This is a genomic window from Rheinheimera sp. NSM (assembly GCF_052380015.1).
Taxonomy (GTDB): Bacteria; Pseudomonadota; Gammaproteobacteria; order Enterobacterales; family Alteromonadaceae; genus Alishewanella.
In genome coordinates, this window is record NZ_JBQTCI010000008.1 from 1 (window position 1) to 55770 (window position 55770).

Sequence of the window (55770 nt, forward strand, 5' to 3'; positions counted from 1 at the left end):
GTCAGACGTACACAGCGGTGCCACCTACCAATATGGTACTAAGCCCGGCCAGTGCAGCCGTAACAGCGGGCCGCGTGCAGTAAGCCAGATTGGCACTACCACTTACTGCTATGACGTAAGCGGCCAGCAAACGCAGCAGTACAATAACGGCACCCTGGTACGGCAGATAGACTACGATGCCATAGGCAAGCCATCACGTATCCGCAGCATCGGTACCGATGCAACGACTAACAGCAGCCCGGGTGACAGCTTCTTCACCTACGACGGCAGCCGTAATATTGTTAAGCGCCATGTAACCGAAGAGGGCAGTACCAAAACCATCTTCCAGCATGGCGGTGTTGAGCTGATACGGCAAGGCAGCAGCACGACAATACGGCGCAATATCGGCAATGCCATAGTAGAGCTGAGCGGCAGTCGGGCGACAACGCGTTATGTATATAGCGACCATTTGGGCAGTGTGGATGTAATAACCAATGCCGCAGGCTTACCTGAGCAAAAGCTAAGCTTTGATGCCTTTGGTAAACGGCGGCAAGTATTTACCCAAGGCAACCAGCCGGTAGCGTTAACCCTGGCGGCGATACTTAATCTAACCCATAGGGGCTTTACCGGCCATTTGCAGGTAGACCATGCCAATGTCATCCATATGGGTGGCAGGATATACGATGCTCATATAGGCCGGTTCTTACAAGCTGACCCCTTTGTGCAGGCGCCCTCCAACAGCCAAAGCCATAACCGCTATAGTTATGTGTTGAATAATCCGCTCTCAATGATTGACCCATCCGGTTACTTCTTTAAGACCCTTAAGAAGTACTGGCGGGTGGTAGCGGCTGTGGTGGTGGCAGTTTATGCGCCGTATCTGTTAAACACGGTATGGGGCCTAGGCTTAAGCACGGTAACAACAGGTGCTATAACAGGCTTTGTCGCGGGAGCTATTAGTACCGGTACGCTTAAAGGCGCGTTAACCGGGGCATTTACAGGCGCCATGTTCGGAGGGCTTCATCAAATGAATGCCGGGGCGTTAAAAGTGGCAGCACACGGCATGGCGGGTGGTATAGGTAGCGTGTTGAATGGTGGTAAATTCGGGCATGGTTTTGCTGCCGCGGGTTTTACGCAGTTTGCCAGTCAAACAGCAGGTAATAAATTGTTTGTTGATGGCGCGACTGAGTTGGGAGATAGAGCCAAGAATGCTGTAGTGGCGGCGGCAATAGGTGGCACCGCATCAACAGTTTCTGGTGGTAAGTTTGCTAACGGCGCGATTACGGGAGCATTCTCAAGGTTGTTGAATGATGATGCTATGAACAAAAATTTAAAAAGATTTGGTATGACTATTTCTGATGATGCCGGAAAACGGCATGACGAGCTTAAAAACTGGCAAAAATCTGAGGATTGGGACGCTGCACGAGAAAAATACCCTGAATTAGCAAAAGTTGCAGACAGTAATATGAGTTTGACAACAGATACGATGATGAGAGATTTAGCAAATATTCAACGCCAGTATTTAATGGGAAATGTTAGCCAAACATTTGTTGAAGCTGCTAAAAACGGTTGGGATATAGGGTCGAACTTTGCTCCTGCTCCCAAAGGGTGGAAATTAATTAGCGAGGTATTCGGGTTTGCTTCACCATCAGTCCCTAAGCCTAATTATCGTTTTACGGTATCTCGTGTCGGTTATGTTGATGTTGTGCCAGTAATGGGAGGGGATTAAATGCGATATTTAAGTTTGATTCTGACATTGATAATCGTTCAGGGGTGCGCTGAATATTATTGTAGTCAATTGGACAATAAACAGTTTTTGGAGAAAGAGCAGTTAATTGTATGTGATGAAAATCATTTAACTGATGCGGAAATGGAGGCGTGTGTTCAAGTGCGGCATGCTGATATTTATGAATTTCATACTCAATACGGTATTGGATATAATGATTTTTTATGGAGTTTTGACCAATACCAGCATTTGGTCGATGATGATTTTATATCAAAATACGGCACTTATATTTTGGCGACCGCTTTCAGGCTGGCGGAGCCTGATAATCACAACTTAGTAGATGCGATTAAATATCTTCTTTCAAGAGGTGTTGATCCATTTAAACCTCATAAAACAGAAATAGCTCCCGTTGGATGGTTGCTCGAGGGCTTTGCTATCCCAAAATCAAAACCAGAAACTGTCAGATTATGGGAGTTGGTCACAGAATATTATCCACCTACTGATAGCGAGCTTTCTCGTAAAGTAGATATGTATATCAAGCATTGCAGGAACTAATAACTTCAGGGCAGCACCAAAACCATCTTCCAGCATGGCGGTGTTGAGCTGATACGGCAAGAAGGCAGCACGACAGTACGGCGTAATATCGGCAATGCGATAGTCGAGCTAAGCGGCAGCCGGGCGACTACCCGTTATGTATATAGCGACCATTTTGGCAGTGTTGGGACAGTTATAAGAGCTGCGCACTTTAAAGAAACACAATTTAATAGTTATGTTTGCAAGAATCTGAGCGGAGTAAAGGGATGTTAGCTAAATTATTTTTTGTATTAGCGCTTTCTTCTGTGATTGGAGATGGTGGAGATGTCGACGATATGATCATGAAGGCCAGGATTGCTGTTGGTGACAAAAATTATCCTTTAGCCGAGAATGTTCTACAGACTTTACTCGAGGATGAAAACTCGATGACCTTCAGTCAGCATGCCAATGTCCTTTATAGCATCTTAGAACTCAGTTACATAACTAAGGATTATGGGGATTCAGTTGTATATGCTAAGCGTTTGGTTGCCTTACTAAAAAATAAGGAAGGGTATGAAGACGTATATAATCGAATCATTCATAGACTATGTATTAGCGAAGATTGGAAGGCTACAAGGGAGTCTTTTTTAGACACTTGTAATCAATAATTGAGAGCACCTGAAATCAATAGGGTCAGAATCAATAGGGTCAGTGACATTGATTTTCCGAAATCAATAGAAATCAATAGGGTCAGGAAATCAATAGGGTCAGTGACATTGATTTTCGAAATCAATAGGGTCAGTGACATTGATTTTCCGCGATTAACGGGCTAGTTTCTATCAGGTTATTCAAGGAGGAAACCTGATGGCCCGTTTGCCCCGTCTTTATTTGCCGGGTTGCGCACAGCATGTTATTCAGCGCGGCAATAACCGTGAAGCCTGCTTTTACGCAGATGCCGATTACAAAGCTTATCTGTCGTTTCTCAAAGACGCCGCTGCTAAATATCAGGTCGCCATACATGCGTTTGTGCTGATGACCAATCATGTACACTTATTAGTAACTCCCCAAGATGCGCAAGGCGTTAGCCGGATGATGCAGGCGCAGGGCCGTAAATATGTGCAGTATTTTAATTACACCTATGGCCGCAGTGGCACTTTATGGGAAGGGCGCTTTAAGTCGACCGTGGTTGATGCCGATAATTACCTGCTAACGGTATATCGCTATATTGAATTAAACCCGGTTCGGGCCGGAATGGTTGAGCATGCGGCTGAATACCCTTGGTCAAGCTATCAGGGCAATACGATGGGTAAATCGATACAGTTATTAACGCCTCACCCGTTGTATACTCGCCTCGGCACAACAGTGGCAGAGCGGCAAAGTGCTTACCTGGCGCTTTTTACTGGTTTGATGCCCGAGCATGATATTGCTGCCATACGGCATGCTACCAATAAAGCTTGGGTATTGGGTGATGAGCACTTTAAAGCGCAGATTGCCGCTAAAACCGGGCGGCGGCCAGAGCCAGCAGGCAGAGGCGGAGATAGAAAATCGGCAGCGTTTCGACAAAATCAATGACACTGACCCTATTGGTTCAGTTAAATCAATGACACTGACCCTATTGGTTCCAGAACATTATTGCTATGGATGCCTTTGGTAATGTTACTGAGAGTAAAGCGGGTAATAACCGCATTACCTGGCGAGAGCATGACGACACAACCGGTATGCTCAAAGCGATAACCACCCAAGGCGGTTTACAGACCTGGGATTACGAGTTTGACGGTATAGGCAACCTGCGTTCGCGCAGTGACCACACCCATAAACTGCCGGCGTTAACGGGGGGCAGTGCGGTAGCCTTTAACGAGAGCTTTGAGTACGACAGCTTAAACCGGTTAAAGCAGATTAAAAACAATGGCGCGGTAACGCAAAGCTTAAGCTATTTTGCCAACGGTAGTATTAAAACCAAGTCAGACGTACACAGCGGTGCCACCTACCAATATGGTACTAAGCCCGGCCAGTGCGGCCGTAACAGTGGCCCCAGAGCGGTAAGCCAAATTGGCAATACCACTTACTGCTATGACGTGAGTGGCCAGCAAACGCAGCAGTACAATAACGGTACTTTAGTGCGGCAGATAGACTATGACGCTATTGGCAAGCCGTCGCGTATTCGCAGCATGGGTACAGATGCAACGACTAACAGCAGCCCGGGCGATAGCTTCTTTACCTATGATGGCAGCCGTAACATTGTTAAACGCCATGTCACCGAGCAGGGCAGCACCAAAACCATCTTCCAGCATGGTGGTGTCGAGCTGATACGGGAAGGCAGTAGCACGACAATACGGCGCAATATCGGCAATGCCATAGTAGAGCTAAGCGGCAGCCGGGCTACAACGCGCTATGTATATAGTGACCATTTGGGCAGTGTCGATGTTATCACTAATGCCGCAGGCTTACTTGAGCAAAAACTAAGCTTTGATGCCTTTGGTAAACGGCGGCAGGTATTCACCCAAAGCAACCAGCCGGTAGCGTTAACCCTGGCGGCGATACTTAATCTAACCCATCGCGGCTTTACCGGCCATTTGCAGGTAGACCATGCCAATGTGATTCATATGGGCGGACGGATTTACGATGCCCACATAGGAAGATTCTTACAAGCCGACCCCTTTGTGCAGGCGCCCTCCAACAGCCAAAGCCATAACCGCTATAGTTATGTGCTGAATAACCCGCTCAGTTACACCGACCCCAGTGGGTATTTCTTTAGTAAGTTGTGGAAAGAGATAAAGCCGTTTATCGGTGTCATAGTGGCTATTGTGGGTACATATATATGTGGCCCTCAATGTGGGCAATTGGGTTATGCCATGATAGGAGCTGCTTCTGGAGCGGCCAGTGCGGCAGTAAATGGTGGCAGTATTATCAAAGGAGCTGTTATTGGTGCCTTTAGCGCTGCGGCATTTGGCGCTGTTGGGGAAACCTGGGCCGCCGGTACTTTTGGTAATGTGATGGGCAATGCGGTAGTTGGCGGCTTTATGAGCTCACTGCAAGGTGGTAAGTTTGGTCATGGTTTCCTTGCCGCTGGCTTTAGTGCGGGATTCAAGCGCGGTATTAATAATATAGGTGGTGGCGCTGCATCACATTCAGCGCACCGTATTGTTGCCGCTGCAGTTGTGGGTGGTACGGCGTCGAAGCTCAGTGGTGGCAAGTTTGCCAACGGGGCGATTACAGGTGCGTTCTCGCAGGCATTTAATGGTGAGCAGTCGCTTCGGAAAATGTCACTTTGGGATCGAATAGAAAGGGATTATTCTCATGAATTTCTTCGTGATTTTGAGAGCAAAAACCCATATGAATATGAACTGTTTCAAGCATATGCCAGTGGAGTAGACGCAACACTATGGGCAGATGGAGAGATTGGTTATTTAATGGAGGCTGACGCTCTTATAGGATTTGAAACATTTGCGGTTGAAAAAGCCACTTTATTTTGGGCTGAGCAGATACAGGCTCAAGCTGAAGGTGCCATCCCAGGTGCAATTCAAGGTGCGGCTCAAGACCAAATATTTAAGGCTTTAGGTGCGTCTCAATTTTTGAGTAAGTCTGTCTCTAATGGTCAATTTATCTATTCAAATTCTGATATGTTGCGATATACGCCTGAAGCGATTGCAATATCCACTAGTCGTAGCACATCGGTCATCAACAGAAGTTTTGTAAAGGAAATATATGGAAAATAGAAATATGAAGCAGATCATATATGCTTTGATTCTGGTCGCAGCTGGGTGTGGTGACGTAAGATCCGATCCTATGAGCTTGATGAATGAAATTATAGTGTTTAACTACCAGAAAGGGGCCTTTCCAGAGCAGCGGAAGGCAAAAATTCAGTTTTACCTGGAAAGTGTTGATGCGGCGAACATTGGTTATTCAGATCTGGGTGGCGCACACGTTAATGCCATCTGTTTACTACTGAAGGAGTCGATGGATAAATTAAAAGGAGATGCTGTTAGTTATGCACATTATAAAAGTATCCGAGAGAAATTGGAGGTGAGTATTAACTCTACAAAATATTCATACACATTATTTCAAGACTGCAGAGGGCTTTATGACATGGAAGCGATAAGTCCGAGAGTATCTGGGTAAAAGAGTGTGTTGAGGTATTTTTCCAAGTCTAAGTAGGGTGCTCTGTGAGGGTGTTCAATATTCTGTGTCAGCCCGGCCAGAGGCCGACACTACCATTTTTTACTAAATTAATGGCTTAACGTGCAAACGCCACCTGATTGCGGCCGGCTTTTTTCGCGCTGTACAGCGCTTCGTCGGCGCGTTTAAGTAAGGCGGTGGTGCTTTCGCCGCTTTGGCGGATGGCACAGCCGAGGCTAATGGTAATGTGCACGGTTTTGCTGCCGGCGTCTTTACCGCGCTGTTGTTTGCCTTCACGGCTGTCTTTTGGCCGGGTTTGCTGGCGGATCACCAGCGGATAATCAGCTACTGCCGCGCGTACCTGCTCCAGTTTGTCTGCGAGGGTGTCTTTGTTGTTGTGGCTGAACACCAGGGTAAACTCTTCGCCGCCGTAACGGTAGGCTTTTACGCCGCGCTCGCTGCCCAGCACTGCGCCTAACAGCTTTAACACCTGGTCGCCGACATCATGGCCCCAGGTGTCGTTAAACTTTTTAAAGTGATCCACATCCAGCATTACCACGGCACTGCGGCGGCCCAGCCGGCTTAAATGGCTTAGCAAAGCGCGGCGCTGCGGCAGTTGGGTCAGCTCGTCTATATAAGCCAGTTGCAGCATTTGGCTGGCTAAGCTGAACAACAAAGCAAAGCAGGCGGCCAGCGTCATCCAGCCGGACATATGTGGTTGTTGTATCGTCAGGTAAAACAGCATGATGGCCAGCCAGGCGGCAAACTGGCCCCAGCGCTGGCTGCCGGCTGAGTAAAAGTTCAGCAGGCCAAGCCAGCAGGCTGCAACCACCGCTATCCACCATAACTGGCCCCAACTGAATAACAGGCTTGTGCTTACCGGTTGTAAAAATGCCGCCGGTAAGCCGGAGTTGGCCAAAAAGCCGGCCAGTGGCAGCAGCAGTATGGCAACCGGTGCCAGCAGGGTAAGCAGCAGTAACATCACGCCGCGTGCAGTAGGCAGTTGGGGTTTATTTTGCAGCTGCAGTAACAGCATTACCGCCGTAAACGCCAGCGGCAGTACCACGGCAACAGCAGCGGTGTCGGCGTTGCTCAGCGGTTGTTGCAGTGCGCTTTGTACCACCCAATAATGGCTGGTTAATAAGCTGAGGGTATACAGCCAGTTCCATTGCCGCATCAGGCTGGCGAGCAGGCCGGTAAGGCATAACATGGCGTAGATTAACAGCGGAAAGGCAGCGCTGAACGTGAGCATCAGTTCAGGCAGCATCCATTGCAATAAAATCAGCAGCAATAGCGGCAATAAAACAAAAAGATGCACCTGAACCTCAATAGCGGGAAGGGTTTAGCCGGCAGCGCCTGTTGCAGTGGCGACATTTAACGCCTTTACATCACGGTTGTTGCCAACAGCGGCAGCCTTATCCTTTAGCCGCAGTTCTTTTTGGCTGTCGGCAGCATGAATTTCGCCGATAAAGCGGCCGCCTTGCTCAATGCTGAGATTATCGCTGTAAATGGTACCGCTGACCAGACCGGATTGCAGGATCTCGACACGGTCGGCATAAAACTCACCTTCAGCGCGGCCTTTAATAATAATATGGTCGGCGTAAATTTTGCCCTTTACCTGGCCGGGTTGGCTTACGGTAACAGAATGGCTGCAGCGGATTTGCCCCAACAGCTGGCCATCAATTTGCATATGACAATCGAGGATCAGCTCGCCTTCGAGCTCACAACCCTGAGAAATCAGCGTAGCATTTTTCGGACTGGCTTTTACGCCGTCTGTTTTGGCAGAGAACATGGCTTTGAGCTTCCTGTAATTAACCGGGCGCTGCGCTTACAGCGGCATGGCGGGGTAGCTGGTACGGCTGTGCATCCCGGTAAGTTTTTGCATTAACTGGCGCTGTGATGCCAGCAGTTTACCGCTTTTTTCATTTTGGGCATGGCATAGCCGTGCTTTTAGTGTCAGCTCTTGCAACAACTGCCGTGTACCGTGTTGCACACTGGCCGGCAGCCGTTTAACTAAGCTGTGCATGCCGTCGCGGTTATGCTGCAGACCAAACTGCTGCAACAGTTGGTCACGTTCAGCATGGTTTAGCTCCAGCGCCGCCATCAGTTGCAGCGTTTGTTGATTCAACTGCTGCAATGCCTCAGCGCTGCGCCGGCTCATCAGCTCGTATTGCTGATCAAGTAACTGACTCAGCTGATCCAGCCGCTGCACGTCCTGTTGCAGGCTGCTGATAAATTGCTTCAGCAGCTGCGCGCTCATCGTTTATGCATTTCCAGCATGGCACTGACAATGGCGTCGTCATCCAGTTTCAGCTCGCCGTTAGCAATGGCCAGTTTTAACTGCTGCACTTTTGCCATATCGACACTGTCGTGCTCTGACAACGCCTGATAGCTCTCTGCCATGGCATGGCTAAAAGCACTAACCTGGCTTACCGGCGTATCGCTGTTAGCGCTAACCACGGTGGGTGTGGTTTGCGCAGTGGGTTGTTGCTCGTTCTGCAGCCGGTTAACCGGGTTTACCTGCAGGGTGTTTTTGGGCTCAATTTGCATGGCTGTAGTTCCGCTAACTTACTCTTATTGATCTAAAGCGGCAGTAATGCCCGCTGACTTAAATTTATTTGTGTCCGGTTTCAACTAAATCTTCCGCTATGACGATGGCATCAATCACTTTGCCGGAGCTGAGGTTTTGCACACTGATTTTTTCACCCAGTTGGCCATTGCTCAGCGCCAACCCTTTGGTGCTGACAGCAAAGCCGTCGCCGCGAAATTGCAGTGTTACCTGTGCGCCTTTTTGCACCAGCCAGGCCGCCTGCAGCAAATGCCGGCTTACCGGGCTGCCGGCATCAATACGGCGTTTTACCGTCATACCAAACAGCGCGCTGCTGTCAAACTCCAGGCCATGGCGCAGGCTGGCAATATCCACGCTTTGTGTTGTCAGCATAGTGTCGTTCAGCACTTCATCACGCTCCAGCGTGCGGCTGGCTACCACCAGCTCCAGCCACAAGGCGACTTTGGCGGTGGCGCGGCTTTGCCAGCGCTGCGGGCTGTCGCAACTCAGGGTGTAACTTACCCGGCCCAAAGGCGGCTCCTGCTGTTGCCGTCTGGATATTTGCAAATTATCGCAGTGATTATCGGCCAGGCCACCTGGCAGCGTTAGCTGAATATCTTGCTGCTGCGCGCGCAGCCCCAACTGCAGCAGGTACTGCGCTAATTCCTGCTCAATATGCTGCTGCAATTGCTGCTCAATGCCGGTGGCGGCAAGCGGCGCTGTGCTTAACCAGGCTAACAGCGGAAGCAGCAGCAAGGCCGGGAAAGTGCCGCGCTTCCGCTGCGGAAGTGTTGCTTCCGCTTTATGGCGGAAAAACAGACTGTTTATATGGCAAATCATTAATAAATATCGCTTTTTAATTGTGGCACAGAGCTTGTAATAGCAACCGCAGCTAATGACAACCTGTGTTATGAGGTCATCCGGAATATGTTTGATAAAGCGCTCGGTGTACACCCTTTTTCGTTGCAGCTACGGCTGGACAGAGCAGAAATTATTGCAGGCAATCTGGCCAATGTCGATACGCCGGGCTTTAAGGCCCGTGACATCGACTACAAGCAGGTGATGCAGGATGTGGCCTATGGTGTTGAGCAAGGCAAGGCGCGGCCCTATGCAGCGGCCGAAAGCGGCCATCAGTTAATGTACCGCACACCGTATCAACCGTCGGCAGACGGCAACACAGCCGAACTGAATATAGAGCAAGCCAATTTTGCCGCCAACAGCATGGATTTTCAAACCAGCCTGACCTTTATGAATATGAAAGTAAGTGGCTTACATAAAGCCATTAAAGGAGAGTAAGGATGTCATTTAACAGTATTTACGACGTCAGCGGCAGCGCGATGCGGGCACAAGTAATGCGGCTGGACACCATAGCGTCGAATCTGGCCAATGCCAACACTGCTGCGCCAACCGAAGCCACCGCCTATCGCGCATTAAAGCCGGTGTTTGCTGCTTTATACAAGCAAACCACTGAGCAACAAAGTTTATCGGCCGAAGTACAGATGCTGGGCGTTACGTCGTCCAACAAGCCGGTTGAACAGCGCTTTGAGCCAAATAATCCGCTGGCTAATCAAGATGGTTATGTTTTTTATTCCAACGTTAATGTACTCGAAGAGATGGCTGACATGATGTCAGCCTCACGCAGTTACCAAACGTCGGTAGAAGTTATGGGCCGGGTATCCAGTATGCAGCAAAGTGTGCTGCGGCTTGGCCAGTAAAGGAGTGAGAGCGTGAGTGCAATCAGCGGCCTGGGTGCCGGTACTAATACAACCAACGACAACGCGGTAGCCAAAAATGGTGCCACCGGCGCTGAAGGTTTATCGACCATGTTTTTAGACTTATTGGTGGCGCAAATAAGCCACCAAAACCCGCTGGATCCGATGGACGGCACCCAGTATGTCAGCCAGTTGGCCGAGTTTGCCAACGTGGAGAGCCTGCAAAGTCTGAAAATTGATTCCGGCAAAAACCTTGAACTGCAAGCCAGCCAACAAGCGCTGCAAGCCACCGCATTAATTGGCCAACAGGTAGATGTGGCTGCAGACACTATCTTGCTGGAACAAGCGGCAGAAGTGAAAGGCGCGGTTAACCTGGGCGTGGAAGCGCAAAGCGTAACCGTGCGGCTGTACAACGCCCAGGGCCAACTGATGCAGCAGCAAGAGCTGCCGTTTACCGGCATCGGCACCTTACGCTTTGCCTTTGAGCAACAGGATGCCGGCGGTTACTACGTGCAGGCCGACGCCAATATAAACGGCAAGCCACAACCGTTAACCACCTTGCTTAGCGGTGAAGTAGAGCGGGTGTCAGTGGGTAGCAATAAAGACGACATTATTTTGCAAGTCAACGGCCTGGGTAACCACGCTCTGTTAGATACCAATCAGCTGGCCTTTGGCGGCAACAGTTAAGGAATCAGTCTTATGTCTATGTTTAATATCGGTTTAAGTGGGTTAAAAACCACGCAAAAAGCACTGGAAGTAACCAGCCATAACATTGCTAACTCCTCTACCGCCGGTTTTAAAAGCGGCAGTGCAGAGTTTGCCTCGGTGTATAACGGCGGCCAGCGTGGTGGTGTCGACGTTAGCGACATTAAAGAGAACTTTACCCGTGAAGGCGGTGTGGTCAACACCGGTTCGGCATTGGATTTAGCCATTACCGGCAAAGGCTTTTTTGTCGTATCAGAAAACGGCCGTACTGCCTATACCCAAGCCGGCCAGTTTGGTTTGGATAAAAACCAGAACATTATTAACGCCAGCGGTAATAACCTGCAGGGTTACGGCATAGATGCCGACGGCAACCTGGTGCCGGGTATTTTAACCGACCTGAAAATTGAAGCAGCCAATATTCCGGCTGAAGCCTCAACCGAAGTGGAGTTTTCGCTGAATTTAAGCTCAGCCAGCGATGTGATAGATCCGCTGGTTAATCCATTCGACCCGGCTGTTGGCAGCAGTTATAACTACTCTCAATCGAGTGAAATCTTCGACTCTTTAGGTAACAGCCATACCTTAACCCAATATTTTGTCCATACCGGGCCTAATGCCTGGCAGGCGCATTACTTTGTTGATGGCGTTGATTTGGGTACGCCGTCTGCCATGACCTTTGATGCTAACGGTCTGCTGACTTCTGCTACTGCAGTGCCATTGACGCACAACCCGGCTACCGGTGCAGCGGTGATGAACTTCGATATTAACCTGACTAACAGCACCCAGTTTGGCAGCGGTTTTAATATTTATAAAAATGATGCTGACGGCTTTACTGCCGGTGAGTTTGCCGGGGTGGCTGTAGCGGAAACCGGCGAAGTGTTTGCCACCTTTACCAATGGTGAAACCAAATTGCAGGGCCAGGTAGTGTTGGCTAACTTTGCCAACGTGAATGGCCTGGAAACCGGCAATAAAACCGTGTGGTATGCCAGCAATGAGTCTGGTGCCGCCCTTTACGGTACGCCGGATGCCGGCAGCTTTGGCTCACTGTTATCCGGTGCCTATGTTGGCTCTAACGTTGATATCAGCGAGCAGTTGGTTGATTTAATGGCGTTTCAGCAAAACTACCAGGCCAATGCTAAAACCATCAGCAGTGCTGATGAAATGATGCAAATTCTGTTTAGCGCTACCTAAGGTAAAGCATTATGGAACGCTTAATTTATACCGCAGTATCCGGCGCCGAGTTAAACCAAACCGCGCTGCGGGTTAGTGCCAACAACCTGGCCAACGTTAATACGCCGGGCTTTAAAGCCGATATTGAACAAGCGCAGGCGATGATGATAACCGGCGACGGTTTCCGCACCCGTTATCAGGCGCAGTTAATGCCGGTCTTTACCAGCCTGAGTGAAGGCCCGGTGCAGCAAACCGGCCGCGACCTCGACATAGTACTCAGCGAAGGCGGCTTTTTAGCCGTGGCCGACGCCGACGGCAACGAGGCCTACACCCGTGCCGGTAACCTGCATGTTGATGCCGATGGCCGCTTAATGCTGAATGGCTACGCGGTGCAGGGCGAGCAGGGCGACATAGTGCTGCCGGAGTTTGGTGATATCGACATTGGTGCCGACGGCACTATTAACCTGCTGCCGGTGGGCGGTGGCGTTATAGCGCAGGAAGGCCGGTTAAAACTGGTTAGCGTGGGCGATGATACGTTAACCAAAGGCCTCGATGGTTTGTTACGGCCACAGCAGCAGGAACAATTGGCCGCCGATCTGAATATTACGCTGCGTACCGGGGCGCTGGAAGGTTCTAACGTTAATGCGGTGGAAGAGATGGTCAGCACCATGACGATTAGCCGTCAGTTTGAAATGAATATCCGCATGATGAAAACCGCCGACGAGCTGGCAACTGCCGGCAACAAATTGATCAGCGGCAACAGCTAACAGGAGCAGCACAATGAATTCAGCCTTATGGGTTAGCAAAACCGGTTTAGCCGCGCAAGATATGCGCATGACCACCATCTCCAACAACCTGGCCAACGTCAGCACCGCCGGCTTTAAGAAAGACCGTGTGGTATTTGAAGATTTATTCTATCAGGTGCAGCGCCAGCCGGGCGCCCAGGCCGATGAGCTGAACCAGGTGCCGTCGGGTATACAGGTAGGTACCGGGGTGCGGGTTAACGGTACGCAGAAAATTTTTACCGAAGGCAATTATGAAACCAGCGGCAATGCGCTGGATGTGGCCATTACCGGCCAGGGCTTTTTCCAGATTGAAAACCCGGACGGTGAAATACTCTATAGCCGTAACGGCCAGTTCCAACTGAATGCCGAGTCGTTAATGGTTAACGCCAACGGCCTGCCGCTGCTGCAAAATATCGCTGTGCCGGAAAACGCCATGAGCGTAACCATTGGCCGTGATGGCACCGTTACCGCCACGGTAGCCGGCCAGGCTGATCCGGTTGAATTAGGCCAAATCCTTACCGCTAACTTTGTTAACCCGGCTGGCTTGGAAGCGCTGGGCGGTAACTTGTTCCGCGCCACGGCTGCGTCCGGTGAAGCGATAGAAGGTGTGCCGGGGGAAGATGCGCTGGGGGCCTTGCAGCAAAACACCATTGAAGGCTCTAACGTTAGCGTGGTGGATGAAATGGTCAGCATGATAGCGGTGCAGCGCGCCTATGAAATGAACGCCAAAGTGGTGTCGGCAGCCGATGAAATGCTGCGCTTTATTAATCAGAGCCTGTAAGCCAATGAAAAGTCTGTACTTACTGTTGTGTATTTTGTTGAGTGTCGTATTGCTGAGCGGCTGCGCCAGCCCGTCGGAGCCGGTACACCAGGCAGACTGGGAGCAGGTGGTGGCAGAGCGCAGCGCCGACGAGCCTTTGCCCTCACAGCAGCAAGGCAGCCTGTACAGCGACCGCTATATGTTCACCTTGTACGAAGATAAGCGCGCTTACCGGGTGGGCGATATTCTTACCGTTGAGCTGAACGAGCGCACCCAGTCGAGTAAAAGTGCCGACAGCAGCATCGATAAAAACACCGGTATTAATGTCGGCGTACCGCTGGTAGGCAATTTAAATGTGGCTGAACTTGCGATGGAGCTGAACTCCCGCTCGCAATTTGACGGCGAAAGCGCCGCCAGCCAACAAAACTTTTTACGCGGCTCTATTACTGTGCGGGTAACCGATGTGCTGGCCAATGGTGCTTTGGCTATTCGTGGCGAAAAGTGGATTAAGTTAAACCAGGGCGACGAATATATCCGCCTGCAGGGCCTGGTGCGGCCGGAAGATATCGATGTAACCAACCGCGTGTCGTCACAACGTATTGCCGATGCGCGGATCAGTTACTCCGGCAAAGGCGATTTAGCCAATGCCAGCCAACCCGGTTGGTTTACGCGGTTGTTTAACCGCTTCCTGAACCCGTTTTAACGCAGCTGAGGTGTTATGAAAGCTTTAATAAGCGCGCTGGTGTTGTTATGGCCGTTAATGTTACAAGCCCGGCCATTACTGGATTTAGTCGATATTCAGGGCGTGCGCGACAACCAACTGGTGGGTTATGGCCTGGTGGTGGGGTTGCCGGGGTCCGGCGATAAGGCACAAGTTAAGTTTGCCGCCCAGTCATTGAACAATATGCTGAAACAGTTTGGCGTGCAGTTGGATGAAAACAGCCTGCCCAAGTCAAAAAACGTGGCGGCGGTTGCTGTTACTGCCACCTTGCCGGCTAATGCCAGCCCGGGCCAGGCGCTGGATGTGACCATAATGTCGCTGGGCGATGCCAAAAGCCTGCATGGCGGCAGCTTAATGCTGACACCGCTGCGCGGGGTAGACGGTAAAGTGTATGCGCTGGCCCAGGGCAACCTGGTGGTGGGCGGTTTAAATGCCAGCGGCCAGAATGGCTCTTCTGTTACCGTTAACGTACCAACCGCCGGTATTATTCCGTCCGGTGCTATTGTGGAGCGCGCCGTACCGCAGTTTCATCAGCCACACGAAGTGGTACTGAACTTAAAACAACCGAATTATCAAACCGCGCGCAATGTGGTTACTGCGGTAAATGCGGTGTTTGGTCCCGATGTGGCCCGCGCCGAGCACAAGGGCAAGCTGGTGCTGAGTGCACCGCAAGATGCCAACAGCCGCATTACTTTTATGTCGTTATTACAGGATATCGAGGTTACAGAAGGCAGCCAGCGGCCACGGGTGGTGTTTAACAGCCGCACCGGCACTGTAGTAATGAACGACATAGTGCGGGTAAAGCGTGCTGCAGTAAGCCACGGCAGCTTAACCATTACCATTACCGAACAGCAGGGCGTAAGCCAGCCGTTACCGTTTTCTAACGGCACCACTACGCCGCTGCAAAACAGCGGTGTTGATGTGCAGGAGCGCACGGCCAATATGATGTTGTGGCCGGAAGGCAGCTCGCTGGATGCCATAGTGCAGGCCATTAATGCGTTGGGGGCAACCCCGGCAGAACTGATGTCAATCCTGATCGCGCTGGATAACGCCGGCGCACTGGATGCTGATTTACTGGTGATCTGAATGACTATTACCTCTTTATCCGGCCACTTTTCAACCAACCAGGCTTTATCTGGCACAGGGCTGGCCATAGATCCACGTGCAGCAAGCAATATTGCGACAAATCAGGCCCCGGCAGAGCGGTTAAGTAAAGCCGCTGAACAGTTTGAAGCGATATTTCTGCAACTGGTATTAAAGAATATGCATGCCGGTACTGAAGCGATGGCCGGTGACAACGGCATGTTCAGCAGCAAAGAGGCGGGTACCTTTCGCGATATGCATGATGCTCAGCTGGCGCAGTCGTTGGCGGCCAATCAGCAACTGGGCCTGGCGGAAGCCATAGTGCGGCAGTTAGGTGATGGCCTGGCGCAAAGCGAAAATAAATTTAAGCAGCTGGCCGACGCCGTCGCTTTACCCGAGAAGGAGGCGCTGACCCCAGCGGTGCCGGAATACATTAACAGCGCCTTTAACCAACCATTGTGGCCGGTTGAAAACGGTGGGAAATCCAGCTTATGAGTATGCTTTTAAACGGTGTGTCGGGGCTTAATGCCGCCAACAGTGCGCTGAATGTAGTAGGCCAGAACGTGGCTAATGCTGCAGTAAAGGGTTACAGCCGGCAAACGGTGTACCTGGAAACTGCCGGCGGCAGTTTAAACGGCGTTAAAGTTACTAAAGTGGATCGCATCGTTAATGACTTTTTAAACGATGATATTTGGCGTACCGGCGCAGATCTCGGTTACTACGAAGGTTTTCAAAGCTACCTTGGTTATCTGGAACAAATTCTCGGCACTGAATCGCTGAACCTGAATGACGCCGTGGCCGATATCAGCGCGGCTTTTAATGCTGCTATGTCTGCCCCGGACTCTAATGCTTATCGTCAGCAGGTGTTGTCATCGGCGCAGGCACTGGTGCAGGACTTATCGCAAATCAACGGCGCTTTATCCGATCAGCAAGATAAGCTGGGTAAAGAGCTGAGTAACCTTGCCGGCAACAGCAGTTCATTGTTTGAACAAATTGCTGAACTGAACAGCAAAATCAGCAAGGCGCAGGCGCTGGGCCAACCCACGTCTGAGTTATCCGATGCACGCGAAGTGCTGGTAACCGAACTGTCAGCCTATATGGGCGTCGACATCGTTGACCCGGGTGACGGCAATATTAATATCAGCAGCAAAAACGGTGCCCCCTTGGTGGTAGGCTCGAAAGCGGCTGCAGTATCGGTTACCGGCACTGCGGTAAACGTAGATTTTAACGGCCAGAATTTCCCGTTAAATGAGTTTGTCGGCGGCCGTATTGGCGGCTTACTGAATGTCGACGTGAATGTGTTGCAGCCGGCTAAGCTGAAGCTGGAACAAATTGTCACCAATATTGCTGATTCAGTAAACACGGCGTTATCTCAGGGGTTTGACTTAAACGGTCTGCCGGGCGAGCCGCTGTTTCAATATAACCCGGCCGATGTGCTTGGCACCATTAGTGTTAACCCTGATTTACAAACCGACGACCTGGCCTTTATCGGTGACGACGGTTTTGGTAACCCGGCCGGTGGCCGCGGCGACAACGGCAATATTGCCAACCTGGTGGCATCGTTAAATGGCGGTACGGCCGGCTACGATACCTTGATCGGCGACCTGGCTATTCAAAGTAAGCAAGTACAAAGCAGTATAAAAACAGCAAAGGTGCTGAACAACGATGCTGTAGCCGCACGCGATAGCGTAAGTGGCGTAAACCTGGACGAAGAAGCAGCCAACCTGATGTATTATCAGCAGTTGTACGACGCGAACGCTCGGGTGATCAGCACTGCCGATCAATTGTTTAAAACCCTGATTAATATTTTCTGAGGTAGTGGCCATGCGCGTTAGCAGCAATCAGTATCATTTAACCACTATTCGCAATATTCAGCAGTCTACTGCGGAATACAGCAAGCTATCCACCCAACTGGCTACTAACCAGCGTATTCAAAAGCCGTCGGACGATCCGCTGGGCTCGGTAATGTTGCTGACACTGAACAGCGAGCTGACCAAGCTGGAACAGTACAAAAAGAATATGGATGCGGTGCATTTTAATTTGGGCCAGCAGGAAACTCAGCTTAGCAGCATTGTAAATACGCTGAACTCGGTGCAGGAAATTGTCACGACTGCTGCCGATGGCTCCATGGGCCAGGCTGAGTTGGAAGCTTTCAGCCTCGAATTGTCGGTGCTGTTTCCGGCCATTGTGGACCTGTTAAATGCCAAAGATGGCAACGATAACTATTATTTTTCCGGCAGCTTAACTGATGTAATGCCATTTGAGCGCGACGGTGCCGGAGTGTTTCAATACAACGGTGACGACCGCGTGCGCCAGGTAGCGGTATCGGACAACTCCAGTGTGCCGGCAAATATCGTTGGCAGCGATCTGGACCCCGGGGTGAATTTCTTAAATGAGATGCAAACCTACCTCGATCTGCTCGCCACCGCCCCGGCCGCTGGTGTCGGCAATGAATCCCGTGACATGTTGAACCATATCAGCACCTTCCTTGGCACCATAAGCGGCGAAATTACCCGTATCGGCGGTACTTTGGCCTCGCTGGACGAAATGGAGCTGGGTAATGATGATATAGCACTGTTTACCGAACAGCTGCGCGATGATATTAAAGAAGTAGATTACCCGGAAGCTTATGTGCAGATGAACCAAGCGCTGGCGGCATATGAGTCGTCGCTGAAAGTGTACTCCAGTGTGTCTAAAATGACGCTGTTTTCCTATGTTTGAGTAAGGTAAGGCTATGCAGGTATCCGCTACGCTCGATAAGGTCAGTACCAGTGCACTCAGCCCGCTGAATGCAACAGACCGTGCTGCCGTGATTAAAGCTGTCAGCGCCGATGACAGCGGTCGGAAAGTACCGGTATCACGCCAGGCGCGGCAAATTCAGGTGTTAAGCAAATGGGCGCAGGCGGCCGATGTCAGCAAGCAGCTGAGTCAAACCGACCAAACCGAACGTAGTATCCGCCAGGCTTATCAGGCGCTGGAAAATTTAAAACGCCAGCTTAACTCGCCGGCGTACAGCAAGTTGTCTGCCGAACAGCAGCAGATGGCACAGCAACATCTGCAACAGTTGGAGCAAAAGCTGCAAAAGCCTGCCAGCGGCATAAACGCCGATTTGACCCTGGCAGGGCCCGGGCCGGCGCCGGTAAAGGCCGGCTTCAGCCACAGCATTGATTTATTAACAGAACGGCGCCAAACCGAGCAGGTGCAAATACTGCTGGGGAGAAGCGGCGGTGCGGTAAGCCTGGTGTTGGAAGCCGGCCAAACGGCGGAGCAAAACCTGCATACGATGCAGCAGGCGTTCAGCCGTCAGCAAATCAGCGTCGGGATAAACCAGCAACAGCAACTGTATTTCTCTGCCGAAGCGCGTGATGCCCGTAAACTGCAGGAACCCTGGCTTATCACCGGTCAGGGCGTGCGCGTAGCGGCCGGCAATCCGGTCAGTGTAAAATTACAACCGGCCGACAGCAGCTTAGCGCAGTTAGGTAAAGCGGCGGCAACTGCCGATAATGTGCAGGCCTATCAGCAACAAATTCAGCAGGCGCAGCAGCAGTTAAAAGATGCGTTGGCAAAGGTGCAGGCGCAGCGCGCGGCACTGCAGGCCCAATTGGCCGCTATTCAGCAAAGCCAGGGCAGCAATACTGAGCTTAATGCCCTGAGTGAACAGCTGCAGCTGAGTATGCAGGGCGGCAGTAAAAGTGCCGTGTCGGTGGTGATGTCGCAAGCTAATATTACCCGCAGCCTGGTCGAGTTTGGCTTGGGATGAGCGGATGAGCAATGAGTGTTTTAAGCAAAATATAGCCGTGATCAACCGGCGCTGGCCGGCCCTTGCAGAGGTACTTCGGCAAGCCGGTGCGGAGCAGCACCGGCCGTCGGTACGTTTAGCCGAAGGCCGCGACAGCACCCTGGTTATTAATGGCATCCAACTCACCAGCCGGCATGATCGGCAACGCGAAGCCTTACAGCAAATCAGTAAATTACCGCAGCACTACAAGCACATCACCGTATACGGCACCGGCCTTGGTGACCTGCAACAGCAGTTGCTTGCCAGAGAGCCGCTGCAACAGCTTAATGTTTGTATATTGAATGAATATATCTTTGCCCTGGTGCTGCAACTGTTAGATCAGCGCCATTGGCTGAACGACCCCAGAGTAGAGCTGCTGCTGGCAGCGCAGCAACAAGAGCTGCAACTGCCCTATACCTTATTACCGTCGGAATTAGTGCTGGCCAGTGACGGTAGTTTAAAAATCTGTGACCGGCTGTATGCCGAGCTGGAAGCCGGTTATGCCGCACAGCGTTTAACACAGGATATCAGTGCATTTTTACCGCGTTTACAACAAAATCAGCGCTTTTGGCAGCAAGATAAACCGGTACAAAGCTTATTTAACAGCCTTGCGGCCAACCGCGAGGTGTATGTCATTGCTACCGGGCCATCGCTGGAGCAGCACTACGATTATCTGCGGCAGAGACAGCAGCAGCCGGCCGCACCACTGTTTATTTGTCTGGATACCGCGGTGACGGGATTACTGGCACAGCAGATCCGGCCGGATATTATTGTCAGCCGCGACCACAAAATAACCTCAGAGCATTTACCCTGTAACGCCTTAACCGCGGCCAGCAGCCTGGTGTATTTCCCGTTGGCTAACCCTGAGTTGTTGCAGCAGTTTCCCGGTCAGCGTTATGTGGCACTGAGCGACAGCGCGGTATTTGCACCGCTGCGTAAGCAACTGCCGGCGGCTTCATTATTCAGCTATGGCAGCGTTATCCACCCTGCGGCAGATTTAGCGGTAAAAATGGGTGCCAAACGTATTCTGCTGTTTGGTGCCGATTTTGCCTTTAGCCACAATAAAACCCATGCAAATTGGCAAAACGGCAGCATAGGCCCGGCTTATCAACACGCCACCGCGCAGGTGATTAACGGCTTTGGCGCTAAAGTGCCTACGCTGCGCAACTTGCTGACTTATCTGACCGGGCTGGAGCGCTATATCGCCGGCCAGCCCGACGTAAGGTTTTTTAATACTTCTAAGGCCGGCGCAGTTATTGCCGGTACTGAATATGATGCGGAGTTAACAGCATAATGGCCACTATTACTCAATGCCGGCAGCACGCCGCTAAGCTGGCGCTGCAATTCCGGCTTGGTATTACCACCGGGCCGGCGCTGGAGCTCGCCGCTTTGGCTGAAAAGCTGATTAGCTTATTTGGCCAGGCGACACCACAGCAGTATGGCCAGTTGCAACAGATCCTGACGGCAGTGTTACAGTGTCAGCAGCAACGTGATTGGTTAGGCTTGGCCGATTATCTGGAATATGAACTAGCCGATTTGTTGCAATAAGCCGCTAAAAATTTCAAAAAAATAATTTCAGTTCTTTTTCGCCATCGTCGCTTTATATCCCTGAGCAATCAATCACAGGAGATTCCACGATGGCTTTATCAATTCAATCTAATGCAGCTTCAAAGTCGATCCAAAACCAACTGGGTCGTACTAACAACGATTTATCTGTAGCGCTGGAGCGTTTAGGTTCTGGCTTCAAAATTAACTCTGCGAAAGATGATGCTGCCGGTCTGCAAATTGCAAACCGTCTGAACGCTCAGGTGCGTGGTCAGGAAGCGGCTATTTACAACGCCAACAATGCAAACTCTATGCTGCAAACCGCTGAAGGCGCGTTTGAAGAGATGACTAACATTGCTTTCCGGATGAAAGAGTTGGCAACGCAAGGCGCCAACGGCACGAACAACACGTCTGAATACACTGCATTAAGCGGCGAATTCGAAGCACTGTCTGCCGAGTTAACCAACATCATGGACAACACTTCTTACGGTTCAGGCACTACTTTGTTAGATGCGGCCGGTAAGTTCTCTGCTGCTGTGACGTTCCAAATCGGTTCTTCAGCTGCTGAAACCTTAGATGTAGATATTTCTGCTGAGCTGGGTGATGTAACTACTGCTGTTGCTGCTTTTGCCGGTGGTTTAACTGACCAGGCTACTTCATCTACTGCGATGGGCGACGTAGATACCCTGATCGACGCTATCGGTGCCGCCCGTGCTAACCTGGGTGCTACGATGAACCGTTTGGATCACACTATCAACAACGTGACCAACATGGCTGAAAACACTCAGGCTTCTGCTTCTCAGTTAATGGATGCTGATTTCGCTAAAGAAACGTCAAACATGACTAAACAACAGTTGCTGATGAACTCAGGTATTTCTGTACTGAGCGCGTCTAACAGCACTACACAAATGATTGGTTCACTGCTGCGTTAATTAACCGCCAGGTTAATTAACAGCTGAACAATAGTGTCATAACCCTGCCGGCCCCGGCTGGCAGGGTATTTTCAAAGCGTCATTAACTGGCAAAAGGTAAGCATTATGTCGTCGTATTTAAGTATTGATCCGCAGTATCTGGCCAGCCAATACACGCAAATTGAACGTGCGGGGAAAGATAAATTGTTATCGACTAAAGCGAACCAATTTAGCAGCCAGCTTAATGCGATTAAAAAGCTGCAAACAGCTCTGAAAGACTTTTCTACCCAGATTAAAAATTTCCGTAGCGGCGACAACAGCATTCTGGCCAATACCGCCAGTAGCAGCAGTGAGTCGACGCTCAGCGTTAAAGCCGGCGGTAATGCCGTAGCCGGCAGTTATGAGATTTTTGTTGAACAACTGGCACAAAACCATCAGTTAGCTATGTCGTTTGACCCTAATGCCGCCCTGGCGACAGACGGCGAGTTTAGTATCGACTTAGCCGGCAATAGTTTTTCTGTTGATATGGCAGCCTTGCCGGCCAACGCTAAATTAAGCGACCTGGCCGCGGCAATTAACAACCATGCCGATAACGAAGGCGTTAAAGCCACCTTAATGCGCAGTGGCACTGAAACCTTCCTCGTTATCTCCAGTGAGGAAAGCGGTGTTGCCAATCAGCTTACATTGGGTTTTACCCCGGGTGCAGATGCCGCCGGTGCCGATATTAGCGCCGCCCTGGCTGCGAAGCAGGAGCTGAAAACTGCTCAGGACGCTATAGTACGGCTGGGTAGCGATACCGCTATCAGCGTTACCAGCGCCAGCAACACCCTGACCGATGTTATTGAAGGCGTGACCATTGATTTATTGAAAGCGCAAACCGGCACTGACAGCCCGGTCAGCGTTAAAATTGGCCAGGATGAACAAGCGATAAAAGATAACCTGAAAAAGTTTATTGATGGCTACAACAGTGTGGTTGGCAGTATCAGTAAAGATGCCAACCTGAAAAACGACAGCATGGCGCGCAGCGTGCAAAACCAGTTCCGTGCCGTGTTTCAGGGCACCTTTGAAGGCAGTACCCTGTATAGCGTGGGTATAGAGTTTGACCGTAACGGCGTACTGAGCATTAACAACAAGCGTTTTGAGCAGGCATTGGCGGAAGACCCGGCCAAGCTTGAAGCCATGTTATCCGGTGACGCCGGTATGTTAGCAAAGCTGGAAACTACCATAGAGCCCTACAGCAAAAACTTTGGTTTGTTGGGCGATAAGCAAAAAACCATTCAGGCCAGCCTGGATTTAGTCACCGAAAAGCAAAAGCGGCACGATTATTCCATGGAGTTAACCTACAAGCGCTATTTGGGCCAATTTACCCAGATGCAGGTGACGATAGCGCAGCTTGAAAGTTCTATGGGTCAGTTTTAATTAGTGAGAGACAGCTTATGTTAGATTTTTCCAACGGTTACCAGGCGTACCAGAATACGTCAGTTGAAGGCAAAGCCGCCGGCGCCGATATTCATAAACTGGTGCTGATGTTATTCGACGGTTTCCTCGATGAGTTAGCCCGGGTGGAAGGCCATATTCAGGCCAAACGCTTTGATAAGAAGGCCGCCGGTATTGAGCGGATGCTGAAAATTCTTGGCGGGCTGGATGCGTCGCTGGACCAGCAAAACGGCGGCGAAGTAGCAGCTAATATGCAAAAGCTGTATCAGCACTGTGGCCAGGCATTACTTAATGCCAGCCTGAAAAATGATTTAACCGAACTGGATACCGTTCGGGTGATTATGACCAATTTACAAGAAGGCTGGCAGGGCCTGGCACAACACGCCGCCTGATCCAGCCTGGTTTACCGCGTTCCTGCAATGTTGCATTTGTACCCTGATGTGACCTTTTACCGCTGCTTTTGCAGCGGTTTTTTTATTTAGCGCCAACGATAAAACTTTGCTTGCCGGCATTGTTACCGGCGGCAAGTGGCACGGCTACCGCTTCCGATCAGCGGAAGCAACACTTCCGCATTTTGCTTCCTCCACCTTAAAAATCCTTATAAATCATCGATATAATTTATGGCCCGCGATTTGCTAAACCTTGTTAGTGAATGAAATTAATAAGCAAAATTGAACCGGGGCTGAATGTGGCGTTAAACCATCTACAGGCAACAGATATGGCAAAGCAGTTATCACTGTTGCAGCACAACTTACTGTTGGCCGCACGGGCGCAAGACTGGCAGCAGTTGCGTGGCCTGGACCGGCAACTGTTGGCGCTGGTGCAGCAGTTGGAGCAAGCCGGTGCCAAAGAGCAATTTGCTTCTCAACTTAATGCACTGCGGCAGAATTATCAGCATGTGTTAAAGCTGGCAAAAAGTGAACTGAGCCGGACCGAAATCCAGATGAAACAGTTTAATCAAAAACGTGAGGGTCTGGTGGCCTACCGGCAAACGACAGAAGGGAAATCGCTGTGACGCAATTAATGCCGGCACTTAACAAGGCGCAACCACAGACAAAGGCAGCGACGGTGCAAGGTAACCATGCTGCGGCGTCAGAGCAGGAAGCAGCACAACAGGACTATGCTGATTTGCTGGCCGGCATAACGCAACCGGGTACGCAACAAAGCGAACAATTTGAGGTTGAGGATACCGCATTGCCGGCAGACGCCGTAGCAATTGAAGTTGCAGTGGCCGATGCCGCACTGACTGATATTACGGCTGAGCGGCTGGCAAAGCCCTTAACGGATAGCGCAACGACGACGCAGAGCCATAGTGATAGCCAAACTGATACTGTCGCTGCACTGAATTTGTCTTACAGCTTTGCGGCAGAACGCAGTGTGTTTTACAGCAATATACCTATGGACACCGCCGCCGGCCTGAATGCTGTGGCACAAAATAGCAGCGTAGCCGCAACCGGGCAAACGGCTGCCATGGCGGCGCTTGCCGCTTCTGCTGCTACAGCCACGGCAACAGAGGCACAACGCCAGACTGTGACAGAGCAAGCGCTGTTGACGCAACAGGCGCAGCAAAGCGCCGCAGCACAGCAAAGCGGCTTAACGCCGCAAACGGCATTACCGCTGCAAGGCACCAGTTTACAGCAGTTTATCCGCCAGGCGCTGGGTTCGGTGCAGCAGCAAGATAGCAGCAGCGCTGCCGTCAGCGGCACGGCCACTGCGGCTGCAACAGCGGGTGGCACTACCAGCGGTGCTGAAGCCGCGTTGAGCTTTAAAGCTGATTTAGCCGGCCTGCAAAGCAGCCAGTGGGGCCAAAAGCTGGTGCATTTATTGTCAGACAAAATCAATTTACAGCTGGGCCAACAAATTCAGCGCGCGCAAATTCGCCTCGACCCACCACAACTGGGCGTGATTGAACTGAGCGTCAGCGTCGATGGCGATCGCACCAGCGTACAGCTGTATGCCGCTAATGGCCAGGTACGCGAAGCCATGCAGCAAAACCTTGAGCAACTGCGCCAGCAACTGGCACAGCGCCTTGGCGCAGAACAAAGCCTTGAACTGGATGTGCGCGACCAGGCGCAGCAACAGAGTAAACAACACAGTGCAGTAGCAACACAAATTGCTGCACAGCTGGCCGATGACGCGGCTGAACTAAACAGCGCTGCTGCCGTGCAGCAGACAACAGGCTGGCTTGACCGGCTGGTATAGGAGAAACAAAGCAGATGAAAGCCTTAGTGTTAATCGTAGTAGCAGCCTTATTAGTGGCTGCCGGCGTGGGCGGCAGTTATTGGTACGGCCAGAAAAACCCGCCGGCTGTAGAGCAAAGCAAGCCGCTGTTTTACCCGCTGGAACGCTTTGTTATCAGCGTCGACAGCCCGCAGCATTCACGCTACCTGGTATTGGAGCTGACGTTAGTCAGCCATGATCAAATGGTGTTGGCCATGTTACAGGATGCCGCACCGCTGTTGCGTAACAGCCTGGTGCAGCATTTTTCCAACAGCAACCATGTAGATGTAAAAACCGGCTTTAAGGATATTCCGCAGGTACAAGCGCAACTGCTGGAGAAATTTAACCTCACCTTACGTCAGCATAAATTCAGTCATCAGATTGAGCAGGTGCTGGTTACTAACGTGTTTATTCAGTAGGGCATTGATAATGCTGGCAACCAAACAGTGGGCAGACCCGGAACAACCCGGCAGCTTTAAGCTGACCCCGGCGCAGGAAACCGCTGCGCTAAACCGCTACAGCCATCTGGTTAAGCGCGCCGCGGCGCACTTACGCAGCCTGGTCGGCAGTATGGTAGATAAAGACGATTTACAGCAAATAGGCCTGATGGGCTTGTTAAGTGCGCTGCGCCGTTATGGCCGCGAAGCCGATGAACAGTTTGAGTCCTATGCGTTCAAGCGTATTCGCGGTGCCATGTTGGATGAGTTTCGCCGCACCGACTGGCGTCCGCGCCAGTTACGTCAGCAATCGCATCAGCTGCGTGATAAAACCCGTGAATTAACCAGACAACTGGGGCGCATTCCTACCGACGAAGAGCTGTGTGAAGCCTTAGGTATTGAGCTGAAAACCCTGCTGGAGCTGCAATACGTTGGCCAGGCCGAAGCGATGGAAAGCCTGGATTTAATTATGGAGCAGCAATCTGAAGCCCAGCTGGGTAGCAGCAACCTGAGCCAGCTGGAGCTGAAACTGTCACTGAAAAAAGCCATGTCGACACTGCCGGATCGCAACAAGTTGTTGCTGCAGTTGTATTACAGCCATGAGCTGAATATGAAGGAAATTGCACTGGTGCTGGAGCTGACCGAGTCCAGAGTGTGTCAGTTGCATAAACAATCAGTGGAAATGCTCAGCAAAAAGCTGGCGCAGTGGTAACGGTACAGGAAGCAGAACAATGCAGAAAATTTTAGGTTTCGCCATAGTGCTGGGTGCAGTAGTCGGCGGTTATATGTTTGCCGGTGGCAACCCTGCCACCTTATGGCAGCCGGCTGAGTTTCTGATTATTTTCGGCGCCGGTTTCGGTGCCCTGGTAGTGGGCAACTCCACCTATGTTTTAAAAGAAATGTGGGCTCAGGTGCGGTCGCAGTTTATTAAGCAAAAAGACAGCACTGAGCTGTATCGCGAGCTGTTGTTATTAATGCACACCTTGTTAGACCTGGCCAAAAGCAAAGGCTTGCGCGAGCTGGACGACCATGTGGAAAACCCGCACACCAGTTCAGTATTTCTGGCTTACCCGCTGGTATTAGAACACGAAGCCCTGGTGGTGTTTGTCTGTGACAACTTACGTCTGATGAGCATGGGTAAGCTGAGCGCGCACGACTTTGACAATCTGCTGGAGCAGGAAATTTATACCATAGAGCAGCAAAAACTGAAGCCGTCCGCCGCTATGGCGGTGATTGCCGAAGCCATGCCCGGTTTTGGTATTTTGGCTGCGGTAGGCGGCATTATTATTACCATGCAGCACCTGGACGGGCCGCTGAGCAATATCGGTTATCACGTTGCGGCAGCGCTGGTAGGTACCTTTATCGGTATTTTCGGCTGCTATTGCTTTATGGCACCGCTGAGTTCGGCGATGGAGCAGTATGTGAAGAAACAGGTGGCGCTGCTCGAATGCGTGCGCGCGATTCTGGTGGCCCATGCCAAAGGCCATGTCGCCATAGTGGCAACCGACTCGGGCCGGCGCGTGATCAATGAAGAACAAAAGCCATCCTTTACCACGATGGAACAGTGGATTAACGACAGGGCCGCCTGATGAACAGCATGCCGATAATAGTTAAGCGCGGCCGGCGCGCTGCCGGCAAAGCCAAAGCCGGCGGTGCCTGGAAAGTTGCCTTTGCCGACTTTACCCTGGCGATGATGGCGTTTTTTATGGTGCTGTGGATTCTAGAAGTGTCCAACGTCAAAGAGCGCACCGAGATTGCCAACTATATGCGCACCCATTCCATTTTTGATGGCAGCCCGCACCCGTTTGATCCGGAAAACAGCCCGTTCCCGGTCGACTTAGGCGGCACGCCGTCGGTGGTGGATAAAAATTCGGCCAATATGTTGCCACCGGATAACCCCTTGCCCGGGATGGCGGAATACCTGCAGGTACCGTCCGGTGATGAGCGGCCTTTGGCCGGCAAAGGCGATAAGCTGAATTCGCTGGTAGACGGCCGGTTTGATACGCCGGAGCAGCTGAGCTTATTGTTGCAGGCATTTGAGCAACTGGCCGCAGAGCAGATGGCCCAGGGCCATATTCAGCTGGATATAGTACCGTCCGGCTTACGGGTGATAATCCGTGACAGTAAAGACCGGCAGATGTTTGTCCGTGGTCAAATCCGCATGACGCCGTTTTTTGAAGACTTGCTGCTAAGCCTGGGGCCGGTGTTCGTTAAAGTGCAGAACAAACTGATTATTTCCGGCCATACCGATATTACTGCATTCAGCGGTAGCCAATACAGTAACTGGGAGCTGTCCGGTGACCGTGCACTGCAAGCCCGTCAGGTATTGGCCGCCGGTGGTATGCCGGTGCAACGGGTGGCTCAGGTGGCGGCGTTTTCTGCTACCCGGCCACTGAATGAAGCCGATAAAGGCAGCAGCGAGAACCGCCGCATTGAACTACTGATTTTAACCAGTGCCGCCGAAGCGGAACTGAACCAACTGTTTTCCCCTGACAATAATAATAACGCCGTACAGCAAGCCGCCCGTGAAGCACAGCGAAATCAACCGGTTGGCCGCTCAGGCGTACAGGTGCAAGATGCCGTTAACTAAACCGGATATTTCCCGCAAATATTTGCGCTGGTACTTCTGTACCGCTAACGAGCCACATGAAAGCCAGACTAAAGGTGTGCCGGTAAAGCTGCTGCAAACCGGCTTGTTTGGCAGCCAGATTTGTCTGGCGGTGGTCAAGGATATGAGTTTGGGCGGTGCCGGCTTGCTGGCGCCGGTCAGTAAAGCGGTGCCGGATCTGATTGTGGTGCAATACGACGCGCAAACACGGATTAAAGCCGAAGTGGTGTACCGCCGTCAGGTCAGTGACAAGTTAGTGTTTCTTGGCCTGAGCTGGTTAGACGCCAAACGCGAGCAACGACTGAATTTACTTCGTCGTTTAAGTAAAAAAGCCTGCCGTGTGTCGCGAGACAGCGGTACGACACAACACGCAACAGCAGATGAATAATATGACCACACGTTCAAGCATTATCCCTGCGGCTTCAGCCACAGCCTGTCAGCCGTTTGCGCTGACCCTGGACCAACGTCGCTTCAGTAAAGCCTTACTGGTGGCGAAACAGCGGCTGCCGGAGTTGGCGCAGGCGGTAGAAATTGAGCTGGGCCGGCTGCTGCACGATGTCGAGTTCAGTATTGACATGAACCTATGCCAGGGCACCGGGCTGGACAGCTGGCTGGCAGAGCCCGGCCGCTTGTTGCTGCAATGCCCGGTACTGGTACCGACCGACGGCTACTGCTTTTTTGCACTGGATTTCACCGGTGTGCATCACCTGGCTGATTTAGCCCTGGGCGGCCAACTGAGCAAAGTGCTGCCAACCGAAGATAAAACCGAACTGAGCGCGTCTGAGCTACGGGTGTGCGGTCGCGTGGCACAGCGTCAGTTACTGGCAATGCAGCAGTTACTGTTTAAAGAGCAATCTGCGCTGCCGGCTACGGCAGTGAAACAGCAACTGGAGCCGGCAAAGTTTCAGTACTTACCGCTAAAAGTGCGGCTGGTACTCGATAGCGAAGCCATCAGTTGGTACCTGTGGCTGCCGTTGGCCTTTTTTGTCGACCAGGACGACAGCGACAACAAGGTACAGCTGCCTGCTGTTGATGTGGCGCAATGGCCGCAAGTGCCGGTGCTGTGCCGCATTGAAATGGCGCGCAAAAAAGTCAGCCTGCGTCAGCTACGGGAGTGCCTGAACGGCGCCGTGCTGCCGATTGAATTACACAGCGCTATGTCGCTGCAACTGAACAAAGAACGGCTGTTTTTCGGCAAAGTAGCAGAAGAAGCCAACAGCCTGGTTTTCCAAATCACTGATATCGTCACCCGGGAGTAATGACAATGAACGACAACCTGAACAACACTAATGGCCTGGATGCGGCCCTGGCCGGGCTGGATATGATGGATATGGATGACATTTTTGAACAGGAAGGCCAGGCCGCAGCCACCAAAGCCGATGGTTTATCGATGTTTCGCGATGTGCCGCTTACCGTTACCTTAGAAGTGGCCAGTGCCGAAGTGACCTTAGGCGAGCTGAGCCGCGCCACTGTAGGCGATGTACTGCCGCTGGAAAAAGCCGTAGGCGAGCCGTTGGATGTAAAAGTGAACGGCGTGCTGTTTGCCAAAGCCGAAGTGGTGATGGTTGACGGTAAGTACGGCCTGAAGTTTGTTAACCGTAAAGCAGTGGCGGAGCATCATGAGTAACACGCTGCTGCGCGGCCTGACATGGCTGCTGCCGCTATTTGCCCTGCTAATGCCGGCGCTGGCGTTTGGCAATGACTTAACCCTGCTGTCGGTGCGTGACGCCGATGGTGGTCAGGATTACAGCGTTAAGCTGCAAATTTTGCTGCTGATGACAGCACTGAGTTTAATCCCCGGCATGCTGATGGTGTTAACGTCTTTTACCCGCATCATTATAGTGTTGGCGATATTGCGCCAGGCGCTGGGCTTGCAACAAAGTCCGCCCAACCGCGTGTTAATTGGCATCTCGCTGATGCTGACTTTGCTAATCATGCGCCCGGTATGGCAGGACGTGTACCAAAATGCCTTTAAGCCGTATCAGGCTGAAGAGATGACGTTGGAGCAGGCGTTAGCGCGGGCTGAGCAGCCGATACGGCAATTTATGCTGGCGCAAACGCGCGAAAACGAATTACACCAGGTGCTGTTAATTGCCAAAGAACCGACCACGATGGCGGCAGCGGATGTGCCGCTGGAAGTGTTAATGCCGGCCTTTGTGTTAAGCGAGCTGACCACGGCATTTCAAATCGGCTTTATGCTGTTTATCCCGTTTTTAATTATCGACCTGGTGGTGGCCAGCGTGCTGATGTCGATGGGTATGATGATGTTGTCACCGCTAATCATCAGTTTGCCGTTTAAGTTAATGATTTTTGTGCTGGCCGATGGCTGGTCCATGGTCGCCGGTACCCTGGCGGCCACCTTCGGAGCGTCACCATGAGTCCGGAACAGGCAACAGAGCTGATCGCCCAGGCGGTGTATACCATTATTCAGATGCTGCTGGTGCTGATCGTGCCGGGTTTAATTCTCGGCATCATAGTGGCGGTGTTTCAGGCGGCGACGTCTATTCAGGAACAAACGCTGACGTTTTTACCGCGCATGTTACTAACGCTGTTAATGGTGGTATTTGCCGGCCATTGGCTGATTAAAACCCTGCTGACCTGGTTTGCTAATTTGGCGCAGATTATCCCGGGAGTGTTCGGGTGAACTCGTTAATATCGCTCAGCAGTGGTGAGTTGATGAGCTGGATTGGCACCGTATGGTGGCCTTTTGTCCGGTTTTCAGCGCTGCTGTGGGCGATGCCGGTGTTTGATAATCCCGGGGTAACACCACGCTCGCGCATTATTCTGGCGATGTTTTTAAGTTTTCTGGTCGGCCCAACCTTGCCGGCGATGCCACAGGTAGACCCGTTTTCACTGGATGCGATAGTGATGACCTTCGAGCAAATCGGCTTTGGCATCATGATGGGGCTGGCGGTACGTATGTTGTTTGAAGTGCTGGCACTGACCGGGCTTATTTTGTCGATGCAGATGGGCTTGTCGATGGCGATGATGATGGACCCCGGTAGCGGCGACTCCACCTCCTTACTGGGGCATTTGTTCTGGATTATGTCGGCACTGTTGTTTTTCTCACTTAATGGTCATCTGGTGACGCTGGCGATCCTGGTAGACAGCTTTACGCTGTGGCCGGTAGGCAGTGGCCTGTATCAGCTGAATATTACTGTGCTGCTGCAATTGTTTGGCTGGATGTTTGGCGCCGCCTTGCTGGTGGCTTTGCCGGCCGTGATTGCCATGCTGCTGGTTAACCTGACCTTTGGTGTGGCCACGCGCTCGGCACCGTCACTTAACCTGTTTGTACTGGGTTTTCCGATGACCTTGTTACTGGGTTTTGTCTGTGTATTTTTAACCTTAAGCCAAACCGGGCTGCAGTTTGCTACCCTGGCCAGCCATGTGCTGGAGCAGATGCGGCTGGTAATGGAGTAAGCCATGGCAGAGCAGAACAGTTCGCAGGAAAAAACCGAACAGCCCACCGAGAAACGGCTGAAAAAAGCCCGTAAAGACGGCCAGGTGGCACGCTCGAAAGAGCTGAATACGGCGGTGTTATTAATGCTGGGTGTGGCGGGTTTGCTGTGGTTTGCTCAATTGCTGTTTACCTTGTTTATGCAACTGATGCAAAGCAGCATGCAGCTGAACAAAGAGATGCTGGCAAACAATAAACTGATGCCGCTGGCTATCGGCCAGGCTTTTTTGGATATGCTTGGCGCCATGCTGCCGTTTCTGCTGTTATTGTTTTTGGCGATGTGGATTGTCGGTACCTTGCCGGGCGGCTTTATTTTTTCCGGCTCTTTGGCCGCGCCCAAGTTTAATAAGTTAAATCCGTTAACCGGGTTGGCGCGGATGTTCAGTGCCAATGCCCTGGTCGAGCTGGTTAAGTCGATTATTAAAGTGCTGTTGCTGGGCGGCTGTTTATACGGTTTTCTCAGCCAGCTCTGGACGCGGATGCTGTTTTTACAGCGGCTGGATTTAACCACAGCCTTGCAGGAAGGTTTTGCCCTACTGGCGTTGAGTTTAATGATTACTGTCACCTTATTGCTGCTGGTAGCGGCGATAGATGTGCCGTATCAGCAGTACACCATTTCATCTAAAGTGAAGATGACCAAGCAGGAAGTAAAAGAAGAACGCAAATCATCTGATGGCAGCCCCGAAATTAAAGGCCGTATCCGCCAAATCCAGTTTCAGATGGCCAACCGCAAAATTGAAGAGCGGGTGCCCAAAGCCGATGTCATTGTGATGAACCCGACACACTATGCGGTGGCGATCCGCTATAGCGAAAAAGATGCCAGAGCACCCTATGTGGTGGCTAAGGGTATAGATGAGATGGCGCTGCGGATTAAGGCCGTGGGCCAGCGCCATCAGATAGAAATATTGGAGGTACCGGTACTGGCACGGGCGATTTATTACTCTACCCGTGTCGATCAGGAAGTGCCAAAAGGTTTATACACGGCGGTAGCTTACGTGCTGACTTACGTTATGCAGTTAAAAGCTTACAAGAATGGCCGTGGCCAGCAACCGGCGCCGTTACCGGCGTTGGAGATCCCGAAAAATTTGTTAGACCAAGCTAATGTCCGAGGTAGTTAAACAGTGAACTGGCGTACTCTTACCCAACCCTATACCGCAATTCCCGTATTGCTGCTGGCTATTTTGGCGATGGTGGTGTTGCCACTGCCGGCCTGGATGCTGGATGCGTTGTTTACCTTTAACATAGTGCTGTCGGTGATCGTACTGCTGGTGGCGGTGTCGAGCAAAAAACCGCTGGATTTTTCGGTGTTCCCCACGGTATTGCTGGTGGCTACCTTAATGCGGTTGACGCTGAATATTGCCTCTACCCGGGTGGTGTTGCTGCATGGCCATGAAGGCTCAGATGTTGCCGGCCGCGTGATCCAGGCCTTTGGTGAAGTGGTAATTGGCGGCAACTATGTTGTCGGTATGGTGGTGTTTATTATTCTGATGGTGATCAACTTTGTTGTGATCACCAAAGGTGGCGAACGTATTTCTGAAGTTGCCGCCCGTTTCACCCTCGATGCCTTACCCGGTAAGCAGATGGCGATAGATGCCGACCTGAACGCCGGTTTAATTGGTCCGGAGCAAGCTAAAGAGCGGCGCAATGAAGTGGCACGCGAAGCTGATTTTTACGGTTCGATGGACGGGGCCTCTAAGTTTGTTCGCGGTGATGCTATTGCCGGGTTAATTATTCTGGTGATTAACCTGATAGGCGGTATCAGCATCGGTGTGTTCCAACACGGCTTGAGTATGGGGGAAGCCTTCCAGCGTTTTGCGCTGTTAACCATAGGTGATGGCTTAGTAGCCCAAATTCCGTCGCTGCTGTTGGCCGTTGCCGCCGCCATTATCGTGACGCGGATGAACGACGAAGGCGAAATGTCGGACGAAGTGGGCCGGCAACTGCTGGCGTCACCCAGGGTGCTGCTGACCACCGGCGGCATTATGCTGATTTTGGGTCTGGTGCCGGGTATGCCGGGGCTGGCGTTTATCGGCTTTGGCTTACCGCTGGTGTATGTTGCCTGGCGCTTGCAGCAGCGGGTCGACAAAGGTGATCTGGCTGAAGCCGAGTTGCTGACGGAGAGCATAGCGCAAACGCCGTCGGCGCTGCGCTGGGAAGATATTCCGCATGTTGACCGGATCTCAATTGAATTAGGTTTCCGCCTGGTGTACCTGGCCGATAAAGACAAAGGCGAAGAGCTGGTGCAAACCCTGCGCGGTATTCGCAAAACCTTATCGGAACAAAGCGGCTTTTTATTGCCGGAAGTGCGGGTGCGCGATAATTTGCAGCTTAACCCGCAAGAATACCGCATTAAACTGGCCGGGGTGCCGCTGACGACCGGCCGGTTAAACCCGCAGCAGTTGCTGGCACTGAATACCGGCGATATTTATGGCCAGCTGGACGGCGAGATCACGCGGGATCCGGCCTATGGCCTGGAAGCGGTGTGGATAGATAACAACAGCCGGGCCAAAGCCTTGAATTTAGGTTATTCGGTGGTGGATCTGGCTACTGTTATTGCCACCCATGCCGGCAAAGTGATTAAAGAGCATTTATCTGAGCTGTTTGTGTATGAGGATGTAAAACAGTTGAATAAACGGCTGGCCTCAGTGGCGCCGGTATTGGCTGAAGCGCTGGATAAAGCGCTGACCGCAACAGTACAGCTTAAAGTGTACCGCTTACTACTGCGCGAGCAGGTCAGCCTGGGCGATATTCTCAGCATCGCCAGCACCTTGCTCGACAGCAGCGAAGTGACCAAAGATCCTATCTTACTAACATCGGATGTGCGCTGTGCCTTGCAACGCGCCTTAGTGCGGCAGATCAGCGGTGATAAAGAAGAGCTGAGCGCCTTTACGCTGGATGAAAAGCTGGAGCAAACCTTACAAAGTGCACTAAACCAAGCGATGCAGGCCGGCAAAGTAGCACTGGACAGCTTCCCGGTGGCGCCAAACCTGCTAAGCCAGTTCCAGCGCAATATGCCGTTGATCAGCAGCCAGATGCAGCAGCAGGGCTTAACGCCTGCGCTGGTCGTGGTGCCGCAGTTGCGGCCGTTGTTGGCACGTTATGCGCGTACTTTCACGCAGAACTCGCTGGCGGTGTTGTCCTATAACGAAATTCCGGAAACGGTGCGGGTAAATGTCATAGGTGCGCTGGGCTAACTGCAGCTGACAAGCAAGCGGGGCGTTAGCGGGTCCGGCTACAGCTGTCATGTTGATGTAACAGGCTGTAGCTAATATACGGCGGATATAAAGGCTCTGTTTAGATAGTTTTGCAGTTATTTGCACATAGTTAGTCAAAAATCAGCCTGGCTGGTCCGAGCAGTTGTGGCAATTATGTAACGAGAGGCGAAAAAATAAACTGCGGCAAGTTGATGATCCTAAAGATCTAATAAGATCTTGTGAAAAAAGATGCTTGCCTTGCAGTGCTAATTTAGTTATCTTTTAATTTATTCAGTTTCAGTTCATAAATGGCATAGCTTTTTATGAACAGGTTAAGACAATTAAAAGGCAAACTGCACCGAAAGGGCAGGACGCAAAGCCTCCGGTCTACGACGTTTTTATTAAAAACGCTACGATAGCGGGGTTGCATTAGCTTAGCGGCATCCTTCGGGTATGCCTCTGCCTGCACGGCTGTCCGTGTCAGAACAGAGCGCTTTCTATGCGGTTTTCCTTTTATTTTCTTCAACTTTTGGTGTTACTGCCCGGCAGTAACGGTTGTGGTTAATTAAAAGGATATTGATGTGTCATTGTTATCTCTGAGTCTCTGGCTTAGTGCCTCTGCCGCCGGCGGTGCACTGGCGGCTGCGTTGCTGGTGCAACCGGCAGAACAGGCAGACTGGCAGTTGCACAGCAGCGCTTTTCATTGTCGGTTACAGCAAGTAGTTAACGGCGTGGGTGATGTCAGTTTTCTGGCAGAACCCGGCCATTCGCTGCGCTTGGATCTGGCATTAGCACAACCTTACTATGCGTTAGCACAAGCCAGCGTGGCCGCCCGGCCTGCCGATTGGCAACCAGGCGCGGCGACAGCCGCGGCAGATTTTCCCTACAACGCCGAGCTATACCACGATACTAAAGTCAGCTTTATCACCGGTGCCTTACCTTTATTACAGCAAATTCAATTCGGTAACTGGCTGCAATTTGAGCTCAGTGATAAGCAGCATAAACAACAAATACTGCTTACCAGTGTCAGCGGTTCCGGCGCGGTGGAGCAGTTCCGTGGCTGCGTGGCGCAAATGTCGCCGTTATCCTGGCAACAAGCCAGAGACAGCGAAATTCAGTTTGCTGATGGCCAGCGTACCCTGACGCGGCAACAGTTGCCGCAGTTGCAAAAACTGGCGCGCTATCTGCAATTAGACCCCTCAGTCAGCAAAATACTTATCGATGGGCATACCGATGATGTCGGCACTGTATTGGCGAACCGTGTGCTGTCGCAGGAAAGGGCTGATGAAGTCGCTGCGCAGTTGATTGAGTTGGGCGTGAGTGCATCTAAGTTAGAAATCCGCGCTCATGGTAACCGTTATCCGCTGTTGAACAGCCAGGGTAAGCCGGAGCAAGCTAACCGCCGCGTATCGGTGCGGTTAATCCGTAGCGGCGCGCAGCAGGAGGCGGAATAATGAAACATTCTGCTTATGTACTGTGGATAGCCCAACAACAGCCTGATGCTGAAGTACGCCAATGCATTCAAAGTGAAGGTTACCAGCTGCTGCACACTGCCGATGTTACTGAAATCGTCGGCCTGTGCCATGATTATCAACCGGCGCTGGCCTTTATTGACTGCGACCTGCCGCAAATGGCGTTACCGGATCTGGTTAGCCTGGTGTGCCGCAAGCTGCCGGCGGCGCAAATTATCAGTATGGTCGGTAACGATCAAAGTGAGTTGGCGTCCGATACCTTACAAAGCGGCGCAATAGATTATTTACTAAAGCCTTTTTTCTGCTCGCAGTTAAAAACCTCAATCCGTAATGCCAGTGCGATGAGCCGCGGCTTAAAGGATCTGGTAGCGGTATCGCACGCCAGCCGGCAGATTTTGCAGTTGGCTAACCGTGCTGCGCAAACCGAAGCCAGCGTGTTGATCCTCGGTGAATCCGGTACCGGCAAAGAGCGGCTGGCGCAGTTTATTCATCAGGCTTCAGATCGTGCTGACAAGCCGTTTATTGCCGTGAACTGTGCCGCTATTCCGGAACATATGCTGGAGGCCATGCTATTTGGCCACAACAAAGGCGCTTTTACCGGTGCGGTAAACCAACAGATAGGTAAGTTTGAAGCGGCCAACGGCGGCACTATTTTGCTGGATGAAATATCCGAGCTGCCACTGGCACTGCAGGCCAAATTGCTGCGGGTATTGCAGGAGCGTGAAGTAGAGCGGCTGGGCAGCAACAGCCGCATTAAGCTGGATATTCGCGTGATTGCAGCCAGTAACAAAAACTTGCGTAGCCAGGTAGAGCAAGGCCTGTTCCGTGAAGATTTATTCTACCGGTTGGATGTGTTGCCACTGAGCTGGCCGGCACTGCGCGAGCGGCGCGACGATATTTTGCCACTGGCAGAGTTCTTTATTAATAAGTACGGCAACGGCAAGTACCGTTTAAGCCGTGGTGCGGCCGATGTGATGTTGCAATACAACTGGCCGGGTAATGTGCGTGAGCTGGAAAACATTATGCAGCGTGCTTTAGTGATGGCGCGTGGTATTGAGCTGCAAATAGCCGATTTAAATTTACCGCAGTGCCACCCGCAAGCGGCCGCAATTTGCGCCAGCTTGCTCAAGCAAAGTAAGAAAGACGCCGAATTTGATTACATTTTAAATGTACTGAATAAGTTTAACGGCCACCGTACCCGTACGGCGCAGGCGTTGGGTGTCAGCACCCGCGCCCTGCGTTACAAAATAGCAGCCATGCGTGAGCATGGTGTCGACATAGACGCATTAGCTTCTTAAGGATAACCAGTATGATTTCACCGATAGACAGTCAAAGCCAGATGCTGCAAATGATGACCAGATTACAACAGGTTGCCGGCAGTGAACAGATTACCCCAGCCAGTAACGATAGCGGCATTAGCAGTGATTTTAGCAAGGTTATCCGCTCTGTGAACCAGCAGCAAAATATTGCGGCAGATCTGATGACGGCAGTCGATACCGGTCGCAGTGACGACGTGGTTGGCGCCATGGTAGCCAGCCAAAAAGCGGATTTAAGTTTCTCCATGCTGATGCAGGTACGCAACAAGGTACTGAGCGGCATTGATGACGTGATGCGAATGTCACTGTAAGGACAATGCAATGAAAGGCGAAGTGGTTAAAACTATGCCCCCGGTCAGTATCGAGGGCAACTTTCGCGAGAAAGTCATTAATTTGTCTAACCGGTTCAGCTGGTTACCGGGCGGTGATCGCAGCATAGCGTCTATAGCGCTGCTGGCAACCCTGGTGGCGGCGACTATAGTGCTGATCCTGTGGACCTCGGCGAAAAACTATGTGCCGCTGTATGGCAACCAGGAACATTACGACAAAGCCGGTATTCTGGAAATTCTGGATAAAGAAAAGGTGGCGTTTCGTATCGACACCGACAGCGGCAACATTATGGTGCCGCAGGACCGCTTAGCCGACGCCCGTATTACGCTGGCCGCACGCGGCATTAAAGCGGCCATGCCGGAAGGGCTGTCTACCATAGGTGAAAAAGTCACTATGGGCACCAGCCAGTTTATGGAGTCTATGCAGTACCAGCATGCGCTGGAAGGCGAGTTGGCCCGCACCATTATTACCATGGACGGCATTCGCAACAGCCGCGTGCATTTGGCAGTGCCCAAACGCAATTTGTTTGTCGGCCGCCAGGAAGAAAAATCTGCCGCCTCAGTGATGGTTGATTTAGCCCCGGGCTACGAGTTAAAGCCAAATCAGGTGGAAGCCATTGTCAGCCTGATCGCCGGCAGTGTGCCGGGCTTAGACCCGCGCAAAATATCGGTAGTGGATCAGCGCGGTAAACTGCTGACCGGTGAATTGTACGACGAGACGCCGGTAGGTAAAGAAACCGATAAAAAACTGGCCTTTGTGCAAAAGCTGGAACGCAATATCGAGCAGCGTGCTTCTATTATGCTGTTGCCGATTTTAGGTGACGGTAATTACCGCATCCAGGTGTCGTCAGATGTTGATTTCAGTGTGGTAGAAGAAACCCGCGAGGCAATAGACCCGGAGTCTGTGGTGCGGTCTGAATCCATCAAAACCGATACCATGCTGGACCAGCTGGCGATGGGTATTCCGGGCGCGTTGGCCAACCAACCACCGTTACCGGCCGATCAACAAGCTGAAGATAATAATCAGCGCACTTCAGAGCGCAATGAAAGCAGCCGTCAGTTTGACAGCGGCCGCGCCGTTACCCATACGCGGTTTGAAGTGGGCCGGTTAAAGTCGATGAGTGTGTCGGTGTTGGTAAACGAAGGTGCCGCCGGTGACGCCGGCTGGACCCAGGCGCAACTGCAGCAATTGGGTGACATGGTCAAAACCGCCACCGGCTTTCAGGCTGAGCGCGGCGATCAGTTTAATATCACCAGCTTTGGCTTTGTTGCCCCGGCTCCGGTTAGTGCACCGCTGGCCGGCTTGCCATGGTGGCAACTGCCGGAAATAAAAGAGTATGCCCGTTACCTGTTTGCCAGTTTAATTGGTTTGGCGTTGATCCTGTTTGGTGTGCGGCCGCTGGTTAATCATCTGGTTAGCGGTAAAAAGCAGCGCACTGCAGAGCCGGATGCGCTGTATGGCGCAGCAGACGATGCCGCGGTAGCCGCACTGTCAGCGCAAAGCACAACTAAGCGCAGTGCCGACAGCGCTGACGCCGACGACATAGCGTCAGATAGCAGCGCCATGCCGCAGCCGGGCTTCAATGCTATTAATTTACCGCAGGTTGGCTCTGAGTTTGCCGAGCAAATTACGCATATGCAGCTGTTAGCCAGCAAAGAATCTGAGCGCGTAACGGCAGTAATTAAATATTGGGTAGAGCGGGGAGTCAGCATTGAATCAACTAAGGTCTGAAGCCAGCCGCACCATTACCGATCTGGATCGGGCGGCTATTTTGTTGCTGAGCATGGGCGAAGAGAACGCCGCCGGCATCATTAAAAAATTAAACCGGCATGAGGTAAAGGCGCTGTCTGAGCGGATGGCAAAAATTGCCAATGTTACCCAGGACGATGTCGCAGTGATCCTGCAGGACTTTTTTGACTGCTACCGCAACGAAAGCGGCGTTAGTGGCGCATCGCGCGTTTATCTGGAGCGGGCACTGGACAGAGCGGTAGGCCGCAAGTTAGCACGCGGCATGCTGGACGACATCTACGGCGGCGCCCTGGCCGACGACATTCGCCGGTTGGAATGGGTACCGGCCGAGCTGCTGGCACGCTTTTTAGAGCAGGAACATATTCAGATGCAGGCCTTGCTGCTGGCATTTTTACCGGCAGAGCAGGCATCCGCGGTTATTTCGTTGTTTGCCAAGCAGAAGCATGACGACATTTTGTATCGCATTGCCAGTTTGCGCGAAGTCAGCGAGCACGTGATGGACGATTTGCGCCACACACTGGAAGCCTGTATTGCCTTTGTTGGCGAGCAGGTGGGCGCCCGGGTAAACGGCGTGGAAAAAGTGGCGGAAATCATGAACCGTTACAGCGGTAATAAAGCCGAGATTATGGATTTGTTAAAGCAGCACAATGCGGTAACGGCCGAAGCGGTACAGGACAAGATGTACGATTTCGGCTCGCTGGCACGGCAAAGCGAAGATGTACTGGCTTATCTGCTGAACGAAATTCCGGACGAGCTGTGGGTGGTGGCGCTAAAAGGCTGTGAAGCGGAGTTGCTGAACAACATTATGGCGGCGTTACCAAAACGTCTGGCTCAGGTTTACCGCCAGCAAATTGAAGGCACCAAGGCGCAAACCGTGACCAAGGTAGAATCAGCCCGCGCCGAGATTATGCAAATGATCCGCCAGATGATGGCCAAAGGTGAAGTGGACTACCGCTTATACGAAGAGGCGACCCTGGGGTAATTTATGGCGGACCCGTATCGTTTTCCCGGTGTACAACGTGATCTGTCACAGCAGAGCATTGAACAGCAACTGCAGCTGGCGTATGAGCGTGGCTTAACGGATGGCAAGCGGCTGGGCGCTGCAGAGGGCAAACAACAGGCGCAGCAAACGGCGCAGCAGCAAGCGCAGGCCGAAGCCGGCGAACAACTTAAGCAGGCAGTACGCGCATTACGCCAGCAGTTTGAGCAGCAGTTAACGCAGTTACAGCAGCAACTGGCCGGGCAACAGCAGCAACAGGAACAACAATTGGCGCTGGGTGTATTCGAGCTGGTAAGCCAACTGGCACAAAGTACACTGGAGGCTGAACTTAGCCTGCAACCGGCGCACTTACAGCAAGCGGTTAACAGCCTGCTGCCGCTGCTGCAGGTTAATGAACACATCAGCGCCGTGCGTTTGGCGCCGCAAGACTGGGCAGTGTGGCAACAGTTAGACGTTACCGCGCTGGGCGAGGTGCAACTGCAGGCCGATCACAGCCTGGCGCCGGGGAGCGCGGCCTTTGTCGGCACGGCGCAACTGCACCTGGTGGATTTTCGCCAGCGTTTAGCCGCCATGTTGCCGCAGGTGCAACAGCAATTACAGGCCGCAGACGATGTCAGTGCTTAAGCGCTTGCAGCAGGCGGCAGAGCAACTGCAGCCGGGCCCGTTGTGCCAGAGCTTTGGCACCCTGGTGCGGGTAAACGGCATGATCTTAACAGTGGCCGGCGGCCAATATACGCTGGGCCAGCGTTATCAGGTGGAAGGCCAGCACGGCTGCTGGATTGAAGCCGAAGTCGTCGGTTTTGACCGTGACCAGGCGTTTTTAATGCCGTTAACAGACGCCAGCGCCCTGACCACCGGCGCCAAAGTGCGGCCGTTAACCCATGATCAGGCATTAACCGTCAGCCATGCCTTACTCGGCCGTGTGGTAGATGGCTTAATGCAGCCACTGGATGGCGGTCCGGCCTTAGTTAAAGGTGAGCATATTACCGCGCAATTAGCGGCGGTGAATCCGATGCAGAAAAAAGGCGTCACCACGCCGCTGGATGTCGGTATTAAAGCCATCAACGGTTTATTTACTGTAGGCCAGGGCCAGCGGCTGGGGTTATTTGCCGGCTCCGGCGTGGGTAAAAGTAAACTGCTTGGCATGATGACACGCTTTACTGCGGCAGACGTGGTGATAGTTGGCCTGGTAGGTGAGCGCGGCTGGGAAGTAAAAGATTTTATAGAACACAGCCTGGGCCCGGATGGCATGAAAAAAGCCATAGTGGTAGCAGCACCGGCCGATCAGTCGCCGTTGCTGCGGATGCGCAGTGCCGAGTTAGCGCACCGTTTGGCCGCCTGGTTTCGTGACCAGGGCCTGCATGTATTACTGCTGGTTGATTCGTTAACCCGCTATGCCCAGGCGCAACGCGAAATTGCGCTGTCGGTCGGCGAGCCGCCGGCTACCCGCGGTTATCCGCCGTCGGTGTTCAGCAAGTTAACCCAGTTAGTAGAGCGTGCCGGCAACAGCAATGACAGTAGTGGCAGCATGACCGCCATTTATACCGTGTTGGCCGAAGGTGACGATCAGCAGGATCCGATAGCCGACGCTGCCCGCGCTATTTTGGACGGCCACGTGGTATTAAGCCGCGAGCTGGCCGAGCGCGGCCATTATCCGGCCATTGATATAGGCGCTTCTATCAGCCGGGTGATGCCGAATATTGTCTCGGAGCAGCAACTGAAAAGCTGTTACAGCTTAAAACGTTTGTACAGCCGTTATCAGCAGGTGCAGGAGCTGATCCCGCTGGGCGCTTATCAGGCCGGCCGTGATACCGAGCTGGACCGGGCAGTAGCGCTGTATCCGAAAATTGAGCAATTTCTTTGTCAGGGCTTAAATCAGCAAGTTGATTTTGCCGAGACCGAACAACAGTTAGCAACTTTGGTGACGCAGCATGCTTAAAAAATATCTGCAAACACAACAAGATAACTTCGATGCGATGCGCAGCCGGCACAGCCGGTTGCAACAACTGGCCGGGCAGGAGCAGCAGCGCAGCAGTGTGCTGGCGCAGCATATCGGCAGCCTGGAAAGTAATCAGCAAATGCTCTGCAGTTTAAGCCTGCAGAACTTATCCGGCTTAAAGCACATTATGCATGACCTGGCAGCAGAGCAGCAGCAACGCAGTGCGCTGGCAGAGCAGGAAGCGGTGACGCAGCAACAGGCCTGTAATAAACAGGCGGCCTATAATCTGGCAATAGAACAGTTGCTGCAACAGCGCCAGCAGCGCCAACTGTTACAACAGCAGCGCCGCGAACAAAAGCAACAGGACGAGTTGGCGATGCAAATGCATTTGCGCCGCCGTACCGGCAGTTAAGCGGCCCTGAGTTGGTTGGCGTCAGCGGACGATAAAATCAAAATACTGTTCGGTATATACCGGCGGTTGGTGGGTAAAGTGCCACCATTCCATACTGTATACCTTAAAGCCGGCTGCGTGCATCAGGTCTTCCAGCAGTTGCCGGTTGGCCTGTTGCTCTGCGCTGATGCCGGGCGCACCAACATTAGAGATCGGATCAAACATATCAAACTTTGAGCCCATATCAATCGGCCGCCAGTTACCGCTGCTGTCTTTCGCTGCCAGGGTTAAATCTATAGTGCTGCCACGGCTGTGGCCGGACTTTTCGGCAATATATTCGCCCACCAGTTTATCTTTGCCCAGGTTAGGGTAGTACTGCGCTTTAGTACCGGTATCGGCTAAATCTGCCGCCCAGCGCATAAAATGGTTTACTGCCCGCTGAGGCCGGTAACAATCAAAAATCCACAGCCTATAGCCTTGAGCCTCTGCGGCTTGCTGCACCTGTACCAGCGCCTGAGCCGCATTCTGTTGCAGGTAGCATTTATTCGCCTGGTAACCATCAACCCGGCTGCCGACAAAGTTGTTACTGCCAAGGTAAGCCATATGCACCTGTGCCTGCGGCACCAGGGTGGCAATATCAATAAAGTCGGCCGGTATCTCAGCCGGTGTTGGTGTGACCGTTGCTGGTGTTACAGCCGCGCAACCGCTTAGCAGCAGGGCCGTTAGTGGCAGTATTTTCATATCATCAGCACTCCGGCCAGCAGAAACGCCAGCAGCGCCAGGGCGCCGCAAAACAGCGCATAGGGCAGCTGAGTTTTCACGTGTTCGAGTAAGTCACAACCCGAGGCGACCGAGCTGACGGCGGTGCTGTCGGAAATTGGCGAGCAGTGATCGCCAAATACGCCGCCGCTAAGTATTGCCGCCAGCACCAAAGACGGCGGCAGGCCGAGCAACTCCACCATCGGCATGCCAATGGGGATCAAAATAGCAAAGGTGCCCCAACTGGTGCCGGTAGTGAATGAAATTAAGCCGCCGGCCAAAAACAGCAGGCATGGGATCAACACCAGCGGCAGGCTGTCATTAACAATAGACGCAATAAAAGTGCCGGTACCCAGCAGTTTTAAACTGCTGCCCAGCGCCAGAGATAACAGCACTATGGTGACCAGTGGCAGCAGTTCGCTCATACCTTTAAAACCGATATCCACCAGTTGCTGATGTTTAAAGCGTTTACTGAATAACATCATGCAGTAAGCCACCAAACAGGCCAGCGTAGTAGCATACAGCACCGATTGCGAGCCTGAGCCCTCTACCAGCCGGCCATTGCCGGTCATCAGCATAAAGCCCAGCATCGATGCCACCAGGGTCAGCAGCGGCAGCAGCATAAAAGACGGATGGCTGGGTTTAACATCAATTTCGGTGTGGGCCGCCAGCGTATGCAGCTGCTGCTCCGACTTACGCATCGGGCCATATACCTTACCGGTTATAATGGTGTACAGCACCACAGTCAGCGTAAACAGTGCATAAAAGTTCAGCGGTATAGTGCCAATCAGCACCGAAACAGCGTTATCGCCCAGCGAGTAGGTGCTGAGCAAACCAAGAATATAAGCGCCCCAGCCGTTAAGCAGAATAATAATGCAGATAGGTGCACTGGTACTGTCGATAATATAGGCCAGCCGCGCACGGCTCATTTTAAACTTGTCGAACAAACCGCGCGAGCTGATACCGGCAGTAAGCGAGCTGAGGTTAGACTCAATAAAGGTCACCGAGCTGATAAAGAAGGTGAGTAAGCCGGCCTGACGCGGGGTTTTGGCAATACCTTTTTCCACCAGCATTTTTACCGTGGCCGACACGCCGCCGGAGTCGCGCATATAAGCCAGCAAGCCACCGACTAATAAGGAGAACATTAAAATACGGGCGTTATCACCGTCTTTGGTTACCGCCACTATGCGCTCCAGTGTTTGAATACTGCCATCGAGCAGCAAGCCCGGGCCTGCGCCACCGGCCTGCAAAAAGATCAGTAATTCAGCACTGCACAACGACAGCAACAGCGCGAGGATCACCTCTTTGCGCCACAGTACGATGATAATGGCTACCAGTGCCGGTACCAGGGTTAACCAATCAGCCAAAATGGCCTCCTGTTATTATTATTGTTTGCGTAAAAGCTGAATAATTTATACCGGTTGTCAGGTTTGGCCGCAAGCCTTGTGGTTGCTTTTGCGATAAAGCGGCGCTTGCGTTGGATGGGGCCGGCAACAGGTTTGGCCGTGGCCGGATAACTTGCTTTTGTTAACAAAGTTGCGCCATGCTTAGCCACACAAGATGTTAGCTTAAAGGTGCAGCATGCAACGTATACTAATCTGGTTTCTGGCCGGTTTCTTCAGTTTATCCACGGTGGTACAAGCAATGACATTCAGCAGTTTATCGGCACAGCAGTATAACAACATTAAACAAGCCGGGCTGGATAAGCGGCAACTGGTGCACAGCGATATTGCTCCTGTGCTGCAACAGCATCAGCAAAATCCGTTATTCCGCTTTACGCAGGCCGGCCAGTCGGCGCAGGGTACGGCCATATGGCAAATTGATATTGGCAGCGGGCCGGTTAAAATACTGGCCTGGTCGCAAATGCACGGTGATGAATCAACCGCCACTGCCGCTTTGATGGACCTGCTGAATTTTATTGCTGCTGAGCAAAACCGCAGCTGGCGCGAGCAATGGTTAAGCAAAGTAACACTGCGGCTGTTGCCGATGGTTAACCCGGACGGTGCGGCCGCGCATTCGCGCTTCAACAGCATGGGCATTGATATTAACCGCGATGCCAAAGCCTTACAGACGCCGGAAGGCCGCGTGCTGATGCAGGTGGCCAAAGCATTTAAACCGGATTTTGGCTTGAACCTGCACGACCAAAACCGCTTTTATACCGTTGGCGACAGCGCTAAGCCGGCAACTATTTCACTGCTGGCACCGGCATTTAACGAGGCAAAAGATATTGATGCCGCGCGCAAAAAAGCCATGCAGCTTATCGGTGATATGGCCACTTTAATGTCACGTGAAATGCCGGGTTACCTGGCAAAATACGATGATACCTTTTCCTGGCGCTCTTTTGGCGATACCTTCGCCGGTATGGGCATCAGCACGGTATTAATTGAATCCGGCGGCCACCCGGTTGATGATACCCGCCAGGTAGCACGGCGGCTAAATACCCAGCTGCTGATAATGAGCATTGAAAGTATCGGCAGTGGCGCCTATCAGCAACAGCCGCTCAGCGCCTATCAGGCGATACCTTTTAACCGCGATGACGGCATTAAAGATCTGCTGCTGGACAATATTAGCCTTAATGTAAACGGCCACAAGGCGCTGATTGATATAGCGCTGGATTTGGATATCGACGGCAACCGCCGGGCGCGTATCCGTGATATCGGCGATTTATCTATTTATGCCGCCTACCACAAATTTGACGCCGGCGGCCTGCAGTATCAGGCAGCCAAAGCCTATGCTCTAACCAAACCGTTAACGCTGGATAACGCCGGCTACCTGGCGCTGCTGCGCGAAGGTTACAGCCACTTCAGCGGTGACGAGAGCCTGCTAACTAACAACAGCGACTTACCGCTGTTAGTTAATCCACAGGGCTTAACCGGACCAACCCCGGCCAGATACCGCAATGCTACTTTTTTGCTGGCCAATGACCAGGGCGTGCAAGTAGCCGTATTAAACGGCCAATTGCTGGATTTACGCAGCGGCAAATTACTGCAGCCGGCGGCGATATAAGCCTCAATGGCGGCAATAACTTTATCTGCCGCCGTTATCAGGGAGTTGTAGTCAACGAGCAGGTCAGAGTCCGGCGGTAACTAAAACTAACGTTAATTAGCGCCTAATCGTTCAAACAATGGCAATAATACCTTCTCGACACGCTCGTCAGTTATTTGAAACTCTTGTGGCCAGGAAGATAAGATGTGAGACTTTCGGGACTTGTTTACGATCTTAAACCCCGATTTGTCGTAGTTACCGGCATTCATACTTCTACCGATAATAATTTCTTCATTGTTAAAATGCGCCATGCACCGATGCTGGTCTTTAGGTAAACCTCCTTCAGAAGGAAGCTTCCAAAACCCGTTTAAAATAGTGTCTTTAAGCCAACTCAAAGCAGACAGTGGTAGTTCGGTCTGATACTCGGTGTTTCTAATTTTCCCACGGGAAATCTCATAAATTATCAGCAACTTGTCGCTACAGAAATACTTAACTTCTTTGCTACCTGTTTCATCGAGTAATTCGTTACCCAAAAATTTGTACAATGCCATTTCAGCTGCATTGTTTAAAAGATTAATGTCTTTCATGATGCTAATTATTTCCCTGAAAGCTTAATTGCTTTAACTGATTTACGAGACTCCAGCTCTCTAATAGACTCTGGTTTGTGTTGAATCTCCAACACTTCCAGCGCCCCTGGCGAGCCTTTTTGGCTATATCTTTCAGTCAGTCCGTCACCTGTAAATACTTCCCAAGCGCCTATTTCTGATAGGATTTTTTGCCGAGCTATAAATTTATCCTGCTCAGCCTGGTCAGAGAAGTACTCGGCTGCAAATCTCTCGGCTTCCTTTGTTTCGAACGTGTCGCGCCAATCCTGCCCGTTACCAACTACATCTTTATTAAATGCATCCCAGTGTGCTCTAAACTCTTCGGAATATTCCGGCGTCATGACTTGCTCAATCAATTCAGGCTTAATGTCGCCAGAAAATTCATCTTTCAGTTTTGACTGCATATTCTTGAAAGTTGGCACAAACGTATCTGGCCCATCGGTCAAATAATTCTCTCCGCGATCGACGATATACAGAGTGTACTCTTTGTTTGGATCGTATTTGGTACCAAATAGATCCGCAATCAGGGCCGGGTCGGTATCAGCACGCTCAATCATATCAAAAGTCGACATCCATAAAGGATGGCGGCCAGATGAGCGCATATGTCCGATAGGTTTATCAATAGAGTCTGCCGAAGGACTAAAGCGCACCATGAAACGGTCATTTGGTAATGTTCCCGCTGCAGCCATAGCGCGCAGCTCTGAATCTGAGTATTTAGGCACATAACCATTAGCGGCTAAATCGTCAGCGGCCTTTTTCAGCAAAGCTTCGCAATCTTCCAAACTTTGCGGCGGGTTAGCAGGTTTCTTAGCTGGCGGGCTCTTCACCTCATGCGTTGCTGCTTTGGCTGTTGTGGTTTCCTCTGGCGCTGTGCCACCGCCTGGTTTGGCTGTTCTGGTTACCGGCGCCGGGGCAGCGCCACTGCCGCCGGTTTCCGGTGCTAAGCCGCCTTCGCCAATGCTGTTATCCTCCGGTGGCTGGCCCCAGCCTTCGGTGAGTTGCCATATGCGCATTTCATCGGCGGCGAACATTTTTATTAAGGAATCGCGCAGTTCGAAATTGCTTAGTTTGGATAAATCAAACTGCCACGGCTTGGCGTGTTGATACATTGCCGCCCAAATTGCACGATGGCTCCAATGCGGTTCCAGGTCGTGCAGGAAATAGCGGCCAAACTGCATATCTTTTACGTCACTGAGGCAATCTTCACCCAAATCAGCGTAAGCCAGTAAACAATTGCTGCACAAATAAGTTTTGCCCCATTTGTCTGCCAATATTACGCCGTCGTAGTGTCTGTCCAGCATCCTGCCACCTTCTCAGTACCGAAAAGTTTAAAAACTCAGAAAATAAGGATTCTATCGCCGGTAAATATATTGTCAATTTAATGCTGCATATATTGGTTTTTTCATTATTGTTTTGCTGTTTAAAGCAGTAATTACTGCCGAAATATTATACGGGCTATACGAGTCCGGCTACTTTGCTATACTGAGCAAGCTTTACACTAACACTTTGGAGAACAACATGAAATTTGCTGCATTGTTGCTAACGTTACTGCCTGTTTCGCTGTTTGCAGCGGATAACCAGGTAATACATTGCCAATCAGGTGAGGCCGTGCGGGTAATCGAAGTCGCCTATCCGCAGGGCACTGAACTGCCATGCGAAGTACAGTACACCAAAGACGGTCAAACTCAGGTACTGTGGCGTGCCAGCGCTGATGCCGGTTACTGTGAGGACAAAGCGGCACAGTTTGCCGAAAAACAGCGCGGCTGGGGTTGGCAATGTGTTGCTACCGCCGGTAAAGCGCAAAAAGATACAGACGATGAGCCTGATACAGACAGCCAGCCTGATACAGAAGAACAGCCGCAGAACTAAGCGGCTGTTAGCTTAACTGCGGCGGCTGTAACGCAGCGTTTTAACGATAAAACGCTTCAACAGTACCTTTAACGGTCATCAACAGCGGTTGGCCACGGCGGTCCAGCGCTTTAGGCGCAGCCGCTTTTACCCAACCTTCGCTGATGCAATATTCTTCCACATCAAAGCGTTCTTTACCGTTTAGCTTAATACCAATATCATGCTCGAAAATTTCCGCCACATAATGCGGGCTGCGCGGGTTAACAGAAAGGCGATCCGGTAACGCCGGGCGTGCAGTGGTTTCGTTTTTTGTAGTGTCGTTCATGGCTTCGGCCTATGCTAAATAAAATATGCGCCATTGTAGGCAAAGCCGGCATTGCGCTCAAGGCAAAACTACATGTACCTTTAAGGTGCTGTCAGCCGTTGTCTGCCTGAGCTGTTGCTGGCGGTTTTACCGCGCCAGTTGCTGTTGCCACTTTGCCAGTGCATCCAGCTGTTTACGCACCAGGCCCTGGATTTTCTCGTCAATTAAATTGCCGTCGCTGTCAAAACTGCCGGTAAAGGCATTGGCGAACACTTCCGGCTGGTTTAGCGGGTGCAGGTTTAAAAACACGCACACCTGGCGCAGGTGGTACTGTGACCGGCTGGTGCCCATGCCGCCACCGGCGCCGAGCATGGCTACCGGCTTGCCGGTCAGCAGGTGGTTGTCGGGTTCGCGCGAGGCCCAGTCCAGCGCGTTTTTCAGCGCCGGCGCCAGCGAGTAGTTATATTCCGGGCAGGCCAGTAACAAGGCATCGGCTTCGGCCATCTGTTTCAGCAATTGCTGCACGGCTGCCGGCTTTTCCGCCAGATCAGCATTATAAAATGGTACTTCCATTAAATCTGCCAGATGAATTTTCATGCCATCCGGTGCATGGGCCTGCGCATAGCGCACCAGGCCGCGGTTAGTGGATTTAGCGCGTAAGCTGCCGCAAATGGCCAGTACATTAATACTCATTATTTGCTCCGTATATTGCCAAAAAAGGACTGTGTGAAAAGAACTGCCTGAAAAAGCATTGTGTCAGTGTAGCTTAGGTGGCTGTGTTTAACCCAGGTTCAAATTATTTGAACATTGAGCGCAAATTATTCCGCTTTTTCCGCTGTAACAGCGCCGTTATGCTGTCTGCGTAATATGAACTTAATTCAGGAGCAGCAAGATGTTTGATATCAGATATGCAGCAGATCGTGGTAAAGCCGATTTTGGTTGGTTACAAAGCCGCCACACCTTTTCCTTTGCCAGCTACTACGACCCGGCACAGATGGGGTTTTCAGCGCTGCGGGTAATTAACGACGACAGAGTCGCGCCCGGCGCCGGTTTTGATACCCACGGCCACAAAGATATGGAAATTTTAAGCCTGGTGCTGTCCGGCCAGATTGCGCACAAAGACTCGGCCGGTAATACCGAAGTACTGCCTGCCGGTGAGTTTCAGTTGATGAGCGCCGGCCGCGGTATTTACCACAGCGAGTTTAATGCCAGCGAGCAGGATGAGCTGACGTTTTTACAAATTTGGCTACAGCCGAACCAACAGGGCGGTGAGCCGGGTTATCAGCAAAAAGACTTTGGCCAGCGCGACGGCTTAACGCTGATCTTGTCACCGGATGGCCGCGACGGCAGTTTAACGCTGCGCCAGGATGCTTTGCTGTATCAGTTAATTCTGCCAACGGCACAGCAGCTGACGTACAGTAGCCGGGCCGGTCGCAAGCAGTATATCCACTTGATCAGCGGCGAGCTGGACGTGGCCGGTAACAAGCTGCAACCTGGTGATGGCATTAAAATCAGCGATGAAACGGCGTTGCCGCTTAGCGCTACTGCGGCGGTTAAAGCGTTGATCTTTGATTTACCTTAAAGGCTTGTCTGCAGCCTTAGTGTCATTCAGCCGGCATAAAGTGACGGCGCAGCAGTATGGTGACTAACTATGGTAAACAGCTATCGCCGCGTTGCCGTTGCTGCAGCGCCGGCGATACAGATTGCGCTAAGGAGACAGAACCATGAATAGCCGTGTAACTGTGTTAACTATTACCGCCTTACTGTTGTTGGCCGGCTGTGACAACAATACGCCGGGTAAAGTGCCAACGAATAAGCCGGTGGCGGATGCCGTTACAGCTACTGCCGCCGGGTCGGTGCCGGCAGATAGCGAACATAATGCCCGTAACAGCCTGGATTGGGCCGGCACTTACGAGGGGATGCTGCCCTGTGCTGATTGTGAAGGCATCAGTACTACAGTGGTGTTAAGCGCTGATGGCGGTTATCAGTTAAGCCAGGTGTATATTGGTAAGTCGGCACAGGAATTTAACAGCAGCGGTAAGTTTAACTGGAATGAGGCCGGCAACACGGTATTGCTGGAAGCTGAGCAGCCGGTACAGTTTTTTGTCGGCGAAAACCAGCTGTCTATGCTGGACCAGCAGGGTAAGCGCATAGAGGGCGAGTTGGCTGCGCGCTACAACCTGAAAAAGCAGCAGGACAAACCGGCGGCGCCTTAACGTTTAACCGGCATATTGCCGGCTTTGCCACGCTGGCCGGCTCAGGGATAGAGTAAATAAGGCTGGCGTTGCTGCCGAAAGTGCTGCAACGCGTCTTGCCAGCTGTCGCGGATTTGCTGTTCACTCAAGCCTTGCTCTATCTGCAGGCGTAACTGGTCGGTGCCGGCCAGTTTGTCCATAAAGCCGGCCGCGCTGAAAAACGGCTCTTGTTGCGCTTTAAACAGCGCATGCCAACGCAACAGATAATCTAAACTCAGGCCTTGTACTTTGGCCTGGCGTAAATCTTCACCCAGCAGCACTTTATCCATTAACGGCGGCGTTAACGCGGCGCCCGGAGTAGACACCGGCACAAACTGAAAATTACCGGTGCTGAATTTGTCATAGCCAATTACCTGAAACGGAAAAGTTGTACCACGGCCGACACTCAGCGGTGTGGCTTCAAAAAAGCCCAGCGACGGATACAGTGCCACCGCTTGATCATTGGGCAAATTCGGGCTGGGTTTTACCGGCAGTGAATAGGGCCGGTTACGCTGATAGCCGCTTAGCGGTACTACGCTAAGTTGCAGTTGCTCAGCGTTGTTTATCCAGCCTTCGCCTTTAATCATCTGCGCCAGCTCGGCTACTGTCATGCCGTGTAGCAGCGGAATGGGGTGCATACCAACAAAGGATTGAAATTGCAGCTCCAGCACCGGGCCGTCGACATAGGCGCCGTTAGGGTTGGGCCGGTCCAGCACCAGCATGCTGACGCCATGGTCGGCAGCGGCCTGCATCATATAGTGCATTGAGCTGATATAGGTGTAATAGCGCACACCTACATCCTGAATATCAAAAATCACCACATCCAGTTGCTGCATTTGCTCTGCCGATGGCTGTTTATTGGCGCCGTATAACGACCACAGTGGTAGCCCGGTTTTGCTGTCTACGCCGGATTTTACGCTGGCGCCGGCGTCATGATCACCGCGAAAGCCATGCTCGGGGGCAAAAATACTGACGACATTAACGCCGTTGGCCAGCAGCACATCCACCAGGTGTTGCTCACCGATGATGGAGGTTTGATTAACCAGCAAGCCCACCCGTTTACCGGCTAACAGCGGCAGATACAGGGCGGTTTGCTCCGCCCCGGTTTGCACTACCGGTGCGGTAGCGGTTTTTTGGCAGGCCGCCAGCAACATCAAGCCGCACAACACAATGCCGCTCAGTGGTATATAGCGCATCTTATTTGGCCTCTAATACTTTGCGGATAAAGCCTTGCTGCTGCGCCAACTGCTGCTGACAGTGGGCTATGCTTTGGCCGCTGAGCAGGTGCAAAATAGCCAGTTTGGCATTCATGCCGGCCGCTTGTAACGCCTGCTGCGCACTGTCGGCATCGCAGTCGGTGGCTTGCATAACAATGCGCACCGCGCGGGCAACCAGCTTCTGATTACTGGCATGTAAATCTACCATCAGGTTTTGGTACACCTTGCCACTGCGGATCATCGCGGTGGTGGTTAGCATATTTAACACCAGCTTTTGCGCGCTGCCGGCTTTCATCCGCGTGGAGCCGGTCAGTACTTCCGGGCCTACTTCGGCACAAATACCGATATCGGCGGCGCTGAGGATTGGCGCATTGGCATTACAGCTGATGGCAGCGGTAACACAACCGATACTGCGGGCATAGGCCAAACCGCCCAACACATAAGGCGTGCGGCCGCTGGCAGCAATACCCACCAGAATATCTTTGGCGCTTAAGCCAATACGTTGTAAATCGGTGACGGCCAGCTGCGGGTCGTCTTCTGCGCCTTCTACGGCTTTATACACAGCCCCTTCGCCACCGGCGATCAGCGCCACTACCTGAGATGATGGTACGCTGAAGGTGGGCGGGCATTCTACCGCATCGAGGATGCCAAGGCGGCCACTGGTACCGGCGCCCAAATACACTAAACGGCCACCGGCAGCAAAGGCGGTGACGATATGCTCGGCCACGGCAGCGACCTGCTCCAGGCAGTTTGCCACACTGTGCGCTACGGTTTGGTCGGCCGCGTTAATGCGTTTTACTATCTCGATACTGGATAGTAAATCGATGTCCATACTGTCCGGGCTGCGGGCTTCAGAACTCATGTTATCCAGCTGCTGCAGCAGGTTATCGCGTTGTTTATCCGTCATGACGTGTTTCCGCAGTTGTGTGGTGTTGTGTAGCCAAAATAAAGGCGCCGTCCAGTGCACTGCCGCGTGCCGTTTGCAGTTGCGCGCACAGTGAGTCCGGTAACAGCGGTAGGGTGTCGGCCGCCAGGCCGCCGAGCAAGACTACCGGTAAAGCATAGTGTGCCAGGCCTTGTGTAATCAGTTGGCTTACTGCTGCGGTTTGTTGTTGCAGCAGGCTGGCTGCCACAGCGCATTGCCGCTGGTATTGAAATACCAGCGGTGCCAGCGCAGCAAAATCATTTGGTTCGGCGCTTTTCAGCCAGGGCAACAACTGTGCGGCGCTGTGGCCGATTTTGCCGGCAATAGCCTGCAGCAACGGGCTTTGTACACCGTCCAGGCTGTCGACCTGCCAGAGCAATTGCCGCACCGCCAGCTTGCCCAACCAGGCGCCGCCGGCTTCATCGCCGATATTAAAGCCCCAGCCGCCTATTTGTTGTTCAGTACCATCCGGCAGCAGGCGCATGGCAACCGAGCCGGTACCCAGCGCCACCACCAGCACCGGCTGGCCAAGGTTGGCGCCGTATAAGGAGGTGCGGGCGTCGGTGGTGACCAGCAAGCTGTGGTACAACGGCGCCAACTGCGCATAGGCTTGCTGTTGCTGCTGCGGGTTACCTGCACCGGCCAGCCCCATCACTACCTGCAATTTGCTGCTGTCAACGCCGGCATCGCGGCACAGCGCCGTGCTTAGCTGGTTAATATTGTGCAGCGCCAAAGCAAAATCATTAGTCAGCGATGCCGGCCCGGCCTGTTGTTGCCATTGCCGGCCGCTAACAGTATCGGTTAGCCGCGCCAGGGTTTTACTGCCGCCGCCATCGACGGTGAGGATCCACATAGTTACTGCTCCCTTACGGCAAGACCGGGTTGTGCCGGCCGGCCGCTAAGACATACCAGGGTGGCGACCAGACAGCCAAGGCAAAGTTGCCAGGTAAAGCCCAAATCTATCGCCGCCAGTGTCGGGCTGAATTGCTGCAGAATATAGGGTTGCAGGCACAGTGTCACGGCAAAGCCGCTTAACAAGGCAGCGGTGACCGAATAACGGTTACCGCGTTTACTGAATAATGCCGTAAAGAATACGCCGAGCAAACCGCTGTAGGAAAACACCATTACGCTAAGGGCAAAGGCCAGCAGCGGCATGGCAGAATATTGTTGCCAGTAAAAACACAAAATCGCCATCAGGGATAACACCACAGCGGTTAGCACCATGCCGGCCTGACCGGCGCGGACAAAGTGCAGCTCAGTGGTGGCCGGGGCACGGCGCATTTTCCACGGTTTGTAC

Annotated in this window: 64 protein-coding genes and 1 riboswitch (1 of these 65 only partly in view); of the genes, 49 read left to right on the top strand and 15 right to left on the bottom strand. The window is 52.1% G+C overall.

Annotated elements, in window-relative coordinates; genetic code table 11:
* From ACTZWV_RS17765 to ACTZWV_RS17790, 6 genes are all read left to right on the top strand, one after another.
* Positions 1-1705, top strand: a 1705-nt coding sequence (locus ACTZWV_RS17765) for an RHS repeat domain-containing protein (protein WP_444787826.1), incomplete at its 5' end; no start/stop codon positions are given.
* On the top strand, positions 1706-2257 hold the full coding sequence (locus ACTZWV_RS17770) for a hypothetical protein (RefSeq protein WP_444787827.1): 552 nt from the start codon (positions 1706-1708) through the stop codon (positions 2255-2257).
* A gap of 245 nt (positions 2258-2502) precedes the next feature.
* Positions 2503-2883, top strand: a complete 381-nt coding sequence (locus tag ACTZWV_RS17775; RefSeq protein ID WP_444787828.1) for a hypothetical protein — start codon at positions 2503-2505, stop codon at positions 2881-2883.
* A 196-nt stretch (positions 2884-3079) separates the two neighbouring features.
* Positions 3080-3787 (top strand): transposase, encoded by a 708-nt coding sequence (locus ACTZWV_RS17780; protein WP_444787829.1) that lies wholly within the window; start codon positions 3080-3082, stop codon positions 3785-3787.
* 65 nt (positions 3788-3852) lie between these two features.
* Entirely contained in the window at positions 3853-5931 is a 2079-nt protein-coding gene (locus ACTZWV_RS17785; RefSeq protein WP_444787830.1) for an RHS repeat domain-containing protein, read from the top strand.
* The gene (locus ACTZWV_RS17790; RefSeq protein ID WP_444787831.1) at positions 5921-6334 is read left to right on the top strand and encodes a hypothetical protein; all 414 of its coding nucleotides are present in this window, start codon (positions 5921-5923) and stop codon (positions 6332-6334) included. Before ACTZWV_RS17785 ends, ACTZWV_RS17790 begins: the two co-directional genes overlap by 11 nt.
* Before the next feature lie 115 nt (positions 6335-6449).
* On the opposite strand, the gene ACTZWV_RS17795 is transcribed toward ACTZWV_RS17790, so the two are convergent.
* The 5 genes from ACTZWV_RS17795 to flgA form a co-directional block, all read right to left on the bottom strand.
* On the bottom strand, positions 6450-7649 hold the full coding sequence (locus ACTZWV_RS17795; RefSeq protein WP_444787832.1) for a diguanylate cyclase: 1200 nt from the start codon (positions 7647-7649) through the stop codon (positions 6450-6452).
* Between the two features lie 24 nt (positions 7650-7673).
* Positions 7674-8123, bottom strand: a complete 450-nt coding sequence (locus ACTZWV_RS17800; RefSeq protein ID WP_444787833.1) for a bactofilin family protein — start codon at positions 8121-8123, stop codon at positions 7674-7676.
* Positions 8124-8159: 36 nt separating this feature from the next.
* The gene (gene flgN / locus ACTZWV_RS17805; RefSeq protein ID WP_444787834.1) at positions 8160-8591 is read right to left on the bottom strand and encodes a flagellar export chaperone FlgN; all 432 of its coding nucleotides are present in this window, start codon (positions 8589-8591) and stop codon (positions 8160-8162) included.
* Entirely contained in the window at positions 8588-8881 is a 294-nt protein-coding gene (gene flgM, locus ACTZWV_RS17810) for a flagellar biosynthesis anti-sigma factor FlgM (protein ID WP_444787835.1), read from the bottom strand. The genes flgN and flgM overlap by 4 nt, the downstream gene beginning before the upstream one ends.
* 64 nt (positions 8882-8945) lie before the next feature.
* Positions 8946-9635 carry a flagellar basal body P-ring formation chaperone FlgA gene (flgA, locus tag ACTZWV_RS17815; RefSeq protein WP_444787836.1) on the bottom strand — a complete coding sequence of 230 codons (690 nt, stop codon included), beginning with the start codon at positions 9633-9635 and terminating at the stop codon, positions 8946-8948.
* A gap of 171 nt (positions 9636-9806) precedes the next feature.
* On the opposite strand from flgA, the gene flgB reads away from it, so the two are divergent.
* The 39 genes from flgB (at position 9807) to ACTZWV_RS18010 (ending at position 43617) form a co-directional block, all read left to right on the top strand.
* On the top strand, positions 9807-10175 hold the full coding sequence (gene flgB, locus ACTZWV_RS17820; RefSeq protein WP_444787837.1) for a flagellar basal body rod protein FlgB: 369 nt from the start codon (positions 9807-9809) through the stop codon (positions 10173-10175).
* Positions 10176-10177: 2 nt separating this feature from the next.
* A complete protein-coding gene (gene flgC, locus ACTZWV_RS17825) occupies positions 10178-10594 on the top strand; it encodes a flagellar basal body rod protein FlgC (protein WP_444787838.1) in 417 nt (138 codons plus the stop codon).
* A gap of 12 nt (positions 10595-10606) precedes the next feature.
* A complete protein-coding gene (locus tag ACTZWV_RS17830) occupies positions 10607-11278 on the top strand; it encodes a flagellar hook assembly protein FlgD (protein WP_444787839.1) in 672 nt (223 codons plus the stop codon).
* A 12-nt stretch (positions 11279-11290) separates the two neighbouring features.
* The gene (flgE, locus tag ACTZWV_RS17835) at positions 11291-12484 is read left to right on the top strand and encodes a flagellar hook protein FlgE (RefSeq protein ID WP_444787840.1); all 1194 of its coding nucleotides are present in this window, start codon (positions 11291-11293) and stop codon (positions 12482-12484) included.
* Positions 12485-12495: 11 nt separating this feature from the next.
* Entirely contained in the window at positions 12496-13230 is a 735-nt protein-coding gene (locus ACTZWV_RS17840; protein ID WP_444787841.1) for a flagellar basal body rod protein FlgF, read from the top strand.
* A gap of 13 nt (positions 13231-13243) precedes the next feature.
* Positions 13244-14029, top strand: coding sequence for a flagellar basal-body rod protein FlgG (flgG, locus tag ACTZWV_RS17845; RefSeq protein ID WP_444787842.1), 786 nt, complete (start codon positions 13244-13246; stop codon positions 14027-14029).
* Positions 14030-14033: 4 nt separating this feature from the next.
* A complete protein-coding gene (flgH, locus tag ACTZWV_RS17850) occupies positions 14034-14711 on the top strand; it encodes a flagellar basal body L-ring protein FlgH (RefSeq protein WP_444787843.1) in 678 nt (225 codons plus the stop codon).
* 15 nt (positions 14712-14726) lie between these two features.
* Positions 14727-15815: a flagellar basal body P-ring protein FlgI gene (locus tag ACTZWV_RS17855; protein ID WP_444787844.1), complete on the top strand. Its 1089-nt coding sequence runs from the start codon at positions 14727-14729 to the stop codon at positions 15813-15815.
* Positions 15816-16307: a rod-binding protein gene (locus tag ACTZWV_RS17860; protein ID WP_444787845.1), complete on the top strand. Its 492-nt coding sequence runs from the start codon at positions 15816-15818 to the stop codon at positions 16305-16307.
* Positions 16304-17626 carry a flagellar hook-associated protein FlgK gene (gene flgK / locus ACTZWV_RS17865; RefSeq protein ID WP_444787846.1) on the top strand — a complete coding sequence of 441 codons (1323 nt, stop codon included), beginning with the start codon at positions 16304-16306 and terminating at the stop codon, positions 17624-17626. Before ACTZWV_RS17860 ends, flgK begins: the two co-directional genes overlap by 4 nt.
* 10 nt (positions 17627-17636) lie before the next feature.
* Positions 17637-18533, top strand: a complete 897-nt coding sequence (gene flgL, locus ACTZWV_RS17870) for a flagellar hook-associated protein FlgL (protein ID WP_444787847.1) — start codon at positions 17637-17639, stop codon at positions 18531-18533.
* A 13-nt stretch (positions 18534-18546) separates the two neighbouring features.
* On the top strand, positions 18547-19572 hold the full coding sequence (locus ACTZWV_RS17875) for a hypothetical protein (RefSeq protein ID WP_444787848.1): 1026 nt from the start codon (positions 18547-18549) through the stop codon (positions 19570-19572).
* A gap of 4 nt (positions 19573-19576) precedes the next feature.
* Positions 19577-20884, top strand: coding sequence for a motility associated factor glycosyltransferase family protein (locus tag ACTZWV_RS17880; protein WP_444787849.1), 1308 nt, complete (start codon positions 19577-19579; stop codon positions 20882-20884).
* Positions 20884-21138 (top strand): hypothetical protein, encoded by a 255-nt coding sequence (locus ACTZWV_RS17885; RefSeq protein WP_444787850.1) that lies wholly within the window; start codon positions 20884-20886, stop codon positions 21136-21138. The genes ACTZWV_RS17880 and ACTZWV_RS17885 overlap by 1 nt, the downstream gene beginning before the upstream one ends.
* Positions 21139-21227: 89 nt before the next feature.
* Positions 21228-22067 (top strand): flagellin N-terminal helical domain-containing protein, encoded by an 840-nt coding sequence (locus ACTZWV_RS17890; protein ID WP_444787851.1) that lies wholly within the window; start codon positions 21228-21230, stop codon positions 22065-22067.
* A 105-nt stretch (positions 22068-22172) separates the two neighbouring features.
* Positions 22173-23465 (top strand): flagellar filament capping protein FliD, encoded by a 1293-nt coding sequence (gene fliD / locus ACTZWV_RS17895; protein WP_444787852.1) that lies wholly within the window; start codon positions 22173-22175, stop codon positions 23463-23465.
* Between the two features lie 17 nt (positions 23466-23482).
* On the top strand, positions 23483-23875 hold the full coding sequence (fliS, locus tag ACTZWV_RS17900; RefSeq protein WP_444787853.1) for a flagellar export chaperone FliS: 393 nt from the start codon (positions 23483-23485) through the stop codon (positions 23873-23875).
* Positions 23876-24135: 260 nt separating this feature from the next.
* Entirely contained in the window at positions 24136-24498 is a 363-nt protein-coding gene (locus ACTZWV_RS17905) for a hypothetical protein (protein WP_444787854.1), read from the top strand.
* Entirely contained in the window at positions 24495-25685 is a 1191-nt protein-coding gene (locus ACTZWV_RS17910; protein ID WP_444787855.1) for a flagellar hook-length control protein FliK, read from the top strand. Before ACTZWV_RS17905 ends, ACTZWV_RS17910 begins: the two co-directional genes overlap by 4 nt.
* Before the next feature lie 14 nt (positions 25686-25699).
* Positions 25700-26122 (top strand): flagellar basal body-associated FliL family protein, encoded by a 423-nt coding sequence (locus ACTZWV_RS17915; protein WP_444787856.1) that lies wholly within the window; start codon positions 25700-25702, stop codon positions 26120-26122.
* Between the two features lie 10 nt (positions 26123-26132).
* The gene (locus ACTZWV_RS17920) at positions 26133-26852 is read left to right on the top strand and encodes a FliA/WhiG family RNA polymerase sigma factor (protein ID WP_305556510.1); all 720 of its coding nucleotides are present in this window, start codon (positions 26133-26135) and stop codon (positions 26850-26852) included.
* Positions 26853-26871: 19 nt separating this feature from the next.
* On the top strand, positions 26872-27729 hold the full coding sequence (gene motA / locus ACTZWV_RS17925; RefSeq protein WP_444787857.1) for a flagellar motor stator protein MotA: 858 nt from the start codon (positions 26872-26874) through the stop codon (positions 27727-27729).
* A gap of 8 nt (positions 27730-27737) precedes the next feature.
* Positions 27738-28730 carry a flagellar motor protein MotB gene (locus tag ACTZWV_RS17930; RefSeq protein ID WP_444787858.1) on the top strand — a complete coding sequence of 331 codons (993 nt, stop codon included), beginning with the start codon at positions 27738-27740 and terminating at the stop codon, positions 28728-28730.
* Positions 28717-29136, top strand: a complete 420-nt coding sequence (locus ACTZWV_RS17935) for a PilZ domain-containing protein (protein ID WP_444787859.1) — start codon at positions 28717-28719, stop codon at positions 29134-29136. The genes ACTZWV_RS17930 and ACTZWV_RS17935 overlap by 14 nt, the downstream gene beginning before the upstream one ends.
* A gap of 1 nt (position 29137) precedes the next feature.
* Positions 29138-30007, top strand: coding sequence for a FliM/FliN family flagellar motor switch protein (locus ACTZWV_RS17940; protein ID WP_444787860.1), 870 nt, complete (start codon positions 29138-29140; stop codon positions 30005-30007).
* A gap of 5 nt (positions 30008-30012) precedes the next feature.
* Positions 30013-30375, top strand: coding sequence for a FliM/FliN family flagellar motor switch protein (locus ACTZWV_RS17945; RefSeq protein ID WP_444787861.1), 363 nt, complete (start codon positions 30013-30015; stop codon positions 30373-30375).
* Positions 30368-31126 carry a flagellar type III secretion system pore protein FliP gene (gene fliP / locus ACTZWV_RS17950; protein WP_305556496.1) on the top strand — a complete coding sequence of 253 codons (759 nt, stop codon included), beginning with the start codon at positions 30368-30370 and terminating at the stop codon, positions 31124-31126. Before ACTZWV_RS17945 ends, fliP begins: the two co-directional genes overlap by 8 nt.
* Entirely contained in the window at positions 31123-31392 is a 270-nt protein-coding gene (locus ACTZWV_RS17955) for a flagellar biosynthetic protein FliQ (protein WP_305556494.1), read from the top strand. The genes fliP and ACTZWV_RS17955 overlap by 4 nt, the downstream gene beginning before the upstream one ends.
* Positions 31389-32168 (top strand): flagellar biosynthetic protein FliR, encoded by a 780-nt coding sequence (fliR, locus tag ACTZWV_RS17960; protein ID WP_444787862.1) that lies wholly within the window; start codon positions 31389-31391, stop codon positions 32166-32168. The genes ACTZWV_RS17955 and fliR overlap by 4 nt, the downstream gene beginning before the upstream one ends.
* A 3-nt stretch (positions 32169-32171) precedes the next feature.
* Entirely contained in the window at positions 32172-33323 is a 1152-nt protein-coding gene (gene flhB / locus ACTZWV_RS17965) for a flagellar biosynthesis protein FlhB (RefSeq protein ID WP_444787863.1), read from the top strand.
* Positions 33324-33326: 3 nt separating this feature from the next.
* On the top strand, positions 33327-35399 hold the full coding sequence (gene flhA / locus ACTZWV_RS17970; protein WP_444787864.1) for a flagellar biosynthesis protein FlhA: 2073 nt from the start codon (positions 33327-33329) through the stop codon (positions 35397-35399).
* Positions 35400-35736: 337 nt separating this feature from the next.
* A riboswitch (cyclic di-GMP riboswitch) is annotated at positions 35737-35831 on the top strand.
* Positions 35832-35980: 149 nt separating this feature from the next.
* Complete coding sequence (locus ACTZWV_RS17975; protein ID WP_444787865.1) at positions 35981-36853, top strand: OmpA family protein; 873 nt, start codon at positions 35981-35983, stop codon at positions 36851-36853.
* Entirely contained in the window at positions 36853-38169 is a 1317-nt protein-coding gene (locus ACTZWV_RS17980; RefSeq protein WP_444787866.1) for a sigma-54-dependent transcriptional regulator, read from the top strand. Before ACTZWV_RS17975 ends, ACTZWV_RS17980 begins: the two co-directional genes overlap by 1 nt.
* An 11-nt stretch (positions 38170-38180) precedes the next feature.
* Positions 38181-38498, top strand: a complete 318-nt coding sequence (locus ACTZWV_RS17985) for a flagellar hook-basal body complex protein FliE (RefSeq protein ID WP_444787867.1) — start codon at positions 38181-38183, stop codon at positions 38496-38498.
* A 10-nt stretch (positions 38499-38508) separates the two neighbouring features.
* Positions 38509-40248 (top strand): flagellar basal-body MS-ring/collar protein FliF, encoded by a 1740-nt coding sequence (gene fliF, locus ACTZWV_RS17990; RefSeq protein ID WP_444787868.1) that lies wholly within the window; start codon positions 38509-38511, stop codon positions 40246-40248.
* Positions 40229-41248, top strand: coding sequence for a FliG C-terminal domain-containing protein (locus tag ACTZWV_RS17995; RefSeq protein ID WP_444787869.1), 1020 nt, complete (start codon positions 40229-40231; stop codon positions 41246-41248). Before fliF ends, ACTZWV_RS17995 begins: the two co-directional genes overlap by 20 nt.
* 3 nt (positions 41249-41251) lie before the next feature.
* Positions 41252-41890: a FliH/SctL family protein gene (locus tag ACTZWV_RS18000; protein ID WP_444787870.1), complete on the top strand. Its 639-nt coding sequence runs from the start codon at positions 41252-41254 to the stop codon at positions 41888-41890.
* Positions 41877-43205 carry a FliI/YscN family ATPase gene (locus tag ACTZWV_RS18005; RefSeq protein WP_444787871.1) on the top strand — a complete coding sequence of 443 codons (1329 nt, stop codon included), beginning with the start codon at positions 41877-41879 and terminating at the stop codon, positions 43203-43205. Before ACTZWV_RS18000 ends, ACTZWV_RS18005 begins: the two co-directional genes overlap by 14 nt.
* Positions 43198-43617, top strand: a complete 420-nt coding sequence (locus tag ACTZWV_RS18010) for a hypothetical protein (protein WP_444787872.1) — start codon at positions 43198-43200, stop codon at positions 43615-43617. The genes ACTZWV_RS18005 and ACTZWV_RS18010 overlap by 8 nt, the downstream gene beginning before the upstream one ends.
* 21 nt (positions 43618-43638) lie before the next feature.
* Here ACTZWV_RS18010 and ACTZWV_RS18015 read toward each other — a convergent pair whose 3' ends face one another.
* Both ACTZWV_RS18015 and ACTZWV_RS18020 read right to left on the bottom strand, forming a co-directional pair.
* On the bottom strand, positions 43639-44337 hold the full coding sequence (locus ACTZWV_RS18015) for a M15 family metallopeptidase (protein ID WP_444787873.1): 699 nt from the start codon (positions 44335-44337) through the stop codon (positions 43639-43641).
* Entirely contained in the window at positions 44334-45722 is a 1389-nt protein-coding gene (locus ACTZWV_RS18020) for a Na+/H+ antiporter NhaC family protein (protein ID WP_444787874.1), read from the bottom strand. The genes ACTZWV_RS18015 and ACTZWV_RS18020 overlap by 4 nt, the downstream gene beginning before the upstream one ends.
* Before the next feature lie 214 nt (positions 45723-45936).
* Here ACTZWV_RS18020 and ACTZWV_RS18025 point away from each other — a divergent pair, with 214 nt between their 5' ends.
* The gene (locus ACTZWV_RS18025) at positions 45937-47361 is read left to right on the top strand and encodes a M14 family zinc carboxypeptidase (RefSeq protein WP_444787875.1); all 1425 of its coding nucleotides are present in this window, start codon (positions 45937-45939) and stop codon (positions 47359-47361) included.
* Between the two features lie 92 nt (positions 47362-47453).
* Here ACTZWV_RS18025 and ACTZWV_RS18030 read toward each other — a convergent pair whose 3' ends face one another.
* Positions 47454-47927, bottom strand: coding sequence for a hypothetical protein (locus ACTZWV_RS18030; protein ID WP_444787876.1), 474 nt, complete (start codon positions 47925-47927; stop codon positions 47454-47456).
* Positions 47928-47935: 8 nt separating this feature from the next.
* Positions 47936-49246 (bottom strand): hypothetical protein, encoded by a 1311-nt coding sequence (locus ACTZWV_RS18035; RefSeq protein ID WP_444787877.1) that lies wholly within the window; start codon positions 49244-49246, stop codon positions 47936-47938.
* A gap of 217 nt (positions 49247-49463) precedes the next feature.
* On the opposite strand from ACTZWV_RS18035, the gene ACTZWV_RS18040 reads away from it, so the two are divergent.
* Positions 49464-49814, top strand: coding sequence for a hypothetical protein (locus ACTZWV_RS18040; RefSeq protein WP_444787878.1), 351 nt, complete (start codon positions 49464-49466; stop codon positions 49812-49814).
* Positions 49815-49854: 40 nt separating this feature from the next.
* Here the strand turns inward: ACTZWV_RS18040 and ACTZWV_RS18045 are convergent, their stop codons facing one another.
* Entirely contained in the window at positions 49855-50118 is a 264-nt protein-coding gene (locus tag ACTZWV_RS18045; protein WP_444787879.1) for a DUF3297 family protein, read from the bottom strand.
* A gap of 126 nt (positions 50119-50244) precedes the next feature.
* Positions 50245-50790 carry an NADPH-dependent FMN reductase gene (locus ACTZWV_RS18050; RefSeq protein ID WP_444787880.1) on the bottom strand — a complete coding sequence of 182 codons (546 nt, stop codon included), beginning with the start codon at positions 50788-50790 and terminating at the stop codon, positions 50245-50247.
* 199 nt (positions 50791-50989) lie between these two features.
* Here ACTZWV_RS18050 and ACTZWV_RS18055 point away from each other — a divergent pair, with 199 nt between their 5' ends.
* Positions 50990-51679, top strand: a complete 690-nt coding sequence (locus tag ACTZWV_RS18055; RefSeq protein WP_444787881.1) for a pirin family protein — start codon at positions 50990-50992, stop codon at positions 51677-51679.
* A gap of 142 nt (positions 51680-51821) precedes the next feature.
* Positions 51822-52313 (top strand): copper resistance protein NlpE, encoded by a 492-nt coding sequence (locus ACTZWV_RS18060; RefSeq protein ID WP_444787882.1) that lies wholly within the window; start codon positions 51822-51824, stop codon positions 52311-52313.
* A 41-nt stretch (positions 52314-52354) separates the two neighbouring features.
* On the opposite strand, the gene ACTZWV_RS18065 is transcribed toward ACTZWV_RS18060, so the two are convergent.
* The 4 genes in view from ACTZWV_RS18065 to ACTZWV_RS18080 are tightly spaced (at most 2 nt apart) and all read right to left on the bottom strand, a layout consistent with a single transcriptional unit that may run on beyond the window.
* Positions 52355-53527: an exo-beta-N-acetylmuramidase NamZ family protein gene (locus ACTZWV_RS18065; RefSeq protein WP_444787883.1), complete on the bottom strand. Its 1173-nt coding sequence runs from the start codon at positions 53525-53527 to the stop codon at positions 52355-52357.
* Position 53528: 1 nt separating this feature from the next.
* Positions 53529-54455: an N-acetylmuramic acid 6-phosphate etherase gene (gene murQ, locus ACTZWV_RS18070; protein WP_444787884.1), complete on the bottom strand. Its 927-nt coding sequence runs from the start codon at positions 54453-54455 to the stop codon at positions 53529-53531.
* Positions 54445-55326 carry a BadF/BadG/BcrA/BcrD ATPase family protein gene (locus tag ACTZWV_RS18075; protein WP_444787885.1) on the bottom strand — a complete coding sequence of 294 codons (882 nt, stop codon included), beginning with the start codon at positions 55324-55326 and terminating at the stop codon, positions 54445-54447. The genes murQ and ACTZWV_RS18075 overlap by 11 nt, the downstream gene beginning before the upstream one ends.
* A 2-nt stretch (positions 55327-55328) precedes the next feature.
* On the bottom strand, positions 55329-55770 hold the 3' portion of the coding sequence (locus ACTZWV_RS18080) for a sodium:solute symporter (protein ID WP_444787886.1). The gene runs 1124 nt beyond the window's last position; the window shows 442 of its 1566 coding nt (coding positions 1125-1566); the start codon falls outside the window, past its right edge; the stop codon is at positions 55329-55331.

Excerpts from the sequence above, each read along its gene's own strand:
- ACTZWV_RS17770 (WP_444787827.1), top strand. The coding sequence starts at position 1,706 with ATGCGATATTTAAGTTTGATTCTGACATTGATAATCGTTCAGGGGTGC.
- ACTZWV_RS17775 (WP_444787828.1), top strand. The coding sequence starts at position 2,503 with ATGTTAGCTAAATTATTTTTTGTATTAGCGCTTTCTTCTGTGATTGGA.
- ACTZWV_RS17780 (WP_444787829.1), top strand. The coding sequence starts at position 3,080 with ATGGCCCGTTTGCCCCGTCTTTATTTGCCGGGTTGCGCACAGCATGTT.
- ACTZWV_RS17785 (WP_444787830.1), top strand. The coding sequence starts at position 3,853 with ATGGATGCCTTTGGTAATGTTACTGAGAGTAAAGCGGGTAATAACCGC.
- ACTZWV_RS17790 (WP_444787831.1), top strand. The coding sequence starts at position 5,921 with ATGGAAAATAGAAATATGAAGCAGATCATATATGCTTTGATTCTGGTC.
- ACTZWV_RS17800 (WP_444787833.1), bottom strand. The coding sequence starts at position 8,123 with ATGTTCTCTGCCAAAACAGACGGCGTAAAAGCCAGTCCGAAAAATGCT.
- flgN (WP_444787834.1), bottom strand. The coding sequence starts at position 8,591 with ATGAGCGCGCAGCTGCTGAAGCAATTTATCAGCAGCCTGCAACAGGAC.
- flgM (WP_444787835.1), bottom strand. The coding sequence starts at position 8,881 with ATGCAAATTGAGCCCAAAAACACCCTGCAGGTAAACCCGGTTAACCGG.
- flgB (WP_444787837.1), top strand. The coding sequence starts at position 9,807 with ATGTTTGATAAAGCGCTCGGTGTACACCCTTTTTCGTTGCAGCTACGG.
- flgC (WP_444787838.1), top strand. The coding sequence starts at position 10,178 with ATGTCATTTAACAGTATTTACGACGTCAGCGGCAGCGCGATGCGGGCA.
- flgE (WP_444787840.1), top strand. The coding sequence starts at position 11,291 with ATGTCTATGTTTAATATCGGTTTAAGTGGGTTAAAAACCACGCAAAAA.
- ACTZWV_RS17840 (WP_444787841.1), top strand. The coding sequence starts at position 12,496 with ATGGAACGCTTAATTTATACCGCAGTATCCGGCGCCGAGTTAAACCAA.
- flgG (WP_444787842.1), top strand. The coding sequence starts at position 13,244 with ATGAATTCAGCCTTATGGGTTAGCAAAACCGGTTTAGCCGCGCAAGAT.
- flgH (WP_444787843.1), top strand. The coding sequence starts at position 14,034 with ATGAAAAGTCTGTACTTACTGTTGTGTATTTTGTTGAGTGTCGTATTG.
- ACTZWV_RS17855 (WP_444787844.1), top strand. The coding sequence starts at position 14,727 with ATGAAAGCTTTAATAAGCGCGCTGGTGTTGTTATGGCCGTTAATGTTA.
- ACTZWV_RS17860 (WP_444787845.1), top strand. The coding sequence starts at position 15,816 with ATGACTATTACCTCTTTATCCGGCCACTTTTCAACCAACCAGGCTTTA.
- flgK (WP_444787846.1), top strand. The coding sequence starts at position 16,304 with ATGAGTATGCTTTTAAACGGTGTGTCGGGGCTTAATGCCGCCAACAGT.
- flgL (WP_444787847.1), top strand. The coding sequence starts at position 17,637 with ATGCGCGTTAGCAGCAATCAGTATCATTTAACCACTATTCGCAATATT.
- ACTZWV_RS17875 (WP_444787848.1), top strand. The coding sequence starts at position 18,547 with ATGCAGGTATCCGCTACGCTCGATAAGGTCAGTACCAGTGCACTCAGC.
- ACTZWV_RS17880 (WP_444787849.1), top strand. The coding sequence starts at position 19,577 with ATGAGCAATGAGTGTTTTAAGCAAAATATAGCCGTGATCAACCGGCGC.
- ACTZWV_RS17885 (WP_444787850.1), top strand. The coding sequence starts at position 20,884 with ATGGCCACTATTACTCAATGCCGGCAGCACGCCGCTAAGCTGGCGCTG.
- ACTZWV_RS17890 (WP_444787851.1), top strand. The coding sequence starts at position 21,228 with ATGGCTTTATCAATTCAATCTAATGCAGCTTCAAAGTCGATCCAAAAC.
- fliD (WP_444787852.1), top strand. The coding sequence starts at position 22,173 with ATGTCGTCGTATTTAAGTATTGATCCGCAGTATCTGGCCAGCCAATAC.
- fliS (WP_444787853.1), top strand. The coding sequence starts at position 23,483 with ATGTTAGATTTTTCCAACGGTTACCAGGCGTACCAGAATACGTCAGTT.
- ACTZWV_RS17905 (WP_444787854.1), top strand. The coding sequence starts at position 24,136 with ATGAAATTAATAAGCAAAATTGAACCGGGGCTGAATGTGGCGTTAAAC.
- ACTZWV_RS17915 (WP_444787856.1), top strand. The coding sequence starts at position 25,700 with ATGAAAGCCTTAGTGTTAATCGTAGTAGCAGCCTTATTAGTGGCTGCC.
- ACTZWV_RS17920 (WP_305556510.1), top strand. The coding sequence starts at position 26,133 with ATGCTGGCAACCAAACAGTGGGCAGACCCGGAACAACCCGGCAGCTTT.
- motA (WP_444787857.1), top strand. The coding sequence starts at position 26,872 with ATGCAGAAAATTTTAGGTTTCGCCATAGTGCTGGGTGCAGTAGTCGGC.
- ACTZWV_RS17930 (WP_444787858.1), top strand. The coding sequence starts at position 27,738 with ATGCCGATAATAGTTAAGCGCGGCCGGCGCGCTGCCGGCAAAGCCAAA.
- ACTZWV_RS17935 (WP_444787859.1), top strand. The coding sequence starts at position 28,717 with ATGCCGTTAACTAAACCGGATATTTCCCGCAAATATTTGCGCTGGTAC.
- ACTZWV_RS17940 (WP_444787860.1), top strand. The coding sequence starts at position 29,138 with ATGACCACACGTTCAAGCATTATCCCTGCGGCTTCAGCCACAGCCTGT.
- ACTZWV_RS17945 (WP_444787861.1), top strand. The coding sequence starts at position 30,013 with ATGAACGACAACCTGAACAACACTAATGGCCTGGATGCGGCCCTGGCC.
- fliP (WP_305556496.1), top strand. The coding sequence starts at position 30,368 with ATGAGTAACACGCTGCTGCGCGGCCTGACATGGCTGCTGCCGCTATTT.
- ACTZWV_RS17955 (WP_305556494.1), top strand. The coding sequence starts at position 31,123 with ATGAGTCCGGAACAGGCAACAGAGCTGATCGCCCAGGCGGTGTATACC.
- flhB (WP_444787863.1), top strand. The coding sequence starts at position 32,172 with ATGGCAGAGCAGAACAGTTCGCAGGAAAAAACCGAACAGCCCACCGAG.
- ACTZWV_RS17980 (WP_444787866.1), top strand. The coding sequence starts at position 36,853 with ATGAAACATTCTGCTTATGTACTGTGGATAGCCCAACAACAGCCTGAT.
- ACTZWV_RS17985 (WP_444787867.1), top strand. The coding sequence starts at position 38,181 with ATGATTTCACCGATAGACAGTCAAAGCCAGATGCTGCAAATGATGACC.
- fliF (WP_444787868.1), top strand. The coding sequence starts at position 38,509 with ATGAAAGGCGAAGTGGTTAAAACTATGCCCCCGGTCAGTATCGAGGGC.
- ACTZWV_RS18000 (WP_444787870.1), top strand. The coding sequence starts at position 41,252 with ATGGCGGACCCGTATCGTTTTCCCGGTGTACAACGTGATCTGTCACAG.
- ACTZWV_RS18005 (WP_444787871.1), top strand. The coding sequence starts at position 41,877 with ATGTCAGTGCTTAAGCGCTTGCAGCAGGCGGCAGAGCAACTGCAGCCG.
- ACTZWV_RS18010 (WP_444787872.1), top strand. The coding sequence starts at position 43,198 with ATGCTTAAAAAATATCTGCAAACACAACAAGATAACTTCGATGCGATG.
- ACTZWV_RS18015 (WP_444787873.1), bottom strand. The coding sequence starts at position 44,337 with ATGAAAATACTGCCACTAACGGCCCTGCTGCTAAGCGGTTGCGCGGCT.
- ACTZWV_RS18025 (WP_444787875.1), top strand. The coding sequence starts at position 45,937 with ATGCAACGTATACTAATCTGGTTTCTGGCCGGTTTCTTCAGTTTATCC.
- ACTZWV_RS18030 (WP_444787876.1), bottom strand. The coding sequence starts at position 47,927 with ATGAAAGACATTAATCTTTTAAACAATGCAGCTGAAATGGCATTGTAC.
- ACTZWV_RS18035 (WP_444787877.1), bottom strand. The coding sequence starts at position 49,246 with ATGCTGGACAGACACTACGACGGCGTAATATTGGCAGACAAATGGGGC.
- ACTZWV_RS18040 (WP_444787878.1), top strand. The coding sequence starts at position 49,464 with ATGAAATTTGCTGCATTGTTGCTAACGTTACTGCCTGTTTCGCTGTTT.
- ACTZWV_RS18045 (WP_444787879.1), bottom strand. The coding sequence starts at position 50,118 with ATGAACGACACTACAAAAAACGAAACCACTGCACGCCCGGCGTTACCG.
- ACTZWV_RS18050 (WP_444787880.1), bottom strand. The coding sequence starts at position 50,790 with ATGAGTATTAATGTACTGGCCATTTGCGGCAGCTTACGCGCTAAATCC.
- ACTZWV_RS18055 (WP_444787881.1), top strand. The coding sequence starts at position 50,990 with ATGTTTGATATCAGATATGCAGCAGATCGTGGTAAAGCCGATTTTGGT.
- ACTZWV_RS18060 (WP_444787882.1), top strand. The coding sequence starts at position 51,822 with ATGAATAGCCGTGTAACTGTGTTAACTATTACCGCCTTACTGTTGTTG.
- ACTZWV_RS18065 (WP_444787883.1), bottom strand. The coding sequence starts at position 53,527 with ATGCGCTATATACCACTGAGCGGCATTGTGTTGTGCGGCTTGATGTTG.
- murQ (WP_444787884.1), bottom strand. The coding sequence starts at position 54,455 with ATGACGGATAAACAACGCGATAACCTGCTGCAGCAGCTGGATAACATG.
- ACTZWV_RS18075 (WP_444787885.1), bottom strand. The coding sequence starts at position 55,326 with ATGTGGATCCTCACCGTCGATGGCGGCGGCAGTAAAACCCTGGCGCGG.